Below are 56,662 nucleotides of genomic sequence, written 5' to 3' on the forward strand. Positions count from 1 at the left end.
CGAGCGATGATCGCCATGGCGCTCGTCAACAACCCCGAACTGCTCATCGCCGACGAGCCGACCACCGCGCTCGACGTGACCGTGCAGGCCCAGATCCTGGACCTGATGCGGGACCTCCAGAAGGAGTTCGGCTCCTCGGTCGTCATCATCACCCACGACCTCGGCGTCGTCGCCGAGCTCGCCGACGACATCCTCGTCATGTATGGCGGGCGCTGCGTCGAACGCGGCCCGGCCGAGTCCGTCTTCTACGAGCCGCAGCACCCCTACACCTGGGGCCTGCTCGGCTCGATGCCGAGGATCGACCGCGACCAGACCGAGCGGCTCATCCCGGTCAAGGGCAACCCGCCCAGCCTCATCAATATCCCGAGCGGCTGCGCCTTCAACCCCCGCTGCCCGCACGCGGACGTCCCCAAGGGCGGCGTCACACGCACCCAGCGGCCGGAGCTGGCACTGGCCGGGGAGCGCCACTACTCGGCCTGCCACATGCCGCAGGAGGAGCGGACCCGCATCTGGACCGAAGAGATTGCGCCGAAACTGTGAGCGACAACATGGAATCTCTGCTCAAGGTCACCGGCCTGAAGAAGCACTTCCCCATCAAGAAGGGGCTTCTCCAGCGCCAGACCGCCGCGGTCAGGGCGGTCGACGGGCTCGACTTCGAGGTCCTGCCCGGGGAGACCCTCGGCGTCGTCGGCGAGTCCGGCTGCGGCAAGTCCACGATGGGCCGGCTCCTCACCCGCCTCCTGGAACCGACCGCCGGCACGGTCGAGTTCCAGGGCAAGGACATCTCCCACCTCGGAGTGGCGGGCATGCGCCCGTTCCGCCGGGACATTCAGATGATCTTCCAAGACCCATACGGCTCGCTGAACCCGCGCCACACGGTCGGCACGATCGTCTCGGCGCCCTTCAAGCTCCAGGGCGTCGAGCCCGAGGGCGGCGTCAAGAAGGAGGTCCAGCACCTTCTCGGCCTGGTGGGCCTCAACCCCGAGCACTACAACCGGTACCCGCACGAATTCTCCGGCGGTCAGCGCCAGCGCATCGGCATCGCCCGCGCGCTGGCCCTCAGGCCGAAGCTGGTCGTCGCCGACGAGCCCGTCTCCGCCCTGGACGTCTCCATCCAGGCGCAGGTGGTCAACCTCCTGGACGACCTCCAGCGGGAGCTCGGCCTCACGTACGTGATCATCGCGCACGACCTCTCGGTCATCCGGCACGTCTCGGACCGCATCGCCGTCATGTACCTCGGCAAGATCGTCGAGCTCGCGGACCGCAAGTCACTGTACGAGAACCCGATGCACCCGTACACCCGGGCCCTGATGTCTGCCGTCCCCATCCCGGACCCTCGCCGCCGCGGCGCCAAGAGCGACCGCATCCTCCTCACCGGCGACGTCCCCTCCCCGATCGCCCCGCCCCCGGGCTGCCGCTTCCACACCCGCTGCTGGAAGGCCACCGACCTCTGCCGCACCCAGGAGCCCCCGCTCCTCGAACTCCGCCCGGGCCAGCGCGTCGCCTGCCACCACCCGGAAAACGCGGATTCCCTCACGCTCCCGACCGCGAGGGAATCGCTGGAGGTATCGAAGGGCACAGCGAAGCTGGCTGCGGAGTTGATGTCCGAGGCGTCGAAGCCGGAAGCCGTGGAGGATGTGGCGATCCGGGACGACACCGCAGGCGAGGAGTAGGACGGGCAGCGGCGGTCGCATCGCGGCCACGGCACGAGGCTTCCGTGAAAGGCGCGGAAGCCAGCACAACGTACTTCACGGAGCGCCCTGAGCCAGAGGCACACGCCATCACGAAGCACATCCCTTACGGGCTGGCGTGATTGTGGTTGAGGGGTGATCTCTGGCGCGTGGGATGATCCGGCTGCGGCGATCATGGTCAACCGGGACGTTCTCGCGCATCAGGTGTTCACGGGGACCTCCTGGAAGTATCTGGGCCGTCTGGTTGAGGAGTTGGCCGGGCCGCGGGAGGCAGCTCACGCGCATACCCTGACGGCCCAGACCACGGCCTGCCAAAACTGCTGACAGCAGCACCGGTTTTCCTGGTCCGTTCCTACTCGGACGCCAGCCGCGACAAGCGGCCGGCGCCGTCGTCGTCAGCCCTCCACGGAAAGTGAGCCAGAACCCTACTTCGGGAGGCAGTCCCCGACGGCTGTCGTGTTCGAATTGTCCACGAGCTGCGCGGCAGCACCTTTTGCCAGATATTCAGTGGCGGTGGCGGTACGCGGCTGTCTCCATCTCGATGAACGATCGAATCAACGGGTTGGTGTCACCCTCGTTCCACACCGCTGCCACTCGGCTTGGCGGCGTGTCGATCAGCGGCACCACGGCCAGCCCTGTGGGCAGGTCGTGCCCGAGCGGGGCCAGGCCGACCGTGCCGTTCCACAGCACGGCCTGGAGTTCCTGGACGACGCGCACCACTGGGGCCCTCGCGTGGCTCGCCGCCGTTCCAGTACGACTGCCAGATCGGGCCGGCTCCCTTCGGGTACTGGAACCAGCGGCGGTCGCCCAGGCCGGCCAGCTGCGGCTGGCCGCGGCAGGCCAGAGGATCGTCGGCGCGCAGGACCACGCCCACCGGATCGGTACGCAGCTCACGCACCGTCAGCACGGTCTCGTCGAACGGCGCCCGAGTCAGAGCAACGTCGACCAATCCGGCGCGCAGCCCGCAGGTCGGGTCGGTCAGACCGGTGTCACGGATGCGGATGTCGACGCCGGGTGGCTTCGACGGTAAGCGGCGGCCAGCCTGGTCGCTCCCGGGTCGGTGCTGTCGCCCAGGATGCCGGCGGTGATGGTCGCGACACCGGCCGCCGCGCTCACGCGTACGCGGAGGCGGTCGGCCTGGTCGAGCAGGGCCCGCGCCTCATCGAGCAGCACTGCGCCCACCGGGGTGAGCGTGACGCCGACAGGCGAGCGGGCGAACAGCTGAGCCCCGACCTCGGTCTCCAGCTGCTTGATCGCCCGGCTCAGCTGCGGCAGGTTCATGTGCAGTCGCGTGGCGGCCCGGCCGAAGTGAAGTTCCTCAGCGACCGCCACGCATTAGCGCAGGGCACGTAGCTCCACACTGCGTCGATACCCAAGCGGTATCGACATTGCGGAATGGGCCTTGGCCAGTCGCAGGGCCCTGGCGGTGCACTCGCAGCATGACCGAAGAACGAAGACCAGCGAACCGCAGGCCGACCCCGCCGTATCGGTGGTCGGTCCCGGCGACGGCGAAACGATCGTCCTGGGCACCACGCGCGTGCGCGTCCTTGAAGACGGCAGCCATACCCGGCACCGCCTGGAAACCGCCGAGTCCCTCCTCGCGCCGCACATCCCCGGGCTGCCGCAGCACCGACACGCCCAGCACGACGAGGGCTTCTACATCGTGTCCGGCACGGTGCGGTTCACCGTCGGGGACAAGGACTACGACGCCACCACGGCCACGCTCGTGATGGTCCCGCCCGGCACCCCACACACCTTCGCCAACATCACCGACCGGGTGCCGCCAAGACACCCACTCACACGAGCCGTGGGTCCTTGAGCTGAGTCGGGGTCGCCCCCCCCCAGGCCTCCCGCTGGCACAGGGAACATTGGCAGCCGGAGGGGCCTGGCTGCCGATGGTGGTACACGGGGCGGGGTTGCTGGCTAGCCTGGGTTCCGGCGCCCGCCGTGGGCAGCCGCGCGGCGAGAGGAAGCCCATGACCGAGCAGGCCACCCGGCCCCGTGCCCAGGCGGACCCCAGCATCCTGACCCTGGAATTCCGGCATGCGCACCAGCTCATCGATCCAGCTGCGGAGGGCGTTCAGACCTGGCAGGTGTGCCTGCTCGCCAGCGGGGAGACAGTGGCCCAAGCGCGTGCGACGCGCGGCCAGCTCTGGAAGGCCCATAACCTCGGCAAACGCCTGGCCGACGAGCAGTCCTTCGCCGCGGTGGCGGCTGAGCAGCTCTTCGACGAGGACGGCGAGTTGAGTCCGGAGTACGAGAACTTCGTCGATCTGCCGGGCAATGTCCTGGTGATCGACGGCCTCCGCATCGATCCGCCGTGGGACAGTCCCTGGATCGTCGCCGGGTTGGTCTCCAGCATCATCGACCGGCTGACCGACAACCAGTATGCCGCGGTCCTTCCTCGTGTCTCCGGCGAAGCGGGGGATGCCCTCCTTGCGGAGGCGGGTGAGCTGCTAAGCGCCGAACCGTTCTCCGGCAACCTACTGATCATCGACACGTCGCTCGCCTTCCCAAAAAGGGCCGCACAGCGTGTGCTCGAGCACCTGCGTTCCCTCGCTCGCTAGGCTCTGTCTGACAAACGATCTTGGGTGGGTTCGCGGAGCCAGAGGATGAGCGAGGCGAGGTGGACTCCGGCCTTGTAGCGGGCGGCCAGTTTGTCGAAGCGGGTGGCGATCGCACGGAACTGTTTGAGGCGGTTGAAGCAGCGTTCGACCACGTTGCGTGCCTTGTAGAGCTCGCGGTCGAAGACCGGCGGCCTGCCGCCGGTCTGCCCGCGCCGCACACGGTTGGCCTTCTGATCCGACCGCTCAGGGATCACCGCTCGGATGCCCCTGCGCCGCAGGGTCTGACGGATCGCCCGGGAGGAGTACGCCTTGTCCGCGATGACCACGTCGGGCCTGCGGCGGGGCCGCCCGGCACCGGTCCGGGGCACCCTCAACTCGTCCATGACCGTGTCGAAGACGGTGGAGTCGTTGACGTTGCCCGGCGTGACGACAACGGCCAGGGGCAGGCCCCTGCCGTCGCAGGCGAGATGGACCTTGGTGGTCAGCCCGCCGCGGGACCGACCGAGCGCCTGGCCAGCCGACGGACGTGCCGGATCTTCCAGTTCGTCCCCCGCCGCCGCCCCTTTTTGCGGGCGCCGGCGGCGTGCTGGTGAGCTCGGTTGATCGTGGAGTCGACCGACACGGTCCACTCCACGGCTCCGACGGAGTCGTCCCGGACCTGGGCCTGTTCGAGCAGACGGGCCCAGGTTCCGTCCGCCTCCCAGCGAGCGAACCGCTCATAGGCCGTCTGCCACGGCCCATAGCGTTCCGGCAGGTCACGCCACGGCGCACCGGTCCGCAACCGCCACAACACCCCGTTGATCACCTGCCGATGATCTCGCCACGGCCGACCTCGCCCATCAACACCCGGCAGCAGAGGCGCTATCCGCTCCCATGCCGCATCCGTCAGCTCACCACGACCCACCACAAGATCAATTATCAGACAGGTCCTAGGGCCTGCGTGACGTCGTGATCATTCGGCGGTCTTGATCAGATCGCCGATCCAGATCATTGCGCCGCGGAGGTGGAAGCCGGCGAGGTAGCTTTCGGGCGACTTGTCATAGCGGGTGGCGATGCCTCGCCCACGCCGGAGTTCAAGGACGAGATCGTCGAGCTGGGCCGGCGGGGTGACCGCTCGGTCGGTCAGGTCGCCAAGGACTTCGACCTGACCGAGACCGCGGTCCGCGACTGGGTCCGCCAGGCCCAGGTCGACGCCGGTGAACGTGACGGCCTGACCAGCAGCGAACGCGAGGAACTGGCGGCTCTGCGGCGGGAGAACCGCCGCTTGCGCGAGGACGTCGACATCCTCAAGCGTGCGACGGCTTTCTTCGCGACGGAGACCCGGTGAACGTGGACCCGTTCACCGAGGCGGAGAAAACCGCAGGTCACACCGTCAAACGGACGTGTGAACTCCTCAAGGTCTCCCGGACCGCCTACTACGCCCGCCGCAACGGCACCCCCGGCCCCCGTTCGGTGAGAGACGCCGAGCTGACCGAACAGATCACAGCCGTCCACCAGCAGTCCCGCGGCACCTATGGCGCCCCGCGCGTCCACGCTGTCCTCCAGCGTGAAGGAGCCGGCTGCGGGCGGCGCCGGGTCGCCCGTCTGATGCGACAGGCCGGCCTGACCGGCCGGCACCGCAGGCGCCGCCACCGCACCACCGTTCCCGACCCGCACGCGGTGACCCGGCCTGACCTGGTGCTTCGCGACTTCCAGCCCGACCCCGCCGCGATCGACACCCGCTGGTGCGGGGACATCACCTACCTCGCCACCGACGAGGGCTGGCTCTACCTCGCCACCGTCATCGACATCGCCTCCCGCCGCGTCGTCGGCTGGGCCACCGCCGACCACCTGCGGACCGAACTCGTCGCCGACGCCCTCACGGCCGCCTGCCGAACCCGCCGCCCGGCCAGCCCGGTGATCTTCCATTCCGACCGCGGCTGCCAATACACCAGCAGTGAACTCGCCACCCTGGCAACAGATTTCGGCATCAGGCTGTCAGTCGGACGCACTGGCCAATGCTGGGACAACGCCCTCGCCGAATCGTTCTTCTCCACCCTCAAGAACGAGCTCGGCGACAGCCGGCCATGGCCCAGCCGGGCCGCAGCCCACACCGCGATATTCGAGTGGACCGAGAGCTGGTACAACTTGCACCGGCTCCACAGCAGCCTCGGCTACCGCAGCCCCGCCGAATACGAGACCGCCCTCGCAGCCTGACCAACACACCAAACGTGTCCGTCAAAGCGGAACAAGCCCACGTGGCTGAAGGGCCGGCCGCCTCGTGTGCCCCTCTTCTTGCGGTTGGCGCCCGCTTTCCCGGGATGCCGGCCGGCCTTGATGCCCCGCGTCTGCGCAGGTAAAAGTGGTTACCGCGAGACGAGTAGGCTTTATCGGCGGCGACAGCGCCGGACCTGGTGCGGGGACGGCCGGCAGGCAGACGGACCTTCACCCTGGAGAGCACGGGATGAACTGCGGACTGTCCGCGGCCTGCCCGGCAGTCAGGAGCAGCGCAAGCGGACGGCATCTGCGGTCCGCGGCGAGATGAATCTTGCTGGTGAGGCCGCCCCGGGACCGGCCGAGCAGGGCTTGCTTCAGGCGGAGCTTGCGCCGGCGCCGGACACGCCGGCGCTCGTCCTGTCCGTTCTGTTCCTCCGTGCCACCCCTTTTTGCCGGGCTGTCTCCTGCTCCTGCGCGGCTTCCTCCAGGGCCGACATGAGGTGCTTGCTGACGCGGAGCCCCGCGGCGTCGTGGTGGGCGCGGACCGTAGTGGAGTCCACGCTGACCAGGGACAAGTCTGTCTGCTCCGCGCGGGCTGCCTGAGCGATCAGACCCTCCAGCAGGGCGGTGAACACACCGGCGTCCCGCCAGACGCGGAAACGTCCGTAGACGGTGGCCCATGGACCGAACTCGGCAGGCATCTCCCGCCACTGACCGCTGGAGCGGAACCGCCAGACCACCCCCTCGAACTGTTCCCGCAAACGCTCCGGATACGGGCCGTACCTGCCGATCGGCAGATACGGCTCGATGAACTTCCACTGAGCATGGGTGAGTTGCCTACGCGTCACGCCCACAGTCCTACCGGGTTCCACCCCACGAAGAGCACAGAACCCGGCAACTGATCACGACATCACACAGGCCCTAAGCGGCTCGCCCAGCTTCACCGTCGCTTCGACCCGCTGCGTCCCGGTGCAGCCGGAGGCCCGGTCCAGGGAACGGGTCTCGTACGTGACCCTCACGTGTACCGTGCCGCGTTCGACAGTGTCGAGTTCACCGCGCAGGTTGCGCACGCAGTCGCGTGCGCCGTCGGGGACTTCGGCGTCGACTATTAGAGACCGGCCTCCGTCGGTTGTGCGGACACCGCCGTTGCGGATCGGAGCGGCGAGTGTCCAGGCTGTGCCCGCGCCTGTCGCCTCCTCCACGGTCTCGACGGTCTTGGAACCACAGCCGGCGAGGATCACCAGGGCCGCGCCGAACACGACCATCCGTATGCCCCGCTGCCACATGCCATGCCCCCCATTCGCCCAAGATCGGCAGCCTAGCGTGCCCGCGGGTGCGTTGAAGTGGCCGTTGGCGGACATGGGCGTGTTGTTGGTGGTGTCGTCAGCCGTGCGGACCCGCCGGCTGCGGCTGTGGCCGGGGCACTACGACCACCTGCGCCGGTAGCTCCGTCGGCGGGGCATCCGTCACCGCATTACCCGCAAGCGGGGGTCGAGTCTTCACTGCGGCTGGGCCGCCGCCGGCGGGTGGTCGAAAGGACAGTGCCCTGGCTGGCTGCCGACGTCTGCATTCCCGTCATGAACGCAAGGCGGCCGAGCACTTCCCGGCCTTCGTCGGCATAGCCCCGACCCTCATGGGTACCGTCGCCTGATTCGGTGAGCCAGTGGGTCGGGAGCATCAGTCGGGCCGGCGCTGGTGGTGTCAGTGACAGCTCGTAGGGTGCGCTGGTATTCGACGAGGAGGTTCCGTGGGGTTTTCCGGTCATCTGGTCTTTGCGCGCAGCAAGCGCCCGCTGCTGGAAGCGCCCCTGTTTGGCAGTACGGGTCCAGGGCTGAGGGACGACGTGCATGAGTGGCGGCCGCGACCGGGCGGCTGGCAGACCCTGCAGTTGGAGCAAGGCGTCTGGGAGGACGGGTACCTGTTCGCCTTGGTCGAATGGACTGGTGTGCCGGCCTGCGTCGCCGATGTCTCCGACAGCAGTATCGCCCTCGTGACCGGCCTGGACACAGACGGGCACCGCTGGCAGGCATGGCTCAACCTGGACAACGCCGCGGCTCTCCTCGTCGAGGAACCCGAGGGCGTGGATGACGTGAGCCTGTGGGTGGACACCCTGGAGTTCGAAGAAGCCATCGGGCATAAGCGTGCGGAGCTCGATGCGGAGGTGCCGGCCGGCGCCGAAGGCGCTCTCCTGTGGGCTTCGGCAGCTGGTGTCCAGAGCGCGACGCTGCCGTCTCGGATCGAGGAACTGCTGCGTGCACGGGAGACGTTCGTGGAGGAGCTGTTCGACGGGCTGCTGGACGAACTGGGCTTCCCTGAGGCTGCCCGCTCCGCGCCGCAGCCATAAGAAGCGATCTCTATGACCGTGTTTGAGATCTTCGTGGATCGTGGGTCGGGAGGTGTTCTGGCCTCTGCTGGTGAGCGATGCGCGCGTCGCCTTCGTGGGCGACTTCGGAGAGCTTGAGCAGGGCAGCCCAGATGGGCTGTCGCTGCGGTCCGCGGTCAGGGCCGAGGAGCCCGCTCACGGTCGTGAGCTGGTCAAGTATCTGCAGAACGGTGCGCTGCTGGCTGCGACGAGCACGCTCGTACGTGACGTTCTCGCCCCTCGACAACCCTGTGATGGGCGGGCTGCACCTGCTGACGGACGGGCACTGGCTGTGGTACTCGGACCTGGCGCACTGCGTCGAGCGCTGCCATCTGGCGCTCGTTGCGCAGTTCATCGCTCATGCGCAGGCCAACGGCTGGGCGGTCCCGCAGCTCGGTGACGCGGAGCTGCTTGCGCTGGAGGCGGTCCTTCTCGGTGACGGTACGGACTGGGTCGGTCACCTGCGAGCCGGTCGTGTGTCCCGCCGCTGAGACTCGCGCGAGCAGCCGGGGACCCGGCCGTGTAGCGCGACCTGTGTGCTCGAGCTGCCGCACCCAGGATCCCGGTCTTTGCCCGACAGATCACGGTTTTCGAGTTGGCCGGACTGGCTTCGTAGTCGCGGGCCGGACGACGGTGGGCGGTGAAGCCACGAGAGGGTTCGCTCCACAGTCCTCCTCTTGGGATGGACCTGGATTTCCCGCTGGTTGGGGTCCCTTCGGGCCGCGCGGAAGGCAGTTCGCCGGCGGCTGGCGGTGCCGGGTCAAGCGGCAGGGTGTCGGGGTGGCCGCGTGGTGGTGCGGGTCAGGGATTGCCTGTGAGGTGCCGCGCCCTTGCCGTTTCGTGGGGTGGGCGTGGTGTTCGGGGTGTTGGCGCGGTGGGAGCCCGCAGGAGGTCGCGCCAGTCGGCTGGCCAGTTGGCCAGCGCGAGGATGCCCATGATGAGGAGGTGGGTCGGTGCGGCCCAGCTCTCCATGGCCGGGTCGTGGTTGACGATGTGGGTGGTGACGGCACCGGTGAGGACGAACATCAGTGTCGTGGCGCCCAGGAAGCGTGTTCGCTTGTCGGGGATCACGAGCAGGACGGCGGCGATACCTTCCAGGGCGCCGACCACGAAGCGCATCCAGGGCGGGTAGCCCCAGTCTGCGAACTTCGTGGAGTACGCCGAGCTGAATATCGTGTCGCCCGGCCAGAACTTGGTGACGGCGCCCAGGGCGAACTCGAAGGCCATGAACCAGTACAGACCGGTCATCAGTCGCTTCGGCATGTTTTCCTTTCAAGGGGAAGTGGGCAGGGTCGGGCTGACGCGCGGCGCTTGCGGTGCCGCGGGAGTCTTTGCTTTCGGGAGGTCAGCCCTGCAGGGTGGTGATGGCCTTCTCGATACGCCGCCGGCGCGTCTCGGGCCTCTTCGCGCTCTCGATGGCGCGCACATGCTCACGCTTACGGCTGTAGGGAAGGCTGTCGTATGCGGCGCGGGCGACAGGGGTGTCGTCCAGGGCCCGCGCGAAGTCCGGGGGCTCGACGACGACACGCGGCTCGGTGTCGAGCTCCAGCTCGACCTCGACCTCCTCGCCGATTGCGACACCCGCGGCCTGCCGGTTGGCGTTGCTCAGGCCCAGGAGGTGACGGCCCCGCAGGAGAGCGACCCGGCTCTTCCAGGAATGCCCGTTCAGCGTGATCGTCACCGGCGGCCGCGCGCCCCCGCCGAGCGCTGCCACCACCTCGGCCGGAACCTCCAGACCCCGCATGGGCTCGGGCGGCTCGACGTGGGCCCGAAACTTCATGATCTTCCTCCAGTTGCTCTGCCGGCTCATCGCGGATTCGGGGGTCAGGACGGTGTGGGGGCGAGGGAGGCCGCAGGCTCCCAGGCGAACCCGTCCTGGTCGGTGAAGGCGCCTGCGGTGCCGCCGAGGACGATGCGGTGCGAGCCGGTGCCGTCGGCGGGGACGCCGAGGTCCTTGGCCAGGGCACGACGCTTGTACAGCGCCAGCTTGATGGGGCTGGCGTGGCCGGGGGTGAACTCGGCGTACTTGCCGCCGAAGCTCTTGGCCACGCTCAGGCCCAGGCCGACGTAGAACTCCTTGGTGGCCTTCACGTCCTGGACGCCGATCAGCAGGACGACCTCGTCGATCTCGCGGGTGGCGGGGCCGCTGTCCTTCTTCGCCGAGGTCGCGATCTTCCAGATCGTCCCGTCCGGCGCCTGCACGACGCCGCCGTAGCCCCACAGCGACTTCGCGGCGGGCTTCAGCACCGTGGCGCCGGCCGCAGCGGCGGCGCCGACGAAGCTGTCGACGGTGGCCGGACCGGACACCGTGAGCGCCAGGGTGAAGCCGCGGAATCCGGTGGAGTGCGCCTCGGACGCCCGCAGGCGTATGTAGGTGTCCACGCCGAAGGCGCTGTAGAAGCGGCGAGCGGCCCCGGGGTCAGCCACCTCAAGGGTGACGGACGCGAGGGACGTGTGGGCTGCGGTGGAAGCGGTGGTTGCCATGACCATCACGCTAGGGGCCGCACAGCAGGCGGGGCTTCTCGATTCCTGACCGCTCTTGGAGACTTGCTTCGCCACACAAGCCTGCATCCCCTCCACCCTTGATCACCGCCCCGCATCACGGGCCGCACCCGCAGCATCGGCACGGTCGCCCGCCACATCCGCCGCCTGGCGCCGGAATGCCCCCGGCGGCATACCGGCCAGCCCGGTGAAGCGGATGGTGAACGTCCCCAGCGACACGCAAGGAGCGGCCCTCCTTCTCGGCCTCCGGGGCGTAGTCGAAGGGAACACCTCCGCGGTCACCGGGTCCGACCTCTTGCAGCAGGCCCTCTCCATGGATGCCGCTTTCCTCCGGTTACTCGTGTGCCGGCGCGTGGCCTGTCGTACGACCTGCCCGGCTCTGGGCATCACCCCACCATTACGCCCGCCCGCCGGAACGCACCCACGACCTCTTCTCCGACCAGCGCCGGGGGCAACCTCCTTTCCTGTGAGGCGCCGGCGTCGAGCGCCGCCTGGACGGCCCGGAAGGCTCCGTCGATCGCGCCCGACAGCGCCGCAGGCGGCTCTGTCGGCAAGCGGGGCGGCGGGTGTGTACTGGGGAGGGTTGCCGCATCGAGGGGGAAGCATGCCGCAAACACCAGATCCGGGAGCACCCGAGCCGGCGTACGAGGAGGAGCCCTGGCTGGACAGTCGTGAGGTCGCCGAGCTGTGGCCGGTGCGTAAGGACTGGCTGCCCGGCGTCGCCGGCCGTGCGGATGTCCGCGTCCGCCAGTTCGGCGGGGAGAGCCGGGGCACTTATGGAGCGGCGCCGACCTCCTACCACTACCACCCCGAGGACGTACGGCGGGCCGCGACGGCCATCGCCGAAGGCCGCCTCGACATCCCGTCGGTCTGGCGCAGCGACACTCCCGACGGTCGGCGGGCGGAGTACTGGAGCAGATTCCGGCTCCGTCTCACCTGCGCGGTCATCCTGGCCCCGGTCCTCCTCGCCCTGGTGCTGGCGGTCTATGCCATGGCGTCCTGAACCCTGAGCCGGCGGGCAGCAAGTCCAGGTCGGCCGTGGCGGGTGGCTACGTCACCCGGTAATCAGGGCCGCCCGGTCCGGGACCGGCGCACGGCATCGGCCACGGCGGGGCGAGGGGCCGGCCGGGGGCAGACCAGCGCCTGCCTCAACCAGAGCCCGGAGAAGACCGAAGCCTGATTCGAAATGCCCGGTGGCGCGCTGCCCCGCCAACAGCACTGTCGCCTCCTGCCACCCCGGCAACCCCGACAACCCCAGCAATCCCAGCAACCCCGGCACGTTCGCCGCTACCGGGACATCCCCACGTGTCATCGGCGTTACGGCGCCGGCCTCAGTCCTGGATGCGCCCGCGCCACGACCGGCCGGGACATGCCCCCGACCGACACTTCAACCCGCAGCCGGCCTGCTCCACGGCCACCTCCACCGCCCGGTAGATCCGAACACCTGCGAGCGGCAACGCTCGGCCGGACCCCGGTGGCGGCCCGAAGCGACGCGGCCGGCTGACGAGCTCGTGCACGGTGGGCGGGGAGACGTCGAGCCTTGGATGGCTGATCATGGTCAGGTGGGTGGTGGGGAACGCGTCTCGTGCAGTGATCATCAGCGATCACTTCGGGCGACAGCCCCGTGATCTGCCGACTCCGGATGATGGTCCGTGCACGTGCCCGGTTTCCCACGATGCAGACCGTGCTCAACGATCAGAGGTCCGCCGTACCAGCGGCCGGCTCTGCACGAGCTCGTTACGGGCAGTCTTGAGATGCATTCATCCCCGGCCTGGAGTCCGGGGCTTTCTGCAAGTGTCCGGGTAAGGGACCGGCGCTGTGTCCGGGGACCGAGCACGACCGGAGGGCGGGGAGCTGATCCCCTTCCCGGCCTGAGTCGCGGTCACTCGAACCCGAGGGGGCTGCGAAGGGGTCGTTGATCGGTTGTTGATCAGCCGTGTACCGGCGGCTGGCCTACTACGAGTCGGTTTTCGGTTCGCGGTCTTGGAGGACCATCGTGCTCAGGCGGACGGTTCGGGTGAGGGTCGGTGTGGCGGCGGCCTTGGTGCTGGGCGTCGCGGTCACGCCGGCCTGCGGAGGCACTGCGGTGGAAGGGGCCGGCCCGGTGATCCCCAAGGCCTGTGGTGCCAGTCCAATGGGCTGTTACTGACAGGCCGTGGTTCGGGCTTCGGGAACCGGCAGGTGCGGGGGGGTGGGACGGATGCCCGACATCGTGACGCGTCGGCTTCGGCTACGGCGGTTCAGTCGTGACGATGCGCCGGCCCTTGCCCGCTACCGCTCCGATCCCTGTGTCGCCCGCTACCAGACCTGGCGCTCGCCGATCGACCGAGCGGAGGCAGAGGCGGTCGTTGCCGGATACCTCAGGGAGAATCCCGACGGGCCCGGCTTCTTCCAGTACGCCATCGAGCGGAAGAAGCGGCCCGGCTTGATCGGTGATCTCCATGTCGAGACCGGGACCGGCCGCCGCCAGGCGAGGGTGGGCATCACGCTGGCGCCGGATATGCGACATCGGGGCTACGCGACCGAGGCGATGGCCGCGGTGGCGGACCGCCTCTTCGCCACGGGCGCGAAACGGATCACGGCCACCTGCGACGCCCGCAACACAGCGTCCGCGAAGCTCCTTCGACGAGTGGGCTTCGAACAGCGGGGCCGAGAGAAGCAGTACCTGGAGCGACGTGGCATCCACGCCGACGTCCTGCTGTTCAGGATGTCGGAGGGGCAGCTGCGCCGCCCCTCATGATGCTGCCGGAACCAGCCGGGTTCCAGCGGCGATCACCGAGCGCACTCACGCGCGATCACCACAGGAGGACAGCATGGACGGAGCCCGCCCGGGAAACCGGATCGCGCCGATCGACGAGAGCGAGATCGGCGTCGATACTGCGGACACACCGAGTCAGCCGGATGTGTCGGGCGACTCGGAGGAGGTCGAGGCGTAGCCGTCGTCTCGTGCGCAGCGCCTGCACAGCGCCTGCGCAGCGCCCTCCCGTCGAGGACCGCCGCCTTCGACGGGAGCAACTTGCCGACAGTCAGGGCCCCTTGGCGCATCACGTGTGTGGAAGGAACCACCGATGGGGGCCGGGCCCCTTGGCCCGTACAGCGCAGGGTCGTCCGGCTTTCTGTCGACCCGCGTGTGCTGGCTGCTGTGGATCGGCATCACCTGCCGTCTGTCGTACTCCTGCAGTTCGAAGGATGCTCCAGGCACGGGATGACTGCACGCCGGCCGGCCGGCAGGTTGATCTCGGCGAGGGGGCGCTCGCCCCGGCCGCCGCCGGGCGGTTCCGCGTGCGCGGGCTCGGTGAGGGCAGCGCAGAGCAGGCCGCCCAGGGCGAGTACGGGCAGGAGGCGGCCGAGGACGGCCCGGCCGCACCTGCCGATGGTGTGCTTCATGGATCCGCTCCGTTTCGTCGTGTGTCGTTGCGGGCTGTCCAAGGTTCGGCGCGGGTTGCCGGGAAGGGCTCAACGTTCGATGTACGTCCCGGTGCCGGGCGAGCGGAACGAGCGAGGGTGTGTTCCGGCGCGGGGCCAGGGGGAGGGTGGTCATGCAAGGGTTGACGCAGGCACAGGCACGATCGGGGCACCTGGCGGTGCGACTCCTCGGACCGGTCGGTGCCCGGCTGGGCGGGGAGCGGATCGAGCTCGGACCGCCGCAGCAGCAGGCGGTGTTCGCGATGCTGGTGCTGCGGCGTGGCCACGTCGTCGGGGTCGGGCAGTTGGTGGAGGGGGTGTGGGGATCGGCTGCCGTACCGCGTAGTGCGTCCTCGGCCGTCCGCACGTACGTCTCACAGTTGCGCGCGGCCCTGGAGCCGGACCGGCCCGTGCGGTCGGGAAGCCGGCTGATCGTCACCGTGGAGAGTGGCTATCGGTTCCTGACGCCGGCGGTTGTCGTGGACGCCGAGGTGTTCGCGCACGAGAGCGCGGACCGGGGCGGGACGGCCGAGGCCGTGTACGAGCGGCTGACGTGTGCGGTCGGGCGCTGGCAGGGCGTCGCCCTGGCCGGGGTGCCGGGGCCCTGGGCGGAACGCCGCCGCGAACAGCTGACCGAGTCTCTCGCGGCGGCACGCGAAAACCTGTACGCCGCAGCCGTCGAGCTGGGGCGATACGGGGAGGTCGTCGCCGAACTGCGCTCGATGGTCCGGGAGTTCCCGCTGCGGGAGCGCTCGCACGGGCTGCTGATGCTGGCTCTGCAGCGCACCGGACGCCAGGTGGAGGCCGCTCGGGTGTACGACGAGGCGTGCGAGGTGCTGGCGCGGGAACTGGGGACCGAGCCGGCGGCGGAGCTGAGGGATCTGCATCGTGGACTGCGTACAGGACGAAGAGTGCATCCCTTCGTATGGCCCGGTGGCACCGGCGTCCGTCCGTCGCCCTCCTCCCGCGCGGCCGCCACGGACGATCGCCGATCGGGAGCACCTGCTGCGGGCGGCCAGGCAGTCCCGTACCTCGCCGCGCACCGATCGGCTGGTGCCCCGGGCCACCGGCGGCAGCCGTCCACGGGGGCGGACCGGCGACCCGGAGCGCCTGTAGCCGTAGGCCCTGCGGACCGGCGCCCCGGAGCGCCTGTAGCCGTAGGCACCGTGCAGGGCGGCGCGAGGAGGACTGCGGCACCGCTCCCTGGCGACATCGGGTACTTCACCGGGCGCAGCCGACTCATCGGCGAGATAAGGGATCACCTGCTCCAGGCCCGCCCCGGGCACAGCCCGGCGATGGCCGTCGCGACCGTCACCGGCATCGGCGGTGTCGGCAAGACCGCGCTCGCCGTCCACGTGGCACATGGCCTGCGCGCGGCCTTCCCCGACGGGCAGTTGTACGTCGGCCTGCGTGCCGGCGCCACTCCCGCGGACCCGGCCGGTGTGCTCGCCGATCTTCTCTCCGTACTCGGCACCCCGCCCGACCGGCTGCCGCTGGACCTGGAAGAGCGGGCCGCGCTGCTGCGCACCCTGCTCGCCGACCGCCGTGTGCTGCTGGTCCTGGACGACGCCCGGGACGCCGCCCAGGTTCGCCCCCTCCTGCCCGGAACGGCCGGCTCCGCGGTACTCCTCACCACCCGGGCTCCTCATATCGCGGTCCCCGGCGCCCGTTCCTTCGCCGTGGACGTCTTCGCCGAGGCCGAGGCGGTGACGTTGCTCGGCACCCTCGCGGGCTCCGCACGCGTGGCCGCCGAGCCCGAAGCCGCCCGGGCCCTGGCCGACTCCTGCGGCCGTCTGCCACTCGCCGTACGCATCGTCGGGGCCCGCCTCGCCGCCCTGCCGCGCCACAGCCTGCGCGCCTTCGGGGCGCGGCTGACCGACACCCGCACCCTGCTCGGCGAGTTGAGCCACGGCGACCAGGCGGTGGAGCCGGCCTTCCAGCTCGGCTACCGGGCCCTGACGCCCGATCAGGCCAGGGCGTTTCGTCTCCTGTCCCTCCTCGACGCCCCCGATGTGCCGCTGCCCGTCGCCGCCGCTCTGCTCGGTATCGAGGAGAGCGCGGCAGAGGACCTCGCGGAGAGCCTGGTCGACACCGGAATGCTGGAGTCCCCCGCCCCGGGTCGCTATCGCCTGCACGACCTGCTCCGGCTCTACGGCCGACGCCGTGGCGAATCCACCGAGCCCGAGGACCGGGCGGCGGCGCTGCGCCGGGTCCTGGCCCTCCTCTACGGCAGCGCGGTGCATGTGGCACGGACGGCTCTGCCCGACGACGTCCCCTCACCCCCCTGGCTCCAGACGCCGGGCCGTGCGGGCATCGCCTTCGAAGACACCGAGCAGGCCCGTGCCTGGTTCCGCGCGGAGCACGCCGTGCTGACCTCTGCCGTGGAGCAATCGCTGGCGTCGGTCCCCGACGCCCTGCGGACGGCCGTGGATCTGCTGACGCTGATCGCGGTCTGCAGCCTGTTTCCGAGCCGTGGTCACTACGAGGACGCGTGCCGGCTCGCCGGATCGGCCGCTCGGCGGGCAGCGGAGGCCGGCGAACCCGAGTACCGAGCCCGCGCGCTGCACACGCGGGCCTGGCTTTCGTCTCTGGTGGGCCAGTACGCGGCAGCGGAGAGGGACCTGCGCGAGGCGCTCGCCTGGGCGGAGGCGACCGGCAGCGCCCGGCGCCTTCACATGTCGGGGGTGCTGCTGGCGCTCGTCCTGCGCGCCACGGGACGCGTCGGGGAGTCGCAGGCCGCGATGGCCAGGGCCGAGCATTTCGCGGGCGATCCTGACGACCCGGCGAGCCCTGCCGGCTTCGCCCGCTTCGTAGCCCGCTTGCACGTCGCCGTGGGCGCGGACCAGCCGCCCTTGGGGCTGCCTCTGATGACACCGCTGATGCGCCGTGTGGACGCCCACGGGACCTCGCTGGTCAAAGCACAGGGAGTAGTCCGCCTGGGGGCCGCGCTGAGCGGGCTCGCCACGTCGGACGACTGACCGAAGACGGGATGGGAGTTGAAAGATGAATCCGGGAAGATCGACGGAGAGCAAGACCGTCTGAGGTGACGCTGGCCGACCATGACTGTGGGGCGGGGTTCGCCGTTTCCGGCGGACCCCGCCCCTGGCTTTTGTCAGCCGATGGCGCGGCTGGTTGCCCAGCCGAGGTCGCCGGGCATGAAGCGAGTGCCATGGGTGTCGGGGCCACCATGGGTGTCGGGGCCACCATGGGTGTCGGGGCCACCATGGGTGTCGGGGCCACCGGGGGTATCGGGGCCGCCGGGGCTGCCGGGTAGAACCTGCAGTTCATCGACGTGGACCCGGAGTCCGGACAGACCGGGAGCCCGACGGCCTGGGTCGACAAAACGACCCACGACATCCTGCTCCAGAGCTGCACCGCCGACGAGACGACCCACGCCGAGTACACCGCCGACGAGACGACCGCGCCAAGTGCATCGAGAGGAACACGCCCGGCCACGACAAGGTGGCCCCCGAGGACGAGAGCGTGATCCGCTTCCCCGCCCACATGCTCCCGATCCTGAGGCAGGCCTGCGATGCCGCAGAACGAGCCCCCCCCCCCCCCCCCCCCCCCCCCCGGTTCGATGAGCGGCTCACCGACGCCCGACAAAGCCACAGCCCCCTTCCCCACTTCAACCATGGTGAGGAGGCGGGAACACATCCGCGCGAGCGGGGAGCAGTTCCGGGGCCTCCCCTCCCGAATCTCCCGCGCGGGACCGTCCCCACGCGGGACCAGGAGCCGTTCCACGGTGTGGGCGCGGTGCTCGCGGGAACACCCCCGCACGAGCGGGGACCAGGTGAGCGAGTCGAACAGACTGGGACCTTGTCCGGCCGGTCACGTGCCTGTCCTCATCGGCAGATCCATCCGTAGCAGGCTTCGCGACTCGGCCATACCGGGTGGTGAACCGGTCCAACAGACGGATCGCCATGCCGTGGTCGCAGAAACTGGGCCATCTCCTAAACCGTACGTCCACCGCCGACGGTTGCGGCGGGGTCAGCACCGCAGGCCAGGACGATCCCGGTGAGAGCACTGTCGATCGGCCGCCCGGACTGAAGAGCCGAGTCCCCTTCCACTTCGACGGCGTGCATCAGCAGAGTCATCTCGCAGCAGACCTCGATCACGCCGGCCCCCTCGTCGAGAAGCCGCGTGAGCGCGGCATGGTCGCCCCACCCACCGCTTGACGGGCCGGAGTCCGTAGGCTTTCGAACTCGAAGCTGCTCACCGCGGCATCACACCTCGACGACAGGCAACCATGACCGGCCGGACAGGTCCTAGGTGTATCGACCTGCAGCGTTGTCGACACGACTGAGGGGCGGGCTCCGCCGCGGCGTGCCCGAGGAGTCGGCCCGTGAGGACACCTCCGACCAGGATCCGCCTGCCGAGAACGGTCAGCCCGGCATGACGGTCGGACACGAAGACCTCCGTGTGCGGTGGGGAGCCCAGAGACCTCCACGACACCGGAGGTCTTCACCATGATCAAGACCAGGCCCCGTCAACAGCACCCGCGATCAATACACCTCACGCAGCAGGAACTCCTCGGCAGCCCGGGCACCGCCCTCGCTACGGCTCTGGGTGGAGTGGCCGGCGCCCGGGAGAACGACGAGTTCGGGCCGCGGGGTCACAGACGCCAGGTCGCGGGCCCACCGCACCGGCGTCGACAGGTCCCGGTCACCGGCGAGGATCAGCACCGGCATCGTCAGAGTGCGGCGGAGCGCCGCCTGATGGGGGCGCGAGGCCGGCCAGAACAGACAGGTCCGCGGAATGCCCTGCGCACCCGCCGTCTCCCGCTCAAAAGGCCACACCGCCGCCGGCCGGATCCGCTGGACGGCCTGCTTCAAGGCGCCTTCCCGACCCTCGACAGGGGCGGAGGCATCGCCCCATGGCCATCGGGAGTCGGCACAGAGCGTCGCGGCGTGCAGTCCGGAGCTGAACTCCGAAGGCGGTTCGTCGGACGGCGCGGAGAACCCGGCGACGAGACCGTCGAGGCGGGCCCGGTCGCCGGAGGCGGAGGCGTGGATGGCGCCGAGGATGCCGAACCGGGGGTTGTCGAGCTTCGGGTCGATGATGCTCGCGATGACGAGCAGATTGAACACGCCGACGCCGTTGCCGTCGCGCCGGACGACCCTCGCCAGGTCCCGGGCCGGGTCGAAACCGCACCCCTGCTCACGGCAGGCGGTGCGGAGCACCCGCGCAGAGTGGCCGAGGGCGTCCTCGTACAGCACGCCCGCACCGTCGAGCGGTACGACGGAGTCGAGGACGAGTCTGCGGACCCGATGCGGATGGCTCAGGGCGTACTGGCCGGCGGTGAACGTGCCGTACGAGACCCCGTCGAGCGTCCAGGAGCCCACGCCGAGGGCGCGCCGCAGGTCTTCCAGATCGGCCACCGTGTCAGCGGTCGTGTAGAAGTTCCGTTTCACGCCGAGGCTTTCGGCGCAGGCGGTGACGGCGCCGGGCGTGGGGGCGACGGTGTCGCTGCTGCCCACCTCTCTCTGGAGCTGCGGGCAGTCGACGGCCGCGCCGCCGGTACCGCGCTGGTCGATCATCACCAGCCGGTACTGGGCCAGGGCTTCGGGGAGCCGCTCGCGGATCCGCTGGACGAAGGGGACGCCCGGCTGGCCGGGGCCACCGGTGAGGAAGAGCAGCGTCCCCTTGGGCGCGTCGGCGGTGCCGAAGAGCGCGGTTTGGAGCTTCAAAGTGCCCGGCACGGCGCCCGTACGGTCGAGAGGCACGGCGAGATCGGCGCAGGTCACGTCGGTCTGTCCGGGGCAGGGACGCGGATCGGTGAGCCCCGGTGCCGCGACAGAGACGGCAAAGGGGGCGGTGCGGACCGAGGAGTACGGGGCCGGGGCGGCGCCCGGTGCGGAGCCCACGCACATGACGGCCGTCAGGGCGGCGGCCACAGTCGTACCGGCTCTGGTCAGGAAGATCATCGTCACGTTCCCCCACAAGGAAGACGGTGCGCCGTGCAGCACCCACAGGGAGCACGGCACCGGCCGGGTCTGCGGCCGCCGCCAGTCTGCGGCGCGCCCTGCCCCGGGGCGTTGGACATTCATGCGCGATCCGCGAGAACACCCCTCAAGGCGCTGGGGACGCTCCCCGTATGGCTGCGGCACGCACGGGTCAGATGCGCCTGGTCGGCGAACCCGTAGACGTACGCGAGGGTGCGCAGGCTGTCCTCGCCCTCCTCAAGCGCGTGCAGGACGCCCCGGATCCGCAGCTCGTTGCGGTGGCGCGTGAGCGTCGTGCCGGTGACGGCGCGGAAAACACGGCTGAGATGGTGCGGCGAGACCCCTGCCGCGCCGGCCAGCTCCTCCAGGGAGAGACGGAGCCCCGGGGTTCCGCCGGCCAGGACGGCGCAGACGTCGCGGACCAGCCGGGCGTGAGCGCGGGCGGCAGCAGGGCGGCTGCTCGTGTCCCTGCGCCAAGGCCCGGCGGAGGCGGCCACATCGTCGAGCAACCGGTGCAGCCGCTCGCCCAGTTCGAAGTCGTCGGCCCCACGCCGTGCCGCAGCCAGCAGCGCCCGGTGGTGCACATCGGTCCTACCAGTGACCGTGAAGCGGCGGGAGAGCGACGGGCCGTCGAACCGGTCGGTGAACAGCTCGGCGCCCAGCCGGATCTCGGTGGACCGGTCACCGGGGCCGATCGGGTGGGCCACTCGGTGTTCGTCGCCCGGCCGAGTGAGATAACCGCCGCTCGCGTCGACGAAAAACTCCTCGCCGGCGATCCGACGGAGGTAGCCGCCGGACCGGGCCAGGACCACGGTGTACCCGTCCGCGTGCCCGGGCCCGACGAACCCCGTCCTGTCCTCGCAGCACAGAATGTCCTCGACGGTGATCCCGGCGGCGCTGATCCGCCCGCGCAGCGCGCCACGCCGCTCCCGTACGGCCTCGTCCTCGAGTAACTCCCGGGTACTGCAGCCCTCTTCGTTCATGCGTTCCCCCTGGGGACCCGGATCCCCCACCGAGATGCGGTCCACACCCGCAGAGGGCAAACCGTGAACCGACCGGAAGACCCACCGCTCCAGGACACATCGCCCGGTCGTCAGCCGGATCGTACTGAACCCGCAGCGCCGCCACCCACACCGGCATCAACCCGCGCCCAGCGAGCACGCCGACCAGGGCCGACGCCACGGCGCGCGCAGAGACGCGTCCGCCAGGATGCTGCAGGCACCGACGCCGAACACCGCGACCACGAACCCGTCACAGAGCGATCCGGTGGGCCAGGGCCCGCACCCGGACACGCACCACAAGCCGCCGCTCGGTCAGGGCGTGGTGATTGCAGCGGTGATCCGATGCTCGCCGGTTCATGGCCGTTGGGTAAGCCTGAAGGTCTGGGCGCTGTTACCCACACAGGCCCACTGCTGGAGTTGGGTACTGGCGGATGTGGAGTGGTCGGTCACGTCGAGGCACATACCGCTGTGCTTGGCGATGAAGCTGTACCTTCCATCGCCTAGAGGCACCGGTTTCCACTGTTGATTGACTCCGTCGGTGATGGACCAAAGCTGGATGGAAGCGCCGTTGGCGATTGCTCCCGAGCCGCCGGTGACGTCCCAGCCTAGGGTGGGGGCGTTGCGGTTGACGACTCTGTAGTAGCCGTCGCTGGTCGGAGTGAACTGCCATTGCTGGTTGGCTCGGTCCAGCAGGCATGGCCACTGGATGACGGTGGTGCCGTCGGTGGTGCCCCACTGGTTTGCGTCGACGCACATGCCGCTATGGGTGTTCATGACGTCGTACCAGGCACTGGGGTTGAGGCCGACCGCCGGCGCTGGCACCGAGGGTTCGGTGGTGGGAGTGACGGAGGTCGCGCTGGGCTGGCCGTTCGTGGTGGCTGTCGCGGGAGGCGTAGGGGCGTAGATGTCCTCGCTGTTGGCGAATTCGGACATCAGGAGGGTGGCAGCCACCGCAATGGCAACGCCCGCGGTGACTCCTGCCGTGATCTTCCATCGCCGACGGACCGGTGTGGACAGCGGTGCGGACTCGACCGACGGGAGGGATGGCGCTTCGGGCTCCACTTGGGTCGCCGTGATCGTTTCGCGGAGAGCCGTTCGCTGTTGTGCCTCGTCGAGGAGCCTGGCGACCTGGCCACCCTGCCGGGTGATGAGCTGGTGCACCGCAGGTGGCCAGGGGCGCGTGGCCGGGGGTATCGGACCGATCATGTCCAGGAGGTGGGGTGCTGTCGGCCGTGCGGTCGGGTCCTTGGCCAGGCACGGCTCGATGATCCGGCGCAATCCCGCAGACAGGGTGCTGAGGTCTGGCTCGGTGTGTACGACGTTGTGCAGGATCTGCGGGGCTGAGGAGTCGGCGAACGGGCTGGTGCCGGTGCAAACCATGGCCAGTAGTGCCCCTAAGGAAAACACGTCGCTGGCCGCGCCGACCGCCCGCCCGGCGGCCTGTTCCGGGGACATGAACCCAGGCGAACCGACCACCCCGCCCGGGCGGGTCACCTCGCCTGCATTCTCGGTGTCGGTCGCCCGCGCGATCCCGAAGTCAAGCAGCCTGGGACCGTCCTCGGCCAGCAGGACGTTGGACGGTTTGAGGTCCCGGTGTACGAGCCCGGCCCGGTGGACCTCGACCAGCGCGGTGGCCAGCCCGGCAGCCAGCCGCAGGACTGCCTCCTCCGGCAGCACGCCGACGGCCTCGACGGCCTCGTGCAGGGAAGGGCCGGGCACGAACACCGAAGCAAGCCAAGGCGAGGCCGCCTCAGTCTCGGCGTCGATGACTGCCGCCGTGTAGGCCCCCGAAACCCTGCGCGAAGCGTTCACCTCACGTCGGAACCGCGTCCGGAACTGCTCGTCCTCGGCGAACCAAACGTGCACCTGCTTGAGCGCGACCAGCCGCCCGTCCGGACCGCTGCCGAGGAAGACCCGCCCCATCCCACCGCGGCCCAGCTCGGCGATCATGCGGTACTTGCCCATCGTCACCGGATCGGACGACGTCAACGCCTTCACACTGCCCCCTCCAGCCAACCGAGCACGTCCACACGCAGTTTGGGATCATCAAGTGCTCCACGGCAAGACAGACTCACACACCACTACAACGGCTGGCCCGGCATCCGAACCGGCATAGGCCCTGTGCGGCATCCGATGGTCCCAGCCACCCGCCACAACGCCTCTGAGTCAGAGGACCCACGTTGTCGTCGACCTCGCCGTCGCGACCTGCCGGGTCGGCTTCACTAGCCTCGACGACATGGTCCGCCAACTCTAATAGGCCGACGCCATCGGCCGGCTGCCCGGCAAGATGCGGCTCTACCAGCAGCCCAGGTCGACTATCTCCCGCTCGACTGCAACGAGGCCAACCTCGTCTTCCAGCAGGGATGGAGCGGCCACCGCCTGAAACTGCGGCTTCACCCCACACGGTCGGGCGACGGTGTCAGCTCTCCCCGACCAGCTCGTCGAGCACCTCTACCAGAACGTTCACCAGGTCCTGATGCTGCCGCCGTTCCACACTTCGTGACGGACTGCAGAGCACGATGCTCTTCGCCTCACCCAGGGGCCGAGGGCCGGCGCCCAACAACTCTCGCGTGACCAGAATCGAATCCATCACGGGTATCCGCCGACTGCCGAGCAGTTCCTGAACGCCGTCCATCCCCGCCTCCGCAGCAGGTACTGGACGGAACTCTGCAACGAGGGCTGAGAGCCACTCGCCACGCAGCCCCTGAAACCCCGTCGCCCTCGCATCCTCTCCCCCTGCGGGCCAAAATACCTTCCGCTTCCGACCGCCCAGCCTCTGGAGCCCCAAGTCCCCCACCTACGGGGCACGGTACGTGTCCTCGACGGTGGGGCCGGGGCCAGGGGTCTCACCGGGTGCGCGGCGTGGTCAGCCCGCCCCCGACGCGGGTCCCGCCAGGCCGTGCAGCAGCAGAGCGGTCAGGGTCTCAACGACCTCCTCGTCGGTCGCCTGCGGGCCGTCTTCTCTTGCCGTGATGACGGCGAACCCGAGCATCGAGACCATCGCCCCCATGGCGGCGGCGACCAGCGCCGGGTCGCCTGGCAGCTGGTGGCCGCGCCCACGGAGCCACTCCAGGTGCTCGCGGAGGGTCGCCGTCTCCGCGGCCAGACTCGCCCATGCGCGGCCCTCGCCGGGCGGGCCGGCGAAGTTGGTCTGGATCAGGGCCACGACCACCGGGAGGTGGTCGCGCACGACGCGCCAGGTGATGGCGAGATGGTCGCGCAGCTGGTCGGGGTCCGTCAGATCGTGGTCGACCGGGTGGTCGCCTGCGCCGATGTCGGCGTCGGCCTGTGCGTTCAGATCCTGCATCAGGCCCTGGAGCAGGGCGTTCTTGTCCGCGAAGTGGGCGTAGAAGGAGCCGGTGGCGCGCCCGGCCTCGCGGGTGATGTCGGTGATCTTCGTGTCGAGATAGCCGCGCTCGGCGAACAGCCGCCGGGCCGCGTCCTTCAGCGCCGCCTCGGTCTCGGCGGCCTTCTCCTTGCGTACGCCCATCACGTGAGTCCTCTCGTCGGGCTTGACGTGCGTCGTCCCCCTGCCTCATTGTGAACCACAGTTCGGTGAACCAAGATTCACTGAATTCAGATTCAGGGGGCATGTATGAACGTCATGGTGATCGGCGGCGGAGTGGCGGGCGCCGCAAGTGCCCTGGCGCTACGGCGACTTGGCATAGAGGTCACGGTGTACGAGGCGTACGCCGAGCCGGCGGGCGAGGTCGGCTCGTTCCTGAGCCTGGCGTCCAACGGTCTGCGCGTGCTGCGCTCCCTCGGCGTACTGGACCGGGTGCAGCGTGCCGGGATCGACGTGCCCGGCCAGCGCATGTGGTCGAGCTCGGGCAAGCTGCTGGGTGACGTCCCGCGAGGTCGGCTGAGAGGCGACACACTGCACAGCGTGACGCTCATGCGGGGCGACCTGGTCGAAGCGCTGCACGCGGAGGCGCTGGCGGCCGGAGCTGCCGTCGTCACGGGTGAGCGCCTGGTGGATGCGGTCACCACCGAGAGGGGCGTACGGGCGATCTTCGCGAGCGGTCGTACCGAAGAGGCGTCGCTGCTCCTCGGCGCGGACGGCATCTGGTCGGCCACTCGGTCGCTGCTCGACCCGCTCGCGCCCACTCCCGAGTACGCAGGCCTCTACAGCATCTCGGGTATCGCCGAGGGCATCGAGACCGAGCCCGGCTTCTTCAACATGACGTTCGCGCGGAGCGGCGCCTTCATCCACCTCGCCGCACCCGGCGGCAAGGTCTGGTGGTCGGCCCAGGTCTCGTGTCCCGCGCAGCCGGACCTCGGACTCACCGAGGAGGCGTGGCTTCGCCGCCTGACCGGGCTCTACCGGCACGAGCAAGTGCCGCTCGCGATCCTTGCGGCGACCGTCGAACTGCACCGCCCCACCCTGATGCACAGCCTCGGCGCGGTCCCGGTCCGCCACAACGACCGTATCGCGCTGCTCGGCGACGCCGGACACCCCGTTGGCGCGGGTCAAGGCGCGTCGATGGCCCTGGAGGACGCGCTGGTCCTGGCCAGGTCACTGTCCGCGGAACCCTCGGTGGCGGCCGCCCTCGCGGCGTACGATGCCGCCCGCTCGGCCCGCATGGCCAAGATGGTCAAGGCGGCCTCGGACAACCGTGACGCCAAGACGGCCGGCCCGCTGGCGCGCAGGATGCGCGATCTGGTGATGCCGGTGGCGGTCCCCCTCTTCTTCGAAAAGGCCACGGCCTGGCTCTACACCCACGACTGCGGCGAACTGCCCACCAGCCGAACGGATGGAGGCTCCCAGGCCCGTAGCCCACGACTCTGAGGGCCCGCGGCACCGCGTGTGCCGCGCCCCGGATTCGCTCGGCCCGGACAGTCCCCGCCCGACGCTTCAACGCCGTGGACTGCCCAGGCATTCGCGCGTGCCGTCCGCAGGTGTCAGGCCCCGAGTCCGGCGAAGAAAGCGCGGGACGTCGGTGAGGAACTTCTCCGGCTGCTCCAACGCGAGGAAGGTGCCTCCGCGCTCCAGCTCGCTCCAGTGGGTGATGTGGTGATCCCGCTCGGCGAAGCGGCGGATGGCGACGTCCGTGCCCAGGGCGACGGCCACGCCGGTCGGGACGGTGCCGCGCGCCTTCGGGGCCCAGGCGCTCGCGTCGTGGCCCGCTTCGTAGTAGAGGTTCGCCGAGGATCCGACGGTACCGCTGAACAAGCGGAGAGGGTACTGGCGAGGGCCGAGCGGTACGCCCTCGGCGAAGGCACCGGGGCCGGGGCCGAGGCCGAATCCACGGCGGGGGCGGCGCCGTTCAGCGGCTGGTTCAGTGGAAGCACCTCAGTCTGAGCACCTCACGCCGCATGTTTCCGTTCTTGGGGCCGGTCGGCTGAAACCTTCCGGCCGTCTCTTCCGTCCTCTCCTCCGGGAGAGCGTAGGGAACAGGCGAGGAGTGGCAGGACATGGGGCTGAAGGGCAAGTACACCGCGCACATAGCCGTGGCGGCTTCGGCGGTCGCGATCAGCCTGGCGGCGTGGGGGGCCACCGCGCTGACGGACACCGAGGCCGCTGCCCGGACGGGGGCGGGCTCGCAGGGGACCGGGCCCGAGGGGCGGACGAAGGAGCCGGCACCGGGCCCGCCGCCGGTGTCGAAGGTGACGATGCCCCAGGGGATCGCCCATGCCGCCGAGGCGGGCGGGAAGGCCGTGAACATCACCATCGACGACGGTCCCGACCCGCAGTGGACGCCCAAGGTGCTGGACGTCCTCAAGGAGCACAACGTCAAGGCCGTGTTCTGCATGGTCGGACCGCGGGCAAGGGAGTTCCCCGACCTCGTCAAGCGGGTCGTGGCGGACGGGCACCGCCTCTGCGACCACACCACGTCCCACGACACCACGATGGACAAGAAGTCCGTCGCGTATCAGAAGCAGCAGATCCTGGACGCGAAGCGGATGATCGAGGAAGCCGCCGGAGGTGCGAAGGTGGAGTACTACCGGGCGCCGGGCGGTGCGTTCACCCCCGACAGCCGGCGTATCGCCGCCGCGGCGGGAATGCGGCCGCTGGGGTGGAACGTGGACACCAAGGACTTCGAGAAGCCCGGCACGAGCGCCATCGTCGGCGCGGTCAAGAGCGAGCTGTCCAACGGGCCGACAATCCTCTTCCACGACGGGGGCGGCGACCGCGGTCAGACCGTCGAGGCCCTCAAGCAGGTTCTGCCGTGGCTCAAGGCACAGGGACGCACCTTCAGCTTCCCCGTGCGCACCACCCCCTGAGGATCTGCCGGCCCGGCGATGCGTGACCGGCCGCAGGCCACCAGGGCGCCGGCACCCGGCGACTGGCGCCCGGCCACCAGCCACCGGCGACCCGACAGCGGACCTCGGGCGGAGACCGCGTCGGGTCACCGCCCCGGCCCGCTGCCGTCATCTGCTGCCGCCGGACGTCAGCCCCCTGTCGCTCACCCCGCGCGCCTCGCTCACCTCGCTCCTGATCCGGTCGACCGCGACCGTGCGGGAGGTGAACACCTCGCGGAGACATCCGCGACCCGGAACCGGTCGCGGATCCGGGCGACCAGCCCGGTCGCGGCCAGGGGGTTCCGCCGAGATCGGAGAAGTTGTCGCGGACGCCCACCCGGGGCAGGCCCAGAACCTCGCACCGGTTCCTCGGTCGGTACTCCTCGTCCGGGAGCAGGTGCATCGCCGCGCCACGGGGCACATTCGGCGGGGAAACAGCTCGAACCACGGCACCTTGCGGCCGCGGTCGCAGGGCCAGAGGCCATGCACACATCCCTCCACTCCACCGGAGAGTTCTAGCCGTGCCGGCGCGGAACCGGGAGCGCACGGCCACAGCCGCGCCTCCCCACTACGCCGTCACTACGACGTCGTCTCTTATGGCGCTGAGGTCGTTGAACGGTGCATGGCAGATCTGGTTGAGCGGTTGGTGCCGGACGAGTTGTGGGTGCTGTTTCGGCGGGTGGTGCCGCCGACGGCGGTGAAGCGTCCGCAGGGTGGGGGCCGGCGTCGGGCGGATGACCGCGAGGCCCTGGCAGCGATCATCTTCGTGGCTACCTCGGGCTGCACCTGGCGGCAGCTCCCGCCGGTGTTCGGCCCGGCCTGGCCCACGGTCTACCGGCGCTTCGCCCAATGGAGCCGAGCCCGCGTCTGGGCCCGGCTCTACCGTGTCGTTCTCGACGAACTCGGTGCCCGCGACGAGCTGGACTGGTCGCGGTGCGCTTTCGACTCCGGCAACATCCGGGCCACGAAAGGGGCCTCTGACAGGACCGAATCCGACCGACCGTGGCAAGTTGGGCTCGAAGATCCACCTGATCGCGGACCGGAACGGACTTCCTCTGTCACTGGGCATCTCCAGTGCCAACATGCATGACAGCCAGGGCCTCGAACCGCTCGTGCAGGGTATCCCGCGGATCCGTTCCCGGCGCGGACCGCGACGGGGTCGCCCGGCGAAACTGCACGCCGACAAAGGGTACGGCTACGACCACCTGCGCAGATGGCTCCGCAAGCGCGGCAGGCGGCGTCTGCCGGACCCGGCGCGGGAGAGGACGGGCTGGCATTCGTACGGCCAGTCGCGCGAGCCGAACGGAACAAAGGCGTGGGAAGGTGGTGAAAATGGTGCACTGATCGGTTCCTGCCTGCCGCGCGCCTCGGGCATGGGGGGCCCTGGAAGCTGAGGTGCCGCAGTGGTGGAGTTCTCGTCCGATGCCCAGGGCGATGCGGTGTCCGTCGAGGCCGGAGGTTACCGGCAGGAACTGAAGCGGACGCTCGGCTCCTTCCAGGTGTTCGCGATCTCGTTCGCGTTCATCTCGGTGGCAGTCGGCATCTTCGCGACCTTCGACGAAGTGCTGGTGACCGCCGGGCCGGTCGGGATCTGGTTGTGGATCGTCGCGGCGGTAGGACAGACCCTGGTGGCGTTGGTGGTCGCGCAGTTCGCGGCCCGCATTCCGCTCAGCGGTTCCTCCTACCAATGGGCCTCGCGGCTGGCCAACCCGAAGATCGGCTGGTGGTTCGGGTGGCTGACCTTCTGTTACCTGGCCATCGGCGTGGTGGCGGTCGACAACGCGCTCGCGAGCCAGGCGTTCATGCCGCTCGCCGGCATCACGCCGGACGAGGGCACCGCGCGCCTGATCACACTCGTGGTACTGCTCGTCCAGACCGTGCTGGCCGTGGCTTCCACGCGTCTCGTCAGCATGATCAACACCGTCGCGGTGGGGCTCGAACTGGCGCTCGTCGTGGTGGTGGCGATCGCGCTCATCATCGCTGTCACGGTCACGGGCGACGGCGCGGTCGGCAACCTCACCTCGCGCGGCGTCGTCGAACAGGCCCCCGACTACTTCGCGGTCGGCGGCGGGCTGATGCTTGCGATGATCATGGGACTCGCCACACTCGTCGGCTTCGACTCGGCGGCGAACCTGGCCGAGGAGGCCAAGGACCCGTTTCGCACCGTTCCCCGCGCCATCGTGGGATCGGTCGTCGCGGCCGGCGTCCTTGGCATGCTGTTCCTGATCACGCTCACCATCGCGATCGACGACATCCCCCGCATCAGCGCCAACGGCTCACCGGTCGCGGCGATCATGCGCGACCAGCTCGGTCCGGCGATGGAGAGGGCGCTGCTGATCGCGATCACCATTGCGTTCTTCGGCGCCGGGCTCGTGGTGATGGTCGCATGCTCGCGGCTGGTCTTCGCGATGTCGCGCGACGCACGCTTCCCCGCCTACCGGCTGATGCGGCGGGTGAATCCCCACACGAGGACGCCGATCCCGGCGACCGTGCTGGTCTTCGCCCTGGGCGTCGTCCTGATGGTCGCGCTGCCGGGCGCCGCGCTGCTGGAGCTGATCACGGCCTCGACCATCCTTCCCGCGGTCACCTACGGCTCGACGATCGTGCTCTACCTGACGGTACGCAGACGCCTGAGCCGCAAAAAGGGTGCCTTCGACCTGGGACGCTTCGAACTGCCGGTCGCCATCTGCGCTCTGGTGTGGACGCTCATCGCGCTGTTCGTTCTGGTGACCCCGAAAGAGGCGTTCGTCTCCGTCGTGATCGTGGCGGGCCTCCTCCTGTTGGGTGGGCTGTTCTTCCTCGCCATGCTGAGGTTCGACCGCCAGGACATGGAGACGGAGCCGGGTGAGGTGGACGCTTTCATCGACTGACCAGGAAGCCTCCCTCTGCTCCGAAGGGGACCTCCCCTGACGAGTCGAAAAAGGTGCAGTCAACAGGGCAGCGCATGCACGGTCCGGACTGGGATGGGGCCCAGGTCGCAACTGCGAGGCGTGGGGTGGGGTGGGGTGGGGTGGGGTGGGGGTGATCATGAAGTGTTGTAGGTGTCCCGTCAACAGACCTGCAGGGGAAGACTGTCGATCCGGGCCCATCGGTAACCGACCCGGCCGCGGCGCGCAGTCGAGGTGACCGGGTCGGCCTCGGCGTACACGCCGATGAGCATCGGCCACCTCTGTCGACGGATGGCGGACGTCAAGCACGTCAAGCACGTCACGCAGGTCGAGCACGTCAAGCACGGTCAACCAACCGCCCGGCTCCTCGACGCCGAAGGACATCAGGTCGGGTCCGGTCCAGAACTCCCCCGGCGCAAAGCGATCTCGATGCCGAGCCCAACGCGCCCGCCCGCATCCGCCACACAGATCCACCCGGCCGAACCGGCCCGCCACAGCGCGAACGCCGAATCCAGCTCAGCGGCCGCAGACTGGCCTCACACATCCACCATGTGCTGAACAGCGGCAAGGACCAGCTCAGGCACTTCCGTTGGCGCCGTGGGCGCTGGGGTTGTGCGCCGCCGCCCGCTGTCGGTCAGGATGCTCTGCCGGCCGAGGAAGGACGATTCGCGAGAGCCCGCCTTCGGGGGCAGCTTCTTGATACCGCGCCCCCGTACTGAGGTCGTGGTCATCCTCCGGTCGAAGCGGAGAGAGTGCCGAGGTAGTGGGCCACTTGGGAAGGGTGAGTCAGCTGGGGGTAGTGACCGGCCGCGGTGACCTCGGCCACCGGGCGGTCGACGGCCACGGTCAGCGGGTCGGCCGAGCCCACGACGATCTGGACCGGGATGCTCACGCGGTCCAGCAGGGCTCGTGACCTGTGGCGCTCGGCGATGTCCGTGCTCACGGCCGCGACCACTCGGCGGGCAGCTCCGGGACGTCGCAAGTCCGCTGCTGCGCTCTGTACTTCCGGCCCTTCGGGGATGCCGAGTGCCCGCGCCAGCCGAGCGGCGGGCATACGGCGCAGCATCGGCGCGGCCAGGCGCGAGCGAGCCGGCCGGGGCGCGGGCGCCTGGAGGAACGACGGCGAGACGAGGATGAGGCGGCTGATGCGGTCCGGGTGGTCGACGGCGAAGCGGAGCGCGGGTCCGCAGGCCAGGGAATGGGCGACCAAGGTCGGGCGGGTCTGCACCGGGGTCAGCAGATCGGCCAGCCACGCGTCGACCGGCTGGGCCGTGGCGGCCGAGCGTCCCAGGCCCGGCAGGTCGGGGGCGAGAACAGGGCCGGGGAGGTGGGCGGCGAGGGGTGCCCAGAGGTCGGCGTTCATCGGCAGTCCGTGCAGCAGGACGTGTTCGGGGTGGTGCCGCTCTCCGGCGACCCAGGTCGCGCTGCCGGCCACGGTGCTGAAGCCGTGCGGGCTCAGCCAGGGCGATGCGGCCCCGAAGCGGGCGGCCACCAGGTCGTCGGCCCAGGCGCGCAGAGCATCGGCGGCCGGGGGCATCTCCAGGCCGGCGCCTGCGGCGAAGGTACGGGCGGAGGCCGTCGGGTAGCGGTCGGCCGACAGGAACGACAGCGTCTCGGGGTCGGCGCCGGTCACTTTTCGCGGGAGACGCCGCAGGAGGCCGGCGGGAATGGACCGGCGAGGTGCTCGTACGCCCATGTGGTCGGCGATCGTGGCGATCAGCTCGGGCAGGAGAGGGGTCGCGTCGTCGAGCACCCAGTAGTGCTCGCCCGCGGGCGATGCGGGGATCTCCGCCAGGAACCGTACGAGGTAGTCGATCGTGGTGATCGGCAGGAAGGTGTCGGGGCCACCGGGCAGCGCGGGGAGCCGTCCCTTCCACAGATCCTCGACGAGGGCGGCCAGGCCGACGTACTGGCCCGGGCCGATCACGGTGCTGGGATTGGCGATGGTCAGCGGAACCGCCAAGGCATCCGCCCGGGCGCGCACCGCGAGGTCGCCCTCGATCTTCGACGCCTCGTAGGCGCCCAGCCGGGCGTAGTCGGGGTGGGCTTCGGCCGCGCTGACCCGGTATCCGCTGATGTGCACCAGCCGTCGCAGCCTGGGCAGGCCGGCAGCCCATTCCACCACGTTGAGCGCCCCGGTGACGTTGGTCGCCCGCGCCTCCCGCTCACCGAGTCCGAAGGCGAAGCGACCGGCGGCGTTGTAGACGTCTCGGACCTCGGGCAGCTCCGTCAGCGGTCGGGTGATGTCGGCGGCGACGATGTCGAGCCCGCTGATGTCAACGCCCTGGGAGATCAGCCAGGGGGTGAGCGTGTCGTTCCGTACGGCTGCTGCCACCTTCTGCCCCCGCGTGAGCAGCTCGGCGACGAGGGAGCGGCCGATGAAGCCGGTTGCGCCGAAGACGATCGCGTCCATGAACACTCCTTAATAGATCGGTCTACATATTCTTGAGCCACTGAAAAGCCCGCCGGTTTCCGGCGGGCCATGTCAGCTGAGCAGGACGCCGATCTGGCGGGCGACCCGATCCAGCGGCTCCTTACTACGGTGCGTCCGGGACAGCAGGAGTGCCCCCTCCACGAGGGCGAGGATCACGACAGCGAGGTCATCGGCGTCGGGACGGCCCGCCAGCCGTCCACGCAGGGCCGCCTCCCATGAGGTGTACACCTCCGAGCACACTTCCTGCAGCGGGTCGTTGGTGGCGGCGGTCTCCAACGCGACGGTGGCCACGGGGCACCCCTTGCGCCATCCGGACTCCTCCAGCCGGTCGCCCAGATGCCGCAGCACCGCGTCGGCGAACTCCGCCACCGACACGCTGGAGTCGGCCAGATCCTCCAGGGCGTCACCGATCATGCGCCCGGCCCGCCGGACGGACTCGCCGACCAGTTGGTCCTTGCCCCCGGGAAAGTGGAAGTACAACGAGCCGCGGGGCGCGCCACTGGCCGCGATCACCTGGTTGAGTCCGGCACCGTGGTATCCCCCGGCCTCGACCAACTCCTGTGTCGCATCGAGCATTCGGACCCGCGTCTCCGTACCCTTCAACCCCATGAGAGAACAGTAGACCGATCTACATATTCCTTCAAGCCTCTTTCCCGCAGCCCGCGTTGGCCGGAGGCGTCCCGTCTCGGCTCGTGGGGGCGGCGCCGCTGGTCCGCCGCCGCGTCTGCCACGGCGTCCAGCGTCCATGGTGGGCGGCCGGGTCAGCCGGCTCCTGTCGCGAGAAAGCGGATGCGAGGTCCGGATAGGCACTTCGGATCCGGTGGGGGCGTCCGAGGTCCAGGCGCGCCTCTGTGAACCCGCAGGCGCCCAAGGTGGCATGGGAAGGTGAGGATCGAACGGGCGGAGGGGGAACCATGGGGCTGATCTACAGCTACGACATCTATACACGTCCCCGAAACATCGCCAAGGCGCTGGCCAATCTGGCCGAGCCAGCGTCACCGGACTCTCGCATAGCACCGCTCGACGTAGTCCTCCCGGCGGTGACCGGCTTGTCCTCCCGTTCACGTCTCACTTCACGAGCGAGCCGGTCGCCTGTTCCGCGAGCGGCACGCTCGACCTCGACATGTCCCTCATGTTCGATCTCGATGACGCATTGCGCGAGTACGCGGAATCGGACGGCCCTGATCCTGGGAGGGGCGGCCGCGTCAAGATCGGGTACGTCTACGCGACCGTCCGCTTCGAGTCTTTTCTGCACGCTGGATACGCGTCGGTGGAGTGCGGGGCGGCGACGTCTGGCCTGAGTCGCATGTTCGCGCGGTCGAGCAACATCAGGAAGGCGTTCACCGACCTCGCAGCCGCCGGCGGCGGAGTGTGCAGCCTGTTCGACACCGGAGACGGCGGCCCCGAGCAAGTCTGTTGGCTCAACAGTGAAACCACGGGACATGATCCCCGGTCCACCATTCCCAGATCAGCAGGCGCTCGTGGCGACATGGCCTGACCCCTCGAGATGAAGACCGGCCGCTTCGCATGCACTACCACCATGAACGGCGCGGCCGTGACGTCGGTTGAGGCGAGCGCCCGGTGGGCGGGCGCACCTCGGGTCACTGCTGGCAGGACACCACATAGTGGGCCCCGGTCGATACGGCCGGGGCCTTCGCTCGTGTGGCGTTTCCGCTTCGATTCTCGGGCCGTCTACCGTGAGGGTTTGCAGGACGCCTCGTGTCCCGCCCGAAACTCCCGGCCGTCTGCTGGCGGCACGCCCTTGTCGCGTCCGCAGCCGCGCGATCGAGGCCTATGGTGAGGGTGGGACGACGTCCTCCCCCGAGTTCGAATCGCCTCGCGTATAGCCGACGGCCACGAAGAAGCCCACCCGGCAGTCGAGGAAGCGCCGGCCGCTGATCTGCGCCCGCTACAGACAGGGCATCAACGGGACGCCCAGGAAGGGCACCACACGGTTCGAGCGGGGCAAGCCGGTCCACCTGACAGGAGCCTGCGCCAAGGAGAAGCCGAAACGGCCGTCGAAGCCCGACCCCGCCTCCACCCTGCCACCCGCCCGCGGCAGCACCGGCCACTCGCCCTACAAGAACCCGAACATCCGGGCCGCGAAGGAAGCCGGCTGGATCAAGGTCACCTGCCCCCGCTGCGGCGCAGGCCACGGCACCCGGTGCACCGTCCGTACGCCGAAAGGCCCGGTCGTCGGCTCGAAGGTCCCTCACCAGGAACGCCCCCAGGTCGTCCGCCGCGCCATCGCTGCGGCCGCCCTGCAGGAGAAGCGCGAGAAGCAGCAGGACTCCTGAGCGGCATGTCGGGCGGCGGTGACCTTAGTCGTGCAACCGATCACGGTAGCCAGCAGATGAGGCACGAGGAGCACCAGCCACCACGTCGTGTTCCCCAGGATGAACACGGCCACGATCAAGACGACGGCCACCGCCACCTCCACACGCCAGGACCACCGCACGAACCGTTCGCTGCGCTCACGCTTCTGCTGCTGGACCAGCACACTGCCCTCGGCGGTGAGCCGGCCACCGGCTGGGATCTGCATGAGTGGCGGCACTCCGGTCTGACCCATTGGTGAGGGCGGGGCAAGTCTGCTCATGCTGATGGCGAAGTCCCGGCACAAGCAGGCGGAGAACATACGGAAGTACTTCCACCCTTCCCCGGAGGCGATCGCCGAAGTCACCAGCCTGCTCGCGCCGGGCTGAGGCGGAGGACCGGTACGGGGAATGCCATACGACGGCATCTGTGACGGCCGTGCAGGTCAATGGTTGTACGCGTGGCCGTCCGCCGGGCAGCTCCCGGTCGGACGCGGCGAGATGAGGCAGGCGTCTTGCCGCAGCGCCGGGTCTGCTGGGTGACTTTCACTGACGCGGAACGGCGATGCCGGCCGCGCGCAGGTTCGCCTCGACCAGCGTGTTCAACCGGGCGATGGACGGTGACTGGTCTTCCCGGTGGTGGTTGACCATTGCATACCGGGAGGCGGCATCGGACTGGTTGTGAAACCCGGTCGGCATCGCCAGCAGCGCCCGTTGGGTCAGCAGTTTGTCGGCCAGCGTGGACGCCAGCTCCTCGATCCGCGGGTCGTCCGGATCCCAGGCCCTCGCATCCCAACCGCGCTTGGTCAGCTCGACGGACTCGGGATCGTCAAGCGAATGTTCAAGCCGGGTCAGGAAGCTGTCGAAGATCTCCGGGACCAGTGCCCGGGCCAGCACCAGGGCCTCCCGTTGACCGGCCACGTAGTCGGGAGCGAAGCCGAGTTCGGCGAGCCGCTCCAAGACCGCGCAGGCCCGGTCGGGCAGCAGGGCGCGGTCACCATGGTCGAGACGGTGCAGCCTGTCGCGGCGCGCGATCAGGTCTTCGATCCGTTCGGTGAGCTGGTGGTGGACGTCGTCCAGGGTGGCGGCGAACGTCGTGGGATCGGCGTCGAGCAGGTCACCGATCTCGGCCAGCGGCACGCCTGCCGCGGCCAGGGTCCGGACCTGGACCAGCCGGTACAGCTCGTCCGATCGGTAACGGCGGTAGCCGGAGCCGTCGCGTTCCGGCTCGGCAACCAGGCCGAGCCGGTGATAGTGCCGCACGGTTTTGATCGTGACACCGACGAACGCCGCCGCCTGACCGATCGTGAGCCCGTCTGTCATGGCTCGGCGCACCTCCAGCTCGTGGGCGGCTGCGGTCTCGCGCACCGCGTCGGTGACGGTCGGGAAGTCCGGATGATCACCGGGGTGAGGATAGCGCGCACCAGTTCCAGCCCACCCCCTGCTGCCAAGAGGGACCGGGACGCCTGCGATCGGTGCCGGTCACCCCTTGATCGGTACAGGGAGTTGACCTTGACCTTGGGTCAAGGCTGCAGGCTCTGTACATGGCCGCTCGAAGGGCCAGGCAGCCACCAGGGCCGCCGTGAGAACCAACTCTGTGAACAGGAGATTCATCATGGGAACAAGCAACAGCGGCTTCTCCGACGCAGGGCTGCGCCGGCTGCGCGAGGTGCTGGCACAGCACGTCAAGTCCAAGAAGATTCCCGGCCTTGTCGCCCTCGTCAGCCGCGGCGGCCGGACGCACGTCGAAGCGATCGGGACGATGCGTCATGACGGTGGCGCGCCAATGCGCCGGGACACGATCTTCCGGATGGCGTCCACGTCCAAGCCGGTCACGATGGCGGCGGCGATGATCCTGCTCGACGAGTGTCGGCTGCGGCTGGACGACCCCGTGGACCAGTGGCTGCCCGAACTCGCCGACCGGCAGGTGCTGAAGCGGCCCGACGGACCCCTGGACGACACCGTGCCGGCACACCGGCCGATCACCGTACGGGACCTGCTGACCTCCACGTTCGGGCTCGGGGTGGACTTCGAGTCGATGGCTTCCCCGATCAGGGCCGCGACCTTCGAGCGTCTCGACTACAGCGTGGCATCCGGGCCGGCCCCGGAGCCGGACGAGTGGATGCGCCGCCTCGGCGAACTGCCGCTGCAGTACCAGCCCGGAGTGCGGTGGCAGTACGACCTCAGCAACGAGGTGGTCGGTGTGCTCGTCTCCAGGGTCACGGGACAGTCGTTGGAGACGTTCCTGCGGACACGCATCCTCGATCCGCTGGGGATGAAGGACACCGCCTTCCACGTGCCCGCCGACAAGATCGACCGACTGCCGCCCCTGTACGGGCCCGACCCGCAGACCGGCGAGTTCCTCGTGTGGGACGAGGCGGCAGGGGGACGGTCCAGCGTGCCTCCCGCGTTCCAGGGCGCCGGCGGCGGGCTGGTCTCCACCGCAGACGACTACCACGCCTACTTCCAGATGCTGCTGAACCACGGGATGCACGGGAGTGAACGGATCCTGTCCCCGGCCGCCGTCGAGCTGATGACCACCAACCGTCTCTCGGCCGAGCAACTAGCCGCCCGGGAGGCCATGTTCAGCAACGTCGCCCACCTGTCGTCCGGCCAGGGGTCGAACGGCGGCTGGGGCTTCGGGATGGCGGTGCGCACCTATCGCGGCGACTACGCGCCCATCGGCCAGTTCGGCTGGTTCGGCGGTACCGGCACCACCGCCTACGCAGACAGGACCAACCAGCTCACCGGAGTCCTGCTCACCCAGGTCGGACTGTCCACCCCGGATTCGCCGCGTGCCATGAACGACTTCTGGACCACGCTCTACCAGGCCATCGACTGACAACGGGCTCGACCGATACTTTGCGGCTGGGGTCAAAGACGAGAGCCCGGGACCGGCGCCGGGCGTCATTCCTCGTCGGTGGCGTCCGGCTCACGCAACGGACGCAGGTCCCCGGGCAGGTCGGGGAGCTGGAAGGAGTCACGGGACTCCAGCGTTCGGCGCCAGCCCGATGTCATCACCCACCACTCAGACACACGTCAGCTCGGTCGGACCTGTTGGGGCTGTGCGGAGAGCGACCAGGTGAGGCCGCATGCGGCGTTGTCGTCCCGGCCGTCGCCGCGCTGCATGTAGCCGAGCATCGAGCGGGAGTGGCGGGCCCAGCCGCCCTGGTCGGCGATGGCGATGCCGTCGCGGCCCGCGCGACGGGCGATGGAGGCCAGGGGCTGCGCAGGGAGTGGCCGGTCCAGGCGATCGGAACTCCAGCCCGGGTCGAGATGCGCTTGACTGCGCGGGTGACGGAGCCAGGGACCATGCCGCCGGTGATGTGGCCCCAGCGGTCGATGCCGACGAACGCCGGCGTCGACAGGGCGGCCCACTGCTGCCCTTGCTCGGCGACCAGGCGGGTGCGGTAGGCGCCGTACGCGGGGACCGGGCAGATCTCAGGGTCGTCGGCGTACGGGAACTTCGCGGTGCGCACGGAGTGCTTGGTCTTGCCGGTGAGCACGTCGACGAGCAGGCCGCGCGGGTGCAGCGTGACGTCGCCAGTGAGAAGTCCGTGGTCGGCCGCGGACCCGGCGGACAGAGTGGCGGAACGGTGGGCTGAGCGGCATGGTGTCGACGCCGCCCGCCGTCTTGCCGAGGCCGAGGACCTGGCCGACGCGGTCGCCGCCGAGATCACCCCCCGACAACACCACCGACACCTACAGCAAGTCCTGGCGGGTGTGGGCGAGGTTCTGCGCCGCCGCCGGCCTGCCCGAGGCGGAGGGCAGCCGGGGTGGGCTGGTGGCGTTCGTGGCGTGGATGCTGCGCGAGGGCCAGCAGAACGGGAAGGGCTACGCCCCGTCGTCGGCCTCCACCCACCTCGCGGCCGCCGTTGTCGGGCTGCGCGAGTGGGGAGTCATGGTGTCCGGCGACGATCAGGCCGAGGCCCGCGCTGCGCTGGAGGGCCTGGCGGTCCAGCTCCTCCAGGCCGGGGAGCGGCGCGGCCGCGGGCAGGCGGTCGGCGGCGACATCGACGGCTTGTACGCCATCGCCCGCGCCTGCCCTGACACCCTCACCGGCGACCGGGACAAGGCTCTGGTTCTCACCGCCTTCCACTACGCCTCCCGCTCCCAGGACCCGGCGACGGGTACGCGGAGTGGGAATGACTACGGAGGTTGTTGAGTTCCCGGCCTCGGTCCGAGCCGGAGGCGCAACGAGCTGGCTCCTGGAGTCCTGGAGTAGCTGACATATGGAGGGGCCCCCGGCCTCCACCGGGGCCCCTCTGCGTCCGGCACAGCCGCGTGATGGCCTTGTCGGTGGACACGCTGTTGAGCGTGGCTTCCTCCAGGGCCTTCCGGTTGGCCAGGCAACCTGCCAGCTGTCTACGCCTGGGTCTCGGTAGGTGCCAGGATTTCTGCAGCAAGGAGGGCCTCCGAGGCAGCTATGCGCACATCTACCTCCGGATCGATCTCTACGCGTTCACGAAGCGCTGCCCTGGCTTGGGGGACCTCTGGACACCCGAAAGCAAGGATCCATACCCCACCGGCTCTGACGTCGGGGTGCTCATCTTGGAGAGCACACCTCCCTACCTCGTACACCTCGCCTTCGGGGACGGCGGCAGCCCACTCCTGAAATGCCCTTAGGCGCAGTGCCGGTTCAGGCTCACTTCGGACCCGACCTTGAAGGAACGCAGGAGTTCGTGGCCGGTGCCGGCTCGGCGGGGTGCGGAAGTTGTTCGCTGGAGCCGCGGACCACCAGACGGGTGGGGACCATGATGGTCCGGGCGCGGGTGCGGTCACCCTCCAGGCGGGCGAGGGCGGTCCTGGCCGCCGCTTCGCCGATGGCCGCCGGGTCCTGCGCCACGACGGTCAGGGCCGGTTCGAGGACGTCGGCGAGCGGAAGGTCGTCGAAGGTGACCAGCGCGATGTCCTTGCGCCCCGCACGGGTGAGCTGGGCGATGACCCCGAGAGCCATGATGTTGTTCGCCGCGAACAGGGCAGTGGGGGGATGCGGCAGGTCGAGGAGGGCGGTGGTCTCGGCGGCAGCCGCGTCCTGGCTGTGCGCGCCGGTCACCAGGGTCCCGTCGTAGGGCAGGCCGGCCTCGGCGAGCGCCGAGCGGTAGCCGGCGAGACGCTCGCGCCGGGTGTAGAGCTGGGCGGGAAGGTCTCCGATGAAGCCGATCCGGCGGTGGCCGCGGGCGATGAGGTGGGAGACGCCCTCGTGGACGCCGGCCCGGTTGGAGCTGACGACGCAGTCGGCGGACAGTCCGGCTCCCGGCCGGTCGAGGAACACCACCGGCAGACCCGCCGCGCGCGGTGCCCTGAGGTGGCTGTGGTCGGCTCCGAACGCGGGGACGACCATCAGCACGCTGACGCGCCGGGCCAGGAAGGTCTGGATCAACGCCCGTTCCCGGTCCGGGTCTTCGTCCGACGAGCCCATGAGCAGGGTGAGCCCCCGGCTGCGCACGAGGTCCTCTATGCCGCCGGCGACGGTTCCGAAGAAGGGGTTGCCGAGGTCGGGCACGACCAGGCCGACAGTGGTGTCGGGGCCACCGACCCGGATGTTGCGGGCCATCAGGTTCGGCTGGAAGCCGAGCTTTTCGACCGCGGCGAGCACGCGCTCGCGGGTTTGGGGGGAACTCGGCCCGTCCTCGTTGAGCACCCGGGACACTGTCTTGGCACTGACGCCCACTTCCCTGGCGACATCGGCCAGTGTGGGGCGGCGATTCGCAGCCATGTACCACCGTTCCTGTGCGTTCGTCGGGCCCGGCCCCTGCCCGGGCCGGGCCCGCTGTCCTGGCTGTGCGGCGACCCTGTGGTCTGCGCGGCGTTGCCCCTGCGGCGACTCAGTGGGCGGACACGCCTGCCGCCTCGGCGGCATCCGCGTCGGCAACGACGGTACCTCCATCATCGTTCACCCTGAGCGCCCCCGTCATGATGGCGACGACCTCCGCCATGGAATGGTCGGACGGCTTGATCAGCGCCTCGCGACGGCCGAGCCGGTGGATGTGGATGCGGTCGGCGATCTCGAAGACGTGCGGCATGTTGTGGCTGATAAGGACCACGGGCATGCCCTTGTCACGGACGCGGCGGATCAGGTCGAGGACCTGCCCCGACTCCTTGACGCCCAGCGCGGCAGTGGGCTCGTCCATCACGACGACGCTCTTGGCCCAGGCGACGGACCGCGCGACGGCCACGGCCTGTCGCTGGCCGCCGGAGAGGGTCTCCACCGACTGGGTCAGCGACCTCAGTCCGATCTTGAGGTCGGCCATGTGGGCCGCCGCCTCCTGGCGCATGCGCTTCTTGTCGAGCATGCGCAGCGCGCTGCCGAGGAAGCCCGGCCGGCGCAGTTCGCGGCCGAGGAACATGTTGGAGGCGATGTCCATGGAGGCGGCGACGGCCAGGTCCTGGTAGACGGTCTCGATGCCGTGCTGCCGGGCGCTCTGCGGCCCTGTGAACCTGATGGGTTCGCCGTTCAGCCGGATCTCGCCCTCGTCGGGGGTGATCGCGCCGGTGAGGGCCTTGATCAGGCTCGTCTTGCCGGCGCCGTTGTCGCCGATGACGGCGAGGACCTCGCCGGGCAGCAGGTCGAAGTCGGCGCCGTCGATGGCGGTGACGTGGCCGTACCGCTTGACCAGGCCGCGGGCCTGGAGCACGGGTGTGACATCGGCAGTGCTCATCGTGCCTTCCTCCGGGAGATCTGGTCGACGGTCACGGCCAGGATCACCAGGACGCCGGTGATCAGGGTCTGGTAGATGGAGGCGACGCCCATCAGCTGGAGGCCGTTGCGGAAGACACCGACGATGAGGACGCCGATGAAGGTGCCGAGGACGGAGCCGCGCCCGCCGAAGAGGCTGGTGCCGCCGAGGACGACGGCGGTGATGCTGTCCAGGTTGTCGGTCTGCCCGGCCTGCGGGTCGCCCACGCCGGTGCGGGAGATCAGGAGCAGTGCGGCGATTCCGTAGACGACTCCGGCCAGGGTGTAGAGGCCGATCGTCAGCCGGGAGGTGCGGATGCCGTTGAGGCGGGCGGCCTCGGGGCTGTTGCCGAGCGCGTACACGTGCCTGCCCCAGGACGTGCCGCTGAGGGCGTAGGCGAAGAGCAGGAACAGGGCGATCGTCACCAGCGAGCCGTAGGTGATGTCGGTGTTGCCCAGGGGGAAGGTCTCGCCGAGGGCGGTCAGCGGCGCGGGGAGGTCGGTGACCGTCTGCTCGGCCGAGTAGATGTGGGTCAGCGCGAACGCCACGTTCAGCATGCCGAGGGTGACGATGAACGGCGGGAGCGGGATCAGCTGCACCAGCAGGCCGTTGACCAGGCCGAAGGCCGCACTGACGAGCAGGCCGAGAGTGATCGCGGCGAGCGGTGGGAGGCCGCCCTCGGCAGCCGTCTTGGCGATGACGATGCTGCCGAACGCCATGACGGCGCCACAGGAGAGGTCGATGCCGGCGGTCAGGATGATCAAGGTCTGACCGATGGCCAGCGTACCCACGACCATGACCTGCTGGACGATCAGCGAGAAGTTGCCGCCGGAGAGGAACTGCTCGGTCGTCAGGGAGAAGAAGACGCAGGCCAGCAATAGGGCGGCGAGTGGGCCCGTGGTCGGTGTGGCGAGCAGCCGGCGGACCGTGGTCGGTCCTTTCAGCTGGTCGTAAGGCAGGGGTGTGGCAGTCATGGTGGTCCTTGCCGGTGGTCGGTGGTCGGCGGAGCGAGGTTCGTCAGGGAGTACATGCCGGAGGGCTGTTCGCCGCGGGAGGCGGTCGCCGGAGAGTGGCGCGAGGGTGATCCCCCTCGGCGCGCGGGCGGGCCCGACCTCAGGGGCCGGGAGGTCGGGGCCCGATCGTTCGGCCGCGGGAGCGACCGGTCAGGAGAGGACTTCCGCGGCGCGCCCTGATGCCCGGGGCTCAGCCCCAGCACTTCTCCAGGCCGTACGCGGTGTCCTTGGCGTCGACTCCCGGCTCGGCCGCGTCGGTGATGAGGGTGACGCCGGTGTCGGTGTAGCCGGAGGCCTTCTTGCCGCTCTTGGCGAAGTCGGCAACCGCCTTGACGCCCTGGGACGCCATCTGGAGCGGGTACTGCTGCGAGGTCGCCGCGATCTTGCCTTCCTTGACGGCCTTCGTGCCGGTGCAGCCGCCGTCGACGGACACGACCAGCACCTTCTTCTCCAGGCCCTTCGCCTTGAGCGCGGTGTAGGCGCCCAGCGCGGCCGGTTCGTTGATCGTGTAGACGACGTTGATGTCGGGGGACTTCTGGAGGCAGTTCTCCATCGCTGTCTGCCCCTTGGCCTGGTCGCCGCCGGTGTCCTGCATGCACACGACCGACGGGGCGCCCTCCGCGACGCCGAAGCCCTTGAGGAAGCCCTGGTGGCGCTGCACACCCACCGCGACGCCGGGCGCGAGGTCGAGGGTGGCGATCTTCGCCTCCTTGCCGGCCATGGCGGCCTTGGCGTACCGGCCGATGAGCTCGCCCGCCTTGACGTTGTCGGTGGCGAAGAGGGCGTCGGTGGCGTCCTGCGGATCGGTCGGGCTGTCGAGCGCGATGACCAGGACGCCCTTGGCGCGTGCCTTCTCGAGGGTGGGGACGATCGCCTTGGAGTCGTTGGGCGTGATGAGGATGCCCTTCACACCGGAGTTGACCATGTTCTCAATGGCGGTGACCTGGCCCGCGTTGTCGCCGTCGAACTTCCCGGCCGCGCTGACGAGTTCGACGTCGTTGTCCTTCGCTGCCTGCTCGGCGCCCTCCTTCATCTTCACGAAGAACGGGTTCGTGTCGGTCTTGGTGATCAGCCCGACCTTGGTTCCGCCACCGCCGGATCCTCCCTGCGCACCGGAGCCGCAGGCCGTCAGAGTCAGCGCCGAGACGGCGGCGAGAGCGGTGAATCCGAGGGAGGCACGGGCGATGCGGTTTCTGCGAAGCATGACTGATCTCCTGCTGGACGAGGGCGGAACGGCCGCGCGGATCGAGTGCTGCGGCGCATGAGGACTGCTGCTGTCGAACGCACTGGAGGCGGTGTCAGCGTTGACCTATGTCATCGTTGACACCGCTTGCGGAGGATGATGAACTCCATCACCCGGAAACGTCAATGCCTTCACGCCGTCACAACTCGGCAACGCCGCCCGCCCGCACCGCCTCACATCGAGAGCGCCGCTCTCCGTGAGCTTCCTCAAGACCCTTTGCCAACGCAGCCTTTCACGCTGCCCACCTGGAGAGAATGAGCCATGCGCCTGCCTCTGGTCACCGTCCTCGGAGAATGCGTCGCGGACGCCTTCACCGTCCCCGCACCCACGCCGGGCGAACTCGCCCTGCGGGTCCTGCCGGGCGGCGGTCCGGCGAACACGGCTGTGGCGCTCGCCCGGCTCGGCACGCCCGCCCGCTTCCTGGCGCGACTGTCCGACGACGTCTTCGGCCGCCTGTTCCGCGATCACCTGGAAGCTTCGGGTGTCGACCTCACGGCCGCCGTACGCGCGGCCGAGCCCAGCACGCTGGCCGTCGCCGAACTCGACACCCAGGGCCGGGCCTCGTACTCCTTCCACGCCCAGGGCACCGCGGACTGGCAGTGGACGGCGGACGAACTCGCCACGACGGACCTCGCCTCCACGGCCTGCCTGCACTCGGGCTCCCTGGCCCTGGTGCGCGAGCCCGGCGCCACGGTCGTCGAGGAGTTCCTCACCCGCGCCTCCGCCACGGCCACGATCTCCATCGATCCGAACGTCCGCCCGCTGCTCGTGGCGCCGGAGGTCTACCGCGAACGCCTGCCGCGCTGGTGCGCGCTCACGGACATCCTCCGGCTGAGCGAGGACGACCTGGAACTGCTGCTGCCCGAGTACACGATCGAGCGAGCCTGCGACACCTGGCACGCGGCGGGCGTCCCGCTCGTCGTGATCACCCGCGGGGAGCGCGGCGCGGTCGCCTCGCTGAACGGCGAGCGGACCTCCGTACCGGCGCCCCCGACCGCCGTGATCGACACCGTCGGCGCCGGCGACTCCTTCACCGCAGGGCTCCTGCACCACCTCGGCACCAAGGGGCTACTCGGTGGGCGCCTGACGGACCTTCGGGTCGACGACGTCTTCGACGCCTGCGTCTTCGCCTCCCAGGTGGCCGCGCTGACCTGCGGCGTCGCCGGGCCGAACCCGCCATGGGCCGGCCAACTGCGGCTGCCGGCACCCGCGATCGGACGCGCCACCGGCTGAACCGGCGGTCCGAACGAACTCGGCCCAGGCCATTGACGCGCCGCCCGGAGCCCGCTCATCATCACTCCCCAGCGGATGTCATCGCTGTCACATGTCATCGATGACATCCCGCTTCCCGGGTCGCCCCCACCGCCCGGCACTGCGAATCCCCCGACGTCGTACGCCCGCAGCGGACGCGGACACGACGCCGCCGCCCCCAGTGCAGGAGAAACAATGAGCCGAGTCCCCGCACGCCGTCGTGTCCCGCTGCGCCTCGTCGCCGCCGCGGCCGCGACCTGCGCGCTCACCGTCACCGCCGTCGCCCCGCAGGCGGCGGCGGAGGACAGCCGGCCGTACACGGAGACGTACCGCCCGCAGTTCCATTTCAGCCCCGCGAAGAACTGGATGAACGACCCCAACGGACTGGTCTGGTTCCAGGGCGAGTACCACCTCTTCTACCAGTACAACCCGAGCGGAAACACCTGGGGCAACATGTCCTGGGGTCACGCCGTCAGCACGGACCTGGTGCACTGGCGGGAACTCCCCCTCGCCATCCCGCACGACGACGAGGAGATGGTCTTCTCGGGCAGCGCCGTCGTCGACCATGACAACACCACGGGGTTCGGGACCACGGAGAGCCCCGCCATGGTGGCCGTCTACACCAGCCACTACAAGGACGGCGGCAAGCAGGCTCAGTCCCTGGCGTACAGCACCGACCGCGGCCGCACCTGGACCAAGTACGCCGGGAACCCGGTGCTCGACATCGAGTCGAAGGAGTTCCGCGACCCCAAGGTCCAGTGGTACGCACCCACGAAGAGCTGGCTGATGACGGTGTCACTGTCCACCGAGCGCAAGGTCCGGTTCTACTTCTCCAAGGACCTCAAGAGCTGGACGCATCTGAGCGACTTCGGCCCGCAGAACGCGGTGGGCGGCGTCTGGGAGTGCCCGGACCTGTTCCCGCTGCCCGTCGACGGCGACCCCGAGCGCGTCAAGTGGGTGCTCGTCGTCAACATCAACCCCGGTGGCATCGCCGGTGGCTCGGCCGCCCAGTACTTCGTGGGCGACTTCGACGGCAAGCGGTTCAGGCCCGACGACGACGGCTCCTACACGCCTCCGCCCGGAGTGGTGGTGCAGGACTTCGAGGGAGCCGGCTACGGCACCTGGCAGACGACCGGCACCGCCTTCGGGGACGGACCGGTCCCCGCGCCCGCGCCCGGGACGTCGGGCACGAGCGGCTTCGAGGGCAAGGGACTCGTCGACAGCTTCCACAACGGCGACGCCGAGACCGGCATCCTCACCTCACCGCCCTTCACCGTCGACAGCCCGTACCTCAACTTCAAGGTGGCCGGCGGCCGTCACCCGCACGTCCCCAGCTCCGTGATGGGCGACTCCCCCGCCCCCGCGGGAGAGACCCTCGCCGACTTCGAGCAGGACACGTACGACTCCTGGACGGCCACGGGCACCGCCTTCGGCGACGGCCCCGCACCCGGCACCCTGCCCGGGCAGCACGAGGTGTCCGGACACGAGGGCGGCGGCCTCGTGAACACGTTCCTGGGCGGCGACGCGACCACGGGCACCCTCACCTCGCCCGAGTTCACCGTCACCGCGAAGCACCTCAACTTCCTCATCGGCGGCGGCAATCACCCCTCGGGCTCCGACGCGCCCACCGCCGTCCGGCTCGTCGTCGACGGCAGGACGGTGCGCAGCGCCACCGGCACCGACTCGGAGTCGCTCACCTGGGTCTCCTGGGACCTCGGCGACCTCGCCGGCCGGACCGCGCACATCGAGGTCGTTGACGAGAACACCGGTGGCTGGGGCCACATCCTGCTCGACCAGGTCATGCTGTCCGACACCCCGGCGCGCCCCCGCTCGACCGAGACGGCGGTCAATCTCCTCATCGACGGCAAGATCGTCCAGAGCAGGACCGGCGCGGACAGCGGCAGCCTGGACTGGACCTCCTTCGACCTGCGCGCCCACCAGGGCAAGCAGGCCACCCTCCAGATCGTCGACATGAACAAGGCCGGCTGGGGCCATATCCTGGCCGACCACTTCGTCGCCGCCGACCAGCCGGCCGTCTCAAGCGTCCAGCGGGCCGACTGGGTCGACTACGGCAAGGACTACTATGCCGCCGTCTCCTGGGAGGACAGCCCGGACGGCAAGCGGCACATGATCGGCTGGATGAACAACTGGCAGTACGGCAACAACATCCCGACCTCCCCCTGGCGCAGCGCGCAGAGCATTCCGCGCGAGATGGCCCTGCGCACCGTGAGCGGCCGCCTCCGGCTCACGCAGCAACCCGTATCCACCGTGGAGTCGCTTCACGGCCTCTCGGTCAGCGTGCGCGACATCAGGATCGCGGACGGCTCCGTGCCGCTGGCAGCGGGCCAGGCAGACGGCAAGGCGCTCGACATCCGGGCCACGTTCACCCTCGGTGACGCCGAGCGTTTCGGGTTCAAGGTCCGCACGGGCGAAGGCCAGGAGACCGTCATCGGCTACGACGAGGAGACCGGGGAGCTGTACGTCGACCGAACGCGTTCGGGTGCGGTCGACTTCCACGGCGACTTCCCCGGCGTCCAGCGCGCACCGCTGACTCCCCGGAACGGCAAGATCGAGCTCCGCATCCTGGTCGACTGGTCCTCGGTCGAGGTGTTCGGCGGCGAAGGCGAGGCCGTGATCACGGACCAGATCTTCCCCAGCCCGGACAGCGACGGCGTCCGGATCTTCGCCGAGGGCGGCTCCGTACGCCTGGACAGGGCCAAGGTCAAGCAGGTGCGGTCGCACCGCGACTGACCGCCTGTGCAGGTCCGTTGACGGCGCGGAGGCGGGGTACCGGCCCCCGGAAGCCCGCCTCCGCGCCCTTCCCCCCGTACCGGTATCACCGGCGAGAGACAGGAGACAGGACATGAGGAAAACACTGCTGGCCGAATTCACCGTGCGCCCCGGAAGCGAGGAACACGTCGCCGAACTGGTCAGGGAGTACGCCGCTCGTGTCCGTGAAGAACCCGGGAACCTGGCGTTCGAGGTGTACACCAAGGAATCCAGCCCCAGGGCGTACTGGATCTTCGAGGTGTACGCGCACGAAGCCGCCTTCCAGACCCACTTGGCGGCACCCTACGGCCCGCCGTTCAACGCGGCGCTCCAGCCGTTGATCGAGGAGAAGGAGTCCGTGCTCACCTTTCTGCGCCCGCTTGGCCGATGAACGGGCGGCGCACCTCGCGCTTGCCGCTCCGCGTCGCTCGCGCGTCACCAGGGGTACCGTGCCCGAGAGCCTCGGCTTTCGGGCAGGAGGCGCCGTCGAAGGCCGGCTGTTCGGGAGGGCGTCCGGCCGGAAGCCTCATCTTGCTCCTCAAGGCGCGTCGCCATTCCGGACGCGCCTGTCTTCGCCAATCAGGACGTTCGCCCCGCCACACTGTGGATCCGGCAGGTGCTCAGTCGCATGGTTCGGCGGAGTCCATGAGTCGGCTCTCCCAGGCCCAGGCGGCAATCTCGACGCGGTTGCGGACGCCGAGTTTGTTCTGGATGGTCGCCAGGTGGCTCTTGACGGTGCTGAGGGTGATGAAGAGGGCGGCGGCGATCTCCTGGTTGGTGCGGCCCCTCCCAATGGCGCGGATCACCTCCGTCTCGCGTGCCGAGAGCGGTTGGGCGGGCCGGGCGGCGGGTGCTGTACGGGCCGGGGCGAGATTGCGCAACAGGCGCAGGGTGACGGACGGGGAGATCAGGGCGTCCCCGGCATGTGCCGCCCGGACGGCCTCGATGAGCAGCGCGGGTGCGGCGCCCTTGAGGATGAAGCCGACCGCCCCGGCGCGCAGTGCCCCGTCGACGTACTCGTCCAGGTCGAAGGTGGTGACGATGACCACCCGGAGCGGGGCGGCGACTCCGGGGCCGGCCAGAGCGCGGGTGACGTCGCAGCCGTCCAGTCCCGGCATACGAATGTCGACCAGGCACACGTCGGGGCGCATTCGGCGGGCGAGTTCGACCGCCTGTGCGCCGTCGGCGGCCTCGCCGACCACGGTGATGTCCTCCTGGTCCTCCAGGATGAGTCGCAGGCCGCCGCGGATCATCGCCTGGTCGTCGGCGAGCAGGATGCGGATGCTCAACGAGCCTCCCTTTCCGGGATGGGCAGGGTGGCGTGGACCGACCACCCGGTGTCCCGGCCGGGTCCGGCGGACAGATGGCCGCCGAGCGCCTCGATCCGCTCGCGCATGCCGATCAGGCCGTAACCGCCGTGGTGCTTTCGTGAAGTGTGGCTGGGTGGGGCGTCGTTGGTGACGGTGATGGTGACGGTGTCCGGGCCGTGGTCGATGTCGATGTCGGCGGTGCTGGCGTGCGTGGCGTGACGGGCGATGTTGGTCAGGGCTTCCTGGACGATCCGGTGGACGGTGGTGGCGACCTCGGGCGGCCAGGGTGTCGGGTCGGCGGGCAGGCGGAGGCCGACCGTGGGGCCGTGCTCCTCGAATTGGCGGACCAGTTCGCGCAGTTGGTCCGGTCCGGGCGTCGGAGGAGACGTAGGGGCGGCGTCGTCGACGTCGCGCAGGATGCCAACCACGCGGCGCATCGCGGTGAGGGCTTCGCCGCCGGCCTGCTCGATGCCCGCGAGGGTGGTGTCCAGGCTCTCGGGCCGCCGCCTGGCCACGATCCGGGCGGCCTGGGCCTGGACCACGATGCCGGTGACGTGATGGGCCACCACGTCATGCAACTCTCGGGCCAGGGCGAGCCGTTCCTCCTGACGAACCGCCTCGGCGGCGGCCCGTCGGCGGTGGTCCAGGAAGCGCAGGCCGACTCCCGCGCCGAGCGCGAGGATCCAGACCTCGATTCCGACCCGGAACGGGGTGCTCGGCGCTTCGACGGTCAGCAGGCCGACCGCCATCAGGGCCAGCCCGGCCACCGCGACGACGGCCGCCCGCCGCCAGGCGAGCGCGCGCACGGCGCAGCCGCCGAGAACGAGCAGTCCCAGCACGGCGGCAGCTCCGGGCTCACCGGGCAAGTGGGCAAGCCGGGCGATCACCGCTGCGGTGCCTGCCACGACCAGTCCCAGGGCTGCCGCCCTGCCCGGGTGGCGCCTGCGGCCGAGCGCGATCAGGCAGACAACGGTGCCGACCGCCGCGTCGAAGCCCCAGACCCGGCCCTGCCCCGCGTACTGGGCGGCCATGACGACCAGCACTGCGGCGAACAACGTTCCCAGTGCCGCAGTGACCAGTGCCTCCGGCCCCCGGGCGTACCGCGTCGATGTACTCACTCGGCCCACGCTAGGCGATTCGGCCAGGCCCCGAACCAGCCGAAAGTACGACTCGATGAGCAGGGGACCATACCTTCGGTCGCTGCGGCAGGCAGCGCGTGTTCCGCAGGCTGGGCCCATGGTTGATCTCACTTCCGCACCCACCCTGCTCGCCGCGGCTGCGGCCCAAGCCGAGAAAACCGAGCGAAGCCCGCTCCTGTACGCCTGGTGGGCGCTCAATCTTGCCGTCCTGATCGCGGTGGGCTACGGCACGCACCAGCTCGTCAAGACGTGGCGCGCCAAGCGCCGCCCCCGCGGCTGAGGAGGTCGGACACATGACACCGGTACTCGAAGCCGTGAAGCTGGGCAAGCGGTACGGCCGCCACCACGCGCTCACCGACATCGACCTGAACGTCCCGCCTGGCCGGGTGATCGGACTGGTCGGCCCGAACGGCGCAGGCAAGCCCACGCTGCTGCAACTGGCCTGCGGCCTGATCACGCCCAGCTCGGGCACCATCCGAGTCCTCGGCGACGCACCCGCCGCAGGCCCCGCCCACCTGGCCAAGGTCGGCTTCGTCGCCCAGGACGCCCCGCTCTACGCCGAGCTCTCCGTCGCCGACCACCTGCAGATGGGTGCCCGTCTCAACCCCGGCTGGGACTCTGCCCTCGCCCGCCACCGACTCGCCCGCATCGACCTCGACCCACTGCAGAAGGCAGGCCGGCTCTCCGGCGGCCAGCGTGCCCAACTCGCCCTGACCATCGCCGCGGCCAAACGGCCTGAGCTGCTGATCTTCGACGAGCCAGCCGCCGCCCTGGACCCGCTGGCCCGGCACGCCTTCCTGGACCACCTGCTGGAGTCCGTCACCGACCTGGGCGCCGCCGCCATACTCTCCTCCCACGCCCTGCCCGACATCGAGCGGGTGTGCGACCACCTGATCGTCCTGGCGGGCTCCCGGGTCCAACTGGCCGGTGACGTGACCCAGCTGATGGCCGACCACGTCCGCGTCACCGCGCACCGGTCGGACCTCCTGGCCCTGCCCACCGCGGCGGACGTCATCACGCGCACCGACCCGAGCGATCGGGAGGGCACCGCCGTCGTCCGCGCCGACCGGGCGCTGCTGGCCGGCGGCCCCTGGACCACGACGGGGGTCGGCCTCGAAGAGCTGGCCCTCGCCTACCTGGACCGGGCCGACCGCAGCGAGACCCGCCCCTCCCCCAGCCTCCGACCGGAGGCACCCACCTCGACCGTCGCGGAGGACCACCGATGACCTGGATGACCTGGCGCCAGTTCCGCGCCCAGGCACTGGTGGGCCTCGCGGCCCTCGTACTCCTGGCCGGCTACCTCGTCGCACTCGGCAGGCGGATCCACAGCGCTTACGACGACACCCTCGCACACTGCGCCACCCCCAACGCATGCTCCGGCCCGCTCGGCGCCCTCGCCGACCGCTACGGCCTCCAGACCGACCTACTCGGCTACCTGCTGCTCATCGTCCCCGCCGTCATCGGCGTCTACTGGGGCGCACCGCTGATCGCCCGCGAGCTGGAGGCGGGCACCCACCGGCTGGTGTGGAACCAGAGCGTCACCCGCACCCGGTGGCTCGCGGCCAAACTCGCACTGGTCGGACTGCTGAGCGTGACCACCGCCGGCGTGTACAGCCTGCTGCTGACCTGGGCGACCGGCCCGGTCACCACCATCGTCAACAACCGCTTCGAACCGGTGAACTTCGCCTCCCGCGACATCGCCCCACTCGGCTACACCGCCTTCGCCTTCGTCCTCGGCGCAGTCCTGGGCCTGATCCTGCGCCGCGCCGTGCCCGCCATGGCGGCCACCCTGGTCGTCTTCACGGCGCTCCAGATCGCGGTCCCCATGCTTCTTCGCCCGCACTACCAGGCGCCGACCCGCACCTCGGTCCCGCTCACCGCCGACCTGATCGGCCATCTGACGAAGATCGGAACCTACGGCGACATCGGCGGCCTCCGCATCCCCGGCGGGCCCTGGGTCATCGACACCAGCCCGATCCTCGACTCCGCAGGCAAGGAGGTCGGCCACACCGCCTGGTTCCAGGGCTGCATGGACCACAGCGCGCTCTCCGAACTGCCCAACTGCCTGGCCAAAGGCAACATCCACGTCGCAATCGCCGAACAGCCGGCCGATCGCTACTGGACCTTCCAATACCTGGAGACCGCGCTCTTCGTCACCCAGGCGGCGCTCCTGGCCACTCTCGCCCTCTGGCGGATCCGCAAGCATCCGGTCTGACGGAACCACCACTGCGGCTCGCTTCCCGAGTGCGCCCAAGACCCGATGAGCGGCTCTGTCGGCCGATCCCACGTGGCGCTGAAAGTGGGGAAGTAAGTGAGCGAGTCTGGCCACCCCAGCGCACCAGGTGAGGAATCAACGAGCCTCATCAGAGTCACTGCCGCCGTGCCAGGTAGGCACCTGGTGAGTGAAGCGGCGGCCTATGTCCGACAAGGTCGCGCTGTGGAAGCCGTGCTTGGGTCGCTGGCCCGGGAGGCGGAGCAGGGGGTGGGATACCGAGAGCCCGGAACGTGGTGGGGCGGCATAGACGAGGCCAACGGGCCGCCGGATACTGGCCGCTGACCGTATGCGCCGACACCCCTGGAGACGACGTGCGTACCCGCCTTGCTGTCGCCCTTGGTTCTGCCACGCTGACGTGCGCTGCTCTGCTGGCTGCCCCACCGGCGAGCGCAGCCGACTATCCGGTCAGCAGCTTCGATGTCACCTACGGACAGACGTACACGCGGGGCACCATCACCTGGTACGGGCGATCGGTGGTGGTGGCGGGTGAGCACAAGTCGGTCGACGTGAACAGCTGCCGTGGTACTACGGCGTTCACCCTCGACTCGCAAAATGGCCAGATGGGCGTGGGCTTGTCCGGCAATGTGTGCGGGGCGAGCGACACGTTCTCCTTCCAGGTACCGGCGGATGCACCGGGTGGAGCCGCGGTGGTGCGGGTGTGCCTGGACAACGGGGCGGACGGCCCGCAGGTCGTGTACCTGAAGTGCGTGAGGTACGGCCACCCGTAAGTACGGGCCCGGATGTGACTAGGGCCCGGCACAACAGGATCGCTGTGTGCCGGGGCCTAAAGCGTGTTGCAGAAGGCTATAGAGCGGGCATTTCTCCTGTATGCGTGGGGTGTTGAGGGCTGAGCCGTTGTGGGCGGAGACGTTCACGGGTCTGCGGATGCGGCAGTTCGAGCGGCTGGTGAAGGTGGTCCGTGAGCGGGGCGGGAACGGTCCTGGCGGTGGCCGGCCGTGGTGTCTGCCGCTGGCCGACCGGGTGCTGCTGGTCGCTGTGTACTACCGCGCGAACCTCACCATACGGCAGTTCGCGCCGCTGTTCGGCTGCTCGCCGGCGACGGTGTGCCGAGTCATCAAGCGGCTGCGGCTGCTGCTGGCGATCGAGCCGGCCACCCGTCCGGCCGACGCTGTCGAGCGGCTGGGGATCGTGGACGGCACCCTGATCCCGGTCCGCGACCGGAAGGTCGGGGCGTCCTCACGCAACTACCGGTTCTCGGCGAACGTGCAGGTCATCATCGACGCCGACACCAAGCTGGTGATCGCCGCGGCACGTCCAGTGCCCGGCAACACCGCTGAAGCGAGAGCATGGCGGGACTCCGGCCTGGCACGGCACTGCGAAGGCGTGACCGTGCTTGCCGACGGCGCCTACATCAACACCGGACTCGTCGTCCCGCACCGCAAACGCCCCGGCCGGGCCTTGCTGCCCGGCGAAGAGGAGGACAACACCGAACACCGCAAAGTCCGGGCCCGCGTCGAGCACGACTTCGCCCGCATGAAGCACTACAAGATCCTCCGCGACTGCCGACAGCGCGGCAACGGCCTCCACCACGCGGTTCAGGCTGTCGCCCACATGCACGACCTCGCCCTCGCCGCATGACCAGACCGGCCACCAACCCGGCTTGACCTGCCCGGACACATCCTTCTGCAACACGCTTTAGAGCGTGCCTCTTTGATGGGTTGGTCAGTTGATCGGACATGCCTGTCCGATTAGTGATCACTGATGCGATGTGGGGTCGGATCGAGCCGCTGATGCCGGCCGATCCGGTTCGTGGACGACGGTGGGCCGGCCACCGCCGAACCCTTGAGGCCATTGCGTGGAAGTACCGCACCTGCTCACCCTGGCGAGATCTACCCAACGAACTCGGGTCTTTTCAGACCGCTCACAAGCGCCTGATCAGGTGGGCCGTGGACGGCACGTGGGAACGCATCCTCACAGCGGTTCTTTCCGCGGCGGCTGAAGATGACGATGTGGGCTGGACAGTCTCGGTGGACTCCACCGTCAGCCGGGCTCACCAGCATGCGGCCGGAGCCAGGAAAAGGGGGCGCCAGACCGGTCCGAGCCCGAGGAGCACGCGCTCGGACGCTCCCGCGGCGGCCTGAGCACAAAGGTCCACTTGGCCAGTGACAGCCGGGCTCGGCCGCTTGGTATCCACGTCACCGCCGATCAAGCCGGCGACGCGCCGGCCTTCGAGGCGGTCATGGCCAGGATCCGGATCCCACGCAGCGGACCCGGGAGGCCAAGAACCCGTCCTGCGGTCGTCCTGGCGGATCGCGCCTACTCGTCCCGCGCGATCCGTGCACACCTTCGTCGCCGAGGCATCCGGGCTGTCATCCCCCAGCCTGCCGACCAGATCGATCACCGTCTGCGGCGAGGCCGCGCCGGAGGCCGCCCGCCCGGCCTTGACACCGACAGATACAAGGCGCGCAATGCCGTCGAGCGGTGCATCGCCCGACTCAAGCAGTGGCGCGGCCTGGCCCTACGGACGGACAAACTCGCCCTCGCCTACCGGGCCGCACTCCACGTCGCGTCCATCTTGATCTGGGTCCTGAGCAGGCCGATGGGCCTGGCCTTCAGGTCGTCAGTTGCTGAGAGCCAGCCTGATACCGAAGACGCCGATGACGGTGCCGGTGATCCGGTCGAGCAGGCGGCGGGCCTGGGGCTTGCGGAGCCAGCCCTGCAGGACGCGAGCGAAGCCGATGAGGACGGCAGACCAGAGCAATCCGATGAGGATGTGCACCATGGTGAGCAGGAGGCCCATGGTGAAGTGGCTGGTCCCCGGGGGGATGAACTGAGGCAGGACGGCAAGGTAGAAGACGCCCATCTTCGGGTTCAGGAGGTTGGTGAGCGTCCCCTGCCGCCAGCCGCCGCTGACCGAGACCGCGCCGGCGGCCAGAAGTGGATCGTCCGCGTCTGCCGTGGGCAGCCCCCGGAAGGTGTCCCGGAGCATGCGGGCCCCCATCCAGATCAGGTAAGCGGCGCCGATCCAGCGCAACGCGGTATAGGCGAGGTGGGAGGCCGTGAGAAGCGCGGTCACTCCGAGGGAGGTGAACGCACCCCACACCAGGGTGCCGGTCTGAATTCCGAGGACGACGCCCCAGGCTCTCCTGCGCCGGCCAAGGGCCGACGTGCGCAAGATCAGCGCCGTGTCGAGTCCGGGAGTCAGAGTGAGAAGCCCTACAACGAGGGCGAAGGACCACAGGGCGGAGCTTATTGCCATGGAATGCCAGCCTACCTCGCCAGATCGCCCGCTTTGTTAGCGGGTCCGGTGGATCTTGAGCTGCTAGGCCCTATCTCTTAGATCCTCCGTGAGATCGTCGTGCTCGTGATCGAGTCTTGGGTGATCAATGACGACAGCCCTGTGCCTGTGTCGTCCGCGGTGGTGCTGGAGGCTCTTCGGTCGAGGATCGACAGCGGCCGGCTTGAGACGTGGCTG

The 56,662-nt window shown here is 69.7% G+C and carries 49 protein-coding genes and 6 pseudogenes (1 of these 55 running past the window's edge); 29 read left to right on the top strand and 26 right to left on the bottom strand.

What is annotated here, in order from left to right; all coding sequences use genetic code 11:
* Both OG462_RS03165 and OG462_RS03170 read left to right on the top strand, forming a co-directional pair.
* Positions 1 to 540, top strand: partial view of an ABC transporter ATP-binding protein gene (locus OG462_RS03165; protein ID WP_406054206.1) — the 3' end only. Its footprint begins 564 nt before the window's first position; only the last 540 of its 1,104 coding nucleotides appear in the window; its start codon lies off the left edge, out of view; its stop codon occupies positions 538 to 540.
* Positions 541 to 548: 8 nt separating this feature from the next.
* Positions 549 to 1,673 carry an ABC transporter ATP-binding protein gene (locus OG462_RS03170; protein WP_406054208.1) on the top strand — a complete coding sequence of 375 codons (1,125 nt, stop codon included), beginning with the start codon at positions 549 to 551 and terminating at the stop codon, positions 1,671 to 1,673.
* A 522-nt stretch (positions 1,674 to 2,195) separates the two neighbouring features.
* On the opposite strand, the pseudogene OG462_RS03175 reads toward OG462_RS03170, so the two are convergent.
* Positions 2,196 to 3,023 (bottom strand): annotated as a pseudogene (locus OG462_RS03175) (LysR family transcriptional regulator).
* 107 nt (positions 3,024 to 3,130) lie between these two features.
* On the opposite strand from OG462_RS03175, the pseudogene OG462_RS03180 reads away from it, so the two are divergent.
* Together OG462_RS03180 and OG462_RS03185 are read left to right on the top strand one after the other, a co-directional pair.
* A pseudogene (locus tag OG462_RS03180) lies at positions 3,131 to 3,468 on the top strand (cupin domain-containing protein); the annotation flags it as partial.
* A gap of 199 nt (positions 3,469 to 3,667) precedes the next feature.
* Positions 3,668 to 4,258 (top strand): hypothetical protein, encoded by a 591-nt coding sequence (locus OG462_RS03185; protein WP_406054210.1) that lies wholly within the window; start codon positions 3,668 to 3,670, stop codon positions 4,256 to 4,258.
* On the opposite strand, the gene OG462_RS03190 is transcribed toward OG462_RS03185, so the two are convergent.
* A protein-coding gene (locus tag OG462_RS03190; protein WP_406066283.1) for an IS5 family transposase occupies positions 4,255 to 5,162 on the bottom strand; the annotation gives its coding sequence in 2 pieces (ribosomal slippage) (positions 4,255 to 4,817 and positions 4,817 to 5,162; 909 coding nt in all). The two genes, OG462_RS03185 and OG462_RS03190, sit on opposite strands and share 4 nt — an antisense overlap.
* Before the next feature lie 189 nt (positions 5,163 to 5,351).
* Between OG462_RS03190 and OG462_RS03195 the strand changes: the two genes are divergently transcribed.
* Entirely contained in the window at positions 5,352 to 5,585 is a 234-nt protein-coding gene (locus OG462_RS03195) for a transposase (protein WP_406066337.1), read from the top strand.
* On the top strand, positions 5,582 to 6,454 hold the full coding sequence (locus OG462_RS03200) for an IS3 family transposase (protein ID WP_406054212.1): 873 nt from the start codon (positions 5,582 to 5,584) through the stop codon (positions 6,452 to 6,454). Before OG462_RS03195 ends, OG462_RS03200 begins: the two co-directional genes overlap by 4 nt.
* 41 nt (positions 6,455 to 6,495) lie before the next feature.
* On the opposite strand, the pseudogene OG462_RS03205 reads toward OG462_RS03200, so the two are convergent.
* Both OG462_RS03205 and OG462_RS03210 read right to left on the bottom strand, forming a co-directional pair.
* Positions 6,496 to 7,302, bottom strand: a pseudogene (locus tag OG462_RS03205) (transposase); the annotation flags it as partial.
* 54 nt (positions 7,303 to 7,356) lie between these two features.
* Complete coding sequence (locus tag OG462_RS03210; protein ID WP_406054214.1) at positions 7,357 to 7,740, bottom strand: hypothetical protein; 384 nt, start codon at positions 7,738 to 7,740, stop codon at positions 7,357 to 7,359.
* A gap of 461 nt (positions 7,741 to 8,201) precedes the next feature.
* Here OG462_RS03210 and OG462_RS03215 point away from each other — a divergent pair, with 461 nt between their 5' ends.
* Both OG462_RS03215 and OG462_RS03220 read left to right on the top strand, forming a co-directional pair.
* The gene (locus OG462_RS03215) at positions 8,202 to 8,798 is read left to right on the top strand and encodes a hypothetical protein (RefSeq protein ID WP_406054216.1); all 597 of its coding nucleotides are present in this window, start codon (positions 8,202 to 8,204) and stop codon (positions 8,796 to 8,798) included.
* Positions 8,799 to 9,040: 242 nt separating this feature from the next.
* Positions 9,041 to 9,307 (top strand): hypothetical protein, encoded by a 267-nt coding sequence (locus OG462_RS03220; RefSeq protein ID WP_406054218.1) that lies wholly within the window; start codon positions 9,041 to 9,043, stop codon positions 9,305 to 9,307.
* A 310-nt stretch (positions 9,308 to 9,617) separates the two neighbouring features.
* Here OG462_RS03220 and OG462_RS03225 read toward each other — a convergent pair whose 3' ends face one another.
* The 3 genes from OG462_RS03225 to OG462_RS03235 form a co-directional block, all read right to left on the bottom strand.
* Positions 9,618 to 10,079 (bottom strand): DoxX family protein, encoded by a 462-nt coding sequence (locus OG462_RS03225; RefSeq protein ID WP_406054221.1) that lies wholly within the window; start codon positions 10,077 to 10,079, stop codon positions 9,618 to 9,620.
* A gap of 82 nt (positions 10,080 to 10,161) precedes the next feature.
* Positions 10,162 to 10,596 carry a YdeI/OmpD-associated family protein gene (locus OG462_RS03230; protein ID WP_406054223.1) on the bottom strand — a complete coding sequence of 145 codons (435 nt, stop codon included), beginning with the start codon at positions 10,594 to 10,596 and terminating at the stop codon, positions 10,162 to 10,164.
* A gap of 44 nt (positions 10,597 to 10,640) precedes the next feature.
* Positions 10,641 to 11,306: a glyoxalase gene (locus OG462_RS03235; RefSeq protein WP_406054225.1), complete on the bottom strand. Its 666-nt coding sequence runs from the start codon at positions 11,304 to 11,306 to the stop codon at positions 10,641 to 10,643.
* Positions 11,307 to 11,922: 616 nt separating this feature from the next.
* Here OG462_RS03235 and OG462_RS03240 point away from each other — a divergent pair.
* The 3 genes from OG462_RS03240 to OG462_RS03250 all read left to right on the top strand — a co-directional run bounded on the left by OG462_RS03240 (position 11,923) and on the right by OG462_RS03250 (position 14,254).
* On the top strand, positions 11,923 to 12,321 hold the full coding sequence (locus tag OG462_RS03240) for a hypothetical protein (RefSeq protein ID WP_406054227.1): 399 nt from the start codon (positions 11,923 to 11,925) through the stop codon (positions 12,319 to 12,321).
* A gap of 1,197 nt (positions 12,322 to 13,518) precedes the next feature.
* Positions 13,519 to 14,058 carry a GNAT family N-acetyltransferase gene (locus OG462_RS03245; protein ID WP_406054229.1) on the top strand — a complete coding sequence of 180 codons (540 nt, stop codon included), beginning with the start codon at positions 13,519 to 13,521 and terminating at the stop codon, positions 14,056 to 14,058.
* Positions 14,059 to 14,131: 73 nt separating this feature from the next.
* Positions 14,132 to 14,254 carry a hypothetical protein gene (locus tag OG462_RS03250; protein WP_406054231.1) on the top strand — a complete coding sequence of 41 codons (123 nt, stop codon included), beginning with the start codon at positions 14,132 to 14,134 and terminating at the stop codon, positions 14,252 to 14,254.
* A 217-nt stretch (positions 14,255 to 14,471) separates the two neighbouring features.
* Here OG462_RS03250 and OG462_RS03255 read toward each other — a convergent pair whose 3' ends face one another.
* Complete coding sequence (locus OG462_RS03255) at positions 14,472 to 14,705, bottom strand: hypothetical protein (protein ID WP_406054233.1); 234 nt, start codon at positions 14,703 to 14,705, stop codon at positions 14,472 to 14,474.
* Between the two features lie 152 nt (positions 14,706 to 14,857).
* On the opposite strand from OG462_RS03255, the gene OG462_RS03260 reads away from it, so the two are divergent.
* Positions 14,858 to 17,701, top strand: a complete 2,844-nt coding sequence (locus tag OG462_RS03260; RefSeq protein WP_406054235.1) for an AfsR/SARP family transcriptional regulator — start codon at positions 14,858 to 14,860, stop codon at positions 17,699 to 17,701.
* Positions 17,702 to 19,228: 1,527 nt separating this feature from the next.
* On the opposite strand, the gene OG462_RS03265 is transcribed toward OG462_RS03260, so the two are convergent.
* The 5 genes from OG462_RS03265 to OG462_RS03285 form a co-directional block, all read right to left on the bottom strand.
* Complete coding sequence (locus OG462_RS03265) at positions 19,229 to 20,650, bottom strand: alpha/beta hydrolase (protein ID WP_406054237.1); 1,422 nt, start codon at positions 20,648 to 20,650, stop codon at positions 19,229 to 19,231.
* A gap of 119 nt (positions 20,651 to 20,769) precedes the next feature.
* On the bottom strand, positions 20,770 to 21,651 hold the full coding sequence (locus OG462_RS03270) for a helix-turn-helix transcriptional regulator (RefSeq protein ID WP_406054238.1): 882 nt from the start codon (positions 21,649 to 21,651) through the stop codon (positions 20,770 to 20,772).
* Between the two features lie 372 nt (positions 21,652 to 22,023).
* Complete coding sequence (locus OG462_RS03275; RefSeq protein ID WP_406054240.1) at positions 22,024 to 23,667, bottom strand: serine/threonine protein kinase; 1,644 nt, start codon at positions 23,665 to 23,667, stop codon at positions 22,024 to 22,026.
* 421 nt (positions 23,668 to 24,088) lie between these two features.
* Positions 24,089 to 24,304 (bottom strand): hypothetical protein, encoded by a 216-nt coding sequence (locus OG462_RS03280; RefSeq protein ID WP_406054242.1) that lies wholly within the window; start codon positions 24,302 to 24,304, stop codon positions 24,089 to 24,091.
* Between the two features lie 231 nt (positions 24,305 to 24,535).
* On the bottom strand, positions 24,536 to 25,159 hold the full coding sequence (locus OG462_RS03285; RefSeq protein ID WP_406054244.1) for a TetR/AcrR family transcriptional regulator: 624 nt from the start codon (positions 25,157 to 25,159) through the stop codon (positions 24,536 to 24,538).
* Between the two features lie 105 nt (positions 25,160 to 25,264).
* On the opposite strand from OG462_RS03285, the gene OG462_RS03290 reads away from it, so the two are divergent.
* Positions 25,265 to 26,458, top strand: coding sequence for an FAD-dependent monooxygenase (locus tag OG462_RS03290; RefSeq protein ID WP_406054246.1), 1,194 nt, complete (start codon positions 25,265 to 25,267; stop codon positions 26,456 to 26,458).
* Between the two features lie 66 nt (positions 26,459 to 26,524).
* Here the strand turns inward: OG462_RS03290 and OG462_RS03295 are convergent, their stop codons facing one another.
* Positions 26,525 to 26,842, bottom strand: a complete 318-nt coding sequence (locus OG462_RS03295) for a hypothetical protein (protein ID WP_406054248.1) — start codon at positions 26,840 to 26,842, stop codon at positions 26,525 to 26,527.
* Positions 26,843 to 27,084: 242 nt separating this feature from the next.
* On the opposite strand from OG462_RS03295, the gene OG462_RS03300 reads away from it, so the two are divergent.
* The 3 genes and pseudogenes from OG462_RS03300 (at position 27,085) to OG462_RS03310 (ending at position 30,782) form a co-directional block, all read left to right on the top strand.
* The gene (locus OG462_RS03300) at positions 27,085 to 27,894 is read left to right on the top strand and encodes a polysaccharide deacetylase family protein (protein ID WP_406054250.1); all 810 of its coding nucleotides are present in this window, start codon (positions 27,085 to 27,087) and stop codon (positions 27,892 to 27,894) included.
* 640 nt (positions 27,895 to 28,534) lie between these two features.
* A pseudogene (locus tag OG462_RS03305) lies at positions 28,535 to 29,144 on the top strand (IS5 family transposase); the annotation flags it as partial.
* Positions 29,145 to 29,315: 171 nt separating this feature from the next.
* Complete coding sequence (locus OG462_RS03310; protein ID WP_406054252.1) at positions 29,316 to 30,782, top strand: APC family permease; 1,467 nt, start codon at positions 29,316 to 29,318, stop codon at positions 30,780 to 30,782.
* Between the two features lie 745 nt (positions 30,783 to 31,527).
* Here the strand turns inward: OG462_RS03310 and OG462_RS03315 are convergent.
* Complete coding sequence (locus OG462_RS03315) at positions 31,528 to 33,213, bottom strand: alpha/beta fold hydrolase (protein ID WP_406054254.1); 1,686 nt, start codon at positions 33,211 to 33,213, stop codon at positions 31,528 to 31,530.
* Between the two features lie 72 nt (positions 33,214 to 33,285).
* On the bottom strand, positions 33,286 to 33,810 hold the full coding sequence (locus OG462_RS03320) for a TetR/AcrR family transcriptional regulator (protein WP_406054256.1): 525 nt from the start codon (positions 33,808 to 33,810) through the stop codon (positions 33,286 to 33,288).
* Between the two features lie 547 nt (positions 33,811 to 34,357).
* Here OG462_RS03320 and OG462_RS03325 point away from each other — a divergent pair.
* Positions 34,358 to 34,732: a hypothetical protein gene (locus OG462_RS03325; RefSeq protein ID WP_406054258.1), complete on the top strand. Its 375-nt coding sequence runs from the start codon at positions 34,358 to 34,360 to the stop codon at positions 34,730 to 34,732.
* Positions 34,733 to 35,446: 714 nt separating this feature from the next.
* On the opposite strand, the gene OG462_RS03330 is transcribed toward OG462_RS03325, so the two are convergent.
* Positions 35,447 to 35,776, bottom strand: a complete 330-nt coding sequence (locus tag OG462_RS03330; RefSeq protein ID WP_406066923.1) for a hypothetical protein — start codon at positions 35,774 to 35,776, stop codon at positions 35,447 to 35,449.
* Here OG462_RS03330 and OG462_RS03335 point away from each other — a divergent pair.
* Positions 35,720 to 35,936 (top strand): annotated as a pseudogene (locus tag OG462_RS03335) (hypothetical protein); the annotation flags it as partial. The gene OG462_RS03330 and the pseudogene OG462_RS03335 overlap by 57 nt on opposite strands.
* A gap of 156 nt (positions 35,937 to 36,092) precedes the next feature.
* Here OG462_RS03335 and OG462_RS03340 read toward each other — a convergent pair.
* Entirely contained in the window at positions 36,093 to 36,914 is an 822-nt protein-coding gene (locus OG462_RS03340; protein WP_406054260.1) for a MerR family transcriptional regulator, read from the bottom strand.
* Between the two features lie 247 nt (positions 36,915 to 37,161).
* Here OG462_RS03340 and OG462_RS03345 point away from each other — a divergent pair, with 247 nt between their 5' ends.
* Positions 37,162 to 38,388: a serine hydrolase domain-containing protein gene (locus tag OG462_RS03345; protein ID WP_406054262.1), complete on the top strand. Its 1,227-nt coding sequence runs from the start codon at positions 37,162 to 37,164 to the stop codon at positions 38,386 to 38,388.
* Between the two features lie 65 nt (positions 38,389 to 38,453).
* Here OG462_RS03345 and OG462_RS03350 read toward each other — a convergent pair whose 3' ends face one another.
* A complete protein-coding gene (locus tag OG462_RS03350; protein WP_406054264.1) occupies positions 38,454 to 38,582 on the bottom strand; it encodes a hypothetical protein in 129 nt (42 codons plus the stop codon).
* Positions 38,583 to 39,156: 574 nt separating this feature from the next.
* Here OG462_RS03350 and OG462_RS03355 point away from each other — a divergent pair.
* Positions 39,157 to 39,711 (top strand): hypothetical protein, encoded by a 555-nt coding sequence (locus OG462_RS03355; protein ID WP_406054266.1) that lies wholly within the window; start codon positions 39,157 to 39,159, stop codon positions 39,709 to 39,711.
* Between the two features lie 480 nt (positions 39,712 to 40,191).
* Here OG462_RS03355 and OG462_RS03360 read toward each other — a convergent pair whose 3' ends face one another.
* The 4 genes from OG462_RS03360 to OG462_RS03375 form a co-directional block, all read right to left on the bottom strand.
* Positions 40,192 to 41,265 carry a LacI family DNA-binding transcriptional regulator gene (locus OG462_RS03360; protein ID WP_406054268.1) on the bottom strand — a complete coding sequence of 358 codons (1,074 nt, stop codon included), beginning with the start codon at positions 41,263 to 41,265 and terminating at the stop codon, positions 40,192 to 40,194.
* Positions 41,266 to 41,374: 109 nt separating this feature from the next.
* Complete coding sequence (locus OG462_RS03365) at positions 41,375 to 42,208, bottom strand: ATP-binding cassette domain-containing protein (RefSeq protein ID WP_406054270.1); 834 nt, start codon at positions 42,206 to 42,208, stop codon at positions 41,375 to 41,377.
* The gene (locus OG462_RS03370; protein WP_406054272.1) at positions 42,205 to 43,200 is read right to left on the bottom strand and encodes an ABC transporter permease; all 996 of its coding nucleotides are present in this window, start codon (positions 43,198 to 43,200) and stop codon (positions 42,205 to 42,207) included. The genes OG462_RS03365 and OG462_RS03370 overlap by 4 nt, the downstream gene beginning before the upstream one ends.
* 229 nt (positions 43,201 to 43,429) lie before the next feature.
* Positions 43,430 to 44,443 carry a sugar ABC transporter substrate-binding protein gene (locus tag OG462_RS03375; RefSeq protein ID WP_406054274.1) on the bottom strand — a complete coding sequence of 338 codons (1,014 nt, stop codon included), beginning with the start codon at positions 44,441 to 44,443 and terminating at the stop codon, positions 43,430 to 43,432.
* Between the two features lie 300 nt (positions 44,444 to 44,743).
* Between OG462_RS03375 and OG462_RS03380 the strand changes: the two genes are divergently transcribed.
* The 3 genes from OG462_RS03380 (at position 44,744) to OG462_RS03390 (ending at position 48,893) form a co-directional block, all read left to right on the top strand.
* A complete protein-coding gene (locus tag OG462_RS03380) occupies positions 44,744 to 45,715 on the top strand; it encodes a carbohydrate kinase (protein WP_406054276.1) in 972 nt (323 codons plus the stop codon).
* 213 nt (positions 45,716 to 45,928) lie between these two features.
* Positions 45,929 to 48,484 (top strand): GH32 C-terminal domain-containing protein, encoded by a 2,556-nt coding sequence (locus OG462_RS03385; protein WP_406054278.1) that lies wholly within the window; start codon positions 45,929 to 45,931, stop codon positions 48,482 to 48,484.
* Positions 48,485 to 48,596: 112 nt separating this feature from the next.
* Positions 48,597 to 48,893, top strand: coding sequence for a putative quinol monooxygenase (locus OG462_RS03390; protein ID WP_406054280.1), 297 nt, complete (start codon positions 48,597 to 48,599; stop codon positions 48,891 to 48,893).
* Between the two features lie 229 nt (positions 48,894 to 49,122).
* Here OG462_RS03390 and OG462_RS03395 read toward each other — a convergent pair whose 3' ends face one another.
* Both OG462_RS03395 and OG462_RS03400 read right to left on the bottom strand, forming a co-directional pair.
* Positions 49,123 to 49,791: a response regulator gene (locus OG462_RS03395; RefSeq protein ID WP_406054282.1), complete on the bottom strand. Its 669-nt coding sequence runs from the start codon at positions 49,789 to 49,791 to the stop codon at positions 49,123 to 49,125.
* On the bottom strand, positions 49,788 to 50,930 hold the full coding sequence (locus OG462_RS03400) for a histidine kinase (RefSeq protein WP_406054284.1): 1,143 nt from the start codon (positions 50,928 to 50,930) through the stop codon (positions 49,788 to 49,790). The genes OG462_RS03395 and OG462_RS03400 overlap by 4 nt, the downstream gene beginning before the upstream one ends.
* Positions 50,931 to 51,048: 118 nt before the next feature.
* On the opposite strand from OG462_RS03400, the gene OG462_RS03405 reads away from it, so the two are divergent.
* The 6 genes and pseudogenes from OG462_RS03405 to OG462_RS03430 all read left to right on the top strand — a co-directional run.
* Positions 51,049 to 51,231 carry a hypothetical protein gene (locus tag OG462_RS03405; protein WP_406054285.1) on the top strand — a complete coding sequence of 61 codons (183 nt, stop codon included), beginning with the start codon at positions 51,049 to 51,051 and terminating at the stop codon, positions 51,229 to 51,231.
* A 13-nt stretch (positions 51,232 to 51,244) separates the two neighbouring features.
* The gene (locus OG462_RS03410) at positions 51,245 to 52,177 is read left to right on the top strand and encodes an ABC transporter ATP-binding protein (RefSeq protein WP_406054287.1); all 933 of its coding nucleotides are present in this window, start codon (positions 51,245 to 51,247) and stop codon (positions 52,175 to 52,177) included.
* Entirely contained in the window at positions 52,174 to 53,166 is a 993-nt protein-coding gene (locus OG462_RS03415) for an ABC transporter permease subunit (protein WP_406054289.1), read from the top strand. Before OG462_RS03410 ends, OG462_RS03415 begins: the two co-directional genes overlap by 4 nt.
* Before the next feature lie 371 nt (positions 53,167 to 53,537).
* The gene (locus tag OG462_RS03420) at positions 53,538 to 53,954 is read left to right on the top strand and encodes a hypothetical protein (RefSeq protein WP_406054291.1); all 417 of its coding nucleotides are present in this window, start codon (positions 53,538 to 53,540) and stop codon (positions 53,952 to 53,954) included.
* Between the two features lie 100 nt (positions 53,955 to 54,054).
* The gene (locus OG462_RS03425) at positions 54,055 to 54,825 is read left to right on the top strand and encodes a transposase (protein ID WP_406054292.1); all 771 of its coding nucleotides are present in this window, start codon (positions 54,055 to 54,057) and stop codon (positions 54,823 to 54,825) included.
* A gap of 98 nt (positions 54,826 to 54,923) precedes the next feature.
* Positions 54,924 to 55,780: pseudogene (locus OG462_RS03430) on the top strand (IS5 family transposase); the annotation flags it as partial.
* A 27-nt stretch (positions 55,781 to 55,807) separates the two neighbouring features.
* On the opposite strand, the gene OG462_RS03435 reads toward OG462_RS03430, so the two are convergent.
* Positions 55,808 to 56,446 (bottom strand): LysE family translocator, encoded by a 639-nt coding sequence (locus OG462_RS03435; protein ID WP_406054294.1) that lies wholly within the window; start codon positions 56,444 to 56,446, stop codon positions 55,808 to 55,810.
* Between the last annotated feature and the right edge of the window lie 216 nt (positions 56,447 to 56,662).

This window comes from Streptomyces sp. NBC_01077 (assembly GCF_045162855.1).
Lineage (GTDB): Bacteria > Actinomycetota > Actinomycetes > Streptomycetales > Streptomycetaceae > Streptomyces.

Coding starts and splice junctions, on each gene's coding strand:
- OG462_RS03225 (WP_406054221.1), bottom strand. CDS start 10,079: ATGCCGAAGCGACTGATGACCGGTCTGTACTGGTTCATGGCCTTCGAG.
- OG462_RS03380 (WP_406054276.1), top strand. CDS start 44,744: ATGCGCCTGCCTCTGGTCACCGTCCTCGGAGAATGCGTCGCGGACGCC.
- OG462_RS03210 (WP_406054214.1), bottom strand. CDS start 7,740: ATGTGGCAGCGGGGCATACGGATGGTCGTGTTCGGCGCGGCCCTGGTG.
- OG462_RS03280 (WP_406054242.1), bottom strand. CDS start 24,304: ATGGACGGCGTTCAGGAACTGCTCGGCAGTCGGCGGATACCCGTGATG.
- OG462_RS03425 (WP_406054292.1), top strand. CDS start 54,055: ATGCGTGGGGTGTTGAGGGCTGAGCCGTTGTGGGCGGAGACGTTCACG.
- OG462_RS03315 (WP_406054254.1), bottom strand. CDS start 33,213: ATGGACGCGATCGTCTTCGGCGCAACCGGCTTCATCGGCCGCTCCCTC.
- OG462_RS03170 (WP_406054208.1), top strand. CDS start 549: ATGGAATCTCTGCTCAAGGTCACCGGCCTGAAGAAGCACTTCCCCATC.
- OG462_RS03360 (WP_406054268.1), bottom strand. CDS start 41,265: ATGGCTGCGAATCGCCGCCCCACACTGGCCGATGTCGCCAGGGAAGTG.
- OG462_RS03355 (WP_406054266.1), top strand. CDS start 39,157: ATGGTGTCGACGCCGCCCGCCGTCTTGCCGAGGCCGAGGACCTGGCCG.
- OG462_RS03385 (WP_406054278.1), top strand. CDS start 45,929: ATGAGCCGAGTCCCCGCACGCCGTCGTGTCCCGCTGCGCCTCGTCGCC.
- OG462_RS03320 (WP_406054256.1), bottom strand. CDS start 33,810: ATGCTCGATGCGACACAGGAGTTGGTCGAGGCCGGGGGATACCACGGT.
- OG462_RS03410 (WP_406054287.1), top strand. CDS start 51,245: ATGACACCGGTACTCGAAGCCGTGAAGCTGGGCAAGCGGTACGGCCGC.
- OG462_RS03255 (WP_406054233.1), bottom strand. CDS start 14,705: ATGAAGCACACCATCGGCAGGTGCGGCCGGGCCGTCCTCGGCCGCCTC.
- OG462_RS03365 (WP_406054270.1), bottom strand. CDS start 42,208: ATGAGCACTGCCGATGTCACACCCGTGCTCCAGGCCCGCGGCCTGGTC.
- OG462_RS03435 (WP_406054294.1), bottom strand. CDS start 56,446: ATGGCAATAAGCTCCGCCCTGTGGTCCTTCGCCCTCGTTGTAGGGCTT.
- OG462_RS03235 (WP_406054225.1), bottom strand. CDS start 11,306: ATGGTCATGGCAACCACCGCTTCCACCGCAGCCCACACGTCCCTCGCG.
- OG462_RS03405 (WP_406054285.1), top strand. CDS start 51,049: ATGGTTGATCTCACTTCCGCACCCACCCTGCTCGCCGCGGCTGCGGCC.
- OG462_RS03230 (WP_406054223.1), bottom strand. CDS start 10,596: ATGAAGTTTCGGGCCCACGTCGAGCCGCCCGAGCCCATGCGGGGTCTG.
- OG462_RS03260 (WP_406054235.1), top strand. CDS start 14,858: ATGCAAGGGTTGACGCAGGCACAGGCACGATCGGGGCACCTGGCGGTG.
- OG462_RS03285 (WP_406054244.1), bottom strand. CDS start 25,159: ATGGGCGTACGCAAGGAGAAGGCCGCCGAGACCGAGGCGGCGCTGAAG.
- OG462_RS03270 (WP_406054238.1), bottom strand. CDS start 21,651: ATGAACGAAGAGGGCTGCAGTACCCGGGAGTTACTCGAGGACGAGGCC.
- OG462_RS03250 (WP_406054231.1), top strand. CDS start 14,132: ATGGACGGAGCCCGCCCGGGAAACCGGATCGCGCCGATCGACGAGAGC.
- OG462_RS03265 (WP_406054237.1), bottom strand. CDS start 20,650: ATGATCTTCCTGACCAGAGCCGGTACGACTGTGGCCGCCGCCCTGACG.
- OG462_RS03415 (WP_406054289.1), top strand. CDS start 52,174: ATGACCTGGATGACCTGGCGCCAGTTCCGCGCCCAGGCACTGGTGGGC.
- OG462_RS03290 (WP_406054246.1), top strand. CDS start 25,265: ATGAACGTCATGGTGATCGGCGGCGGAGTGGCGGGCGCCGCAAGTGCC.
- OG462_RS03345 (WP_406054262.1), top strand. CDS start 37,162: ATGGGAACAAGCAACAGCGGCTTCTCCGACGCAGGGCTGCGCCGGCTG.
- OG462_RS03245 (WP_406054229.1), top strand. CDS start 13,519: ATGCCCGACATCGTGACGCGTCGGCTTCGGCTACGGCGGTTCAGTCGT.
- OG462_RS03185 (WP_406054210.1), top strand. CDS start 3,668: ATGACCGAGCAGGCCACCCGGCCCCGTGCCCAGGCGGACCCCAGCATC.
- OG462_RS03390 (WP_406054280.1), top strand. CDS start 48,597: ATGAGGAAAACACTGCTGGCCGAATTCACCGTGCGCCCCGGAAGCGAG.
- OG462_RS03330 (WP_406066923.1), bottom strand. CDS start 35,776: ATGCAGATCCCAGCCGGTGGCCGGCTCACCGCCGAGGGCAGTGTGCTG.
- OG462_RS03300 (WP_406054250.1), top strand. CDS start 27,085: ATGGGGCTGAAGGGCAAGTACACCGCGCACATAGCCGTGGCGGCTTCG.
- OG462_RS03370 (WP_406054272.1), bottom strand. CDS start 43,200: ATGACTGCCACACCCCTGCCTTACGACCAGCTGAAAGGACCGACCACG.
- OG462_RS03325 (WP_406054258.1), top strand. CDS start 34,358: ATGTCCCTCATGTTCGATCTCGATGACGCATTGCGCGAGTACGCGGAA.
- OG462_RS03375 (WP_406054274.1), bottom strand. CDS start 44,443: ATGCTTCGCAGAAACCGCATCGCCCGTGCCTCCCTCGGATTCACCGCT.
- OG462_RS03240 (WP_406054227.1), top strand. CDS start 11,923: ATGCCGCAAACACCAGATCCGGGAGCACCCGAGCCGGCGTACGAGGAG.